This window comes from Streptomyces sp. NPDC041713 (assembly GCF_055591085.1).
Genome location: NZ_JBVIZY010000003.1, coordinates 170,432 through 224,762 on the forward strand (window position 1 = coordinate 170,432; position 54,331 = coordinate 224,762).

The window sequence follows — 54,331 nt, forward strand, 5'->3', positions numbered from 1 at the left end:
AACGGCGTCCGCCCTCACCGAGGTCAAGCTGCTCGGCCTGGGCCACGGCGACCTCCAGCCGTGGCTGAACGCCCGGCCCGAGGTCGCCGCCGCGCTGCTGCGCGCCGTCGCCCGGCGCCTGCGCAAGACCAACGACCAGATGTCCGACCTGGTCTTCTCCGACGTGCCGGGCCGTGTCGCCCGTGCGCTCCTCGACCTGTCGCGCCGCTTCGGCGTGCAGTCCGAAGAGGGCATCCACGTCGTGCACGACCTCACGCAGGAAGAGCTCGCCCAGCTGGTCGGCGCCTCCCGCGAGACGGTCAACAAGGCGCTGGCGGACTTCGCCGGGCGCGGGTGGCTGCGGCTCGAGGCCCGCGCGGTGATTCTGCTGGACGTGGAGCGGCTGGCCAAGCGGTCGCGCTGACGCTGTGTCTGTCTGTACGTCGATGGGTCCCGCCTCTTGGGAGGCGGGACCCATCCGGCGTTTGTGGGTCAGCCGTTCCCGCTGGGCCCTGTAGGGCTCGGCTCAGATCAGCCCGTGTTCCCGCAGGTAGTCCAGCTGCGCCCGGACCGAGAGTTCCGCTGCCGGCCACAGGGAGCGGTCCACGTCCGCGTACACGTGGGCGACCACGTCCGCCGCCTCGACGTGGCCGTTCTCCACCGCCGTCTCCACCTGGGCGAGGCGGTTGGCCCGGTGCGCCAGGTAGAACTCGACCGCCCCCTGGGCGTCCTCCAGGACCGGGCCGTGGCCCGGCAGCACCGTGTGGACGCCGTCGTCGACCGTCAGGGAGCGCAGCCGGCGCAGGGAGTCCAGGTAGTCGCCGAGGCGGCCGTCGGGGTGCGCCACGACCGTCGTGCCGCGGCCGAGGATCGTGTCGCCCGTCAGGACCGCGCGGTCGGCCGGGAGGTGGAAGCAGAGCGAGTCCGCGGTGTGGCCGGGGGTGGGGACGACGCGCATCTCCAGGCCGCCGGTGGTGATCACGTCGCCGGCCGCGAGGCCCTCGTCGCCCAGGCGCAGGGCGGGGTCCAGGGCGCGTACGTGAGTACGGGTCAGCTCCGCGAAGCGGGCGGCGCCTTCCGCGTGGTCGGGGTGGCCGTGGGTGAGCAGGGTCAGGGCGACGCGCTTGCCCGCGTTCTCCGCGGTCGCGATGACGTGCCTCAGGTGGGCGTCGTCCAGTGGGCCCGGGTCGATGACCACCGCGAGCGGGGAGTCCGGCTCGGAGACGATCCAGGTGTTCGTGCCGTCCAGGGTCATCGCGGACGCGTTGGGCGCCAGGACGTTGACGGCGCGTGGGGTGGCGGGGCCGGTGAGGACTCCGCCGCGGGGTTGGCCGGGGAGGGCGGCGGCGTCTGTCATGCGGGGGGTGCTCCTGTCTGGGGGCTCTTGGTCGCGGGTGCGGGGTGGCGGGGTGCGTGCTGCGTGCTGCGTGCTGCGTCGTGGTCGTGCGGGGGTGCGTGCTGCGTCGTGGTCGTGCGGGGGTGCGGGGTCCCGGGTGGGGCGACGCCTGCTGTGGGCCGTCCTAGGGGGCTGTGGGGCCCTCTGCGGGCCTCTGGCGGCGTCTGCGGCAGGAAGGGGCGTGCGTCTGCGCCTGGGGTCGTTTGTGGGTGCGGGGCCGCGGGGGTATGTGCGTACTCGCCATCCACTGTTCGCCACGCCTCGCGGACAATTCTGCTATTGCGGGCTCGGTGCTCCGTGCGCACATACCCCCGCGTCCCCTTCCGTCTCGTACGCGCGTGCGGGCCGGTGGGTAGTTGCCTCGGCCCGCTCAGGCCCGCTGGTGTCGGGTCATGGGTGGGTCGCCTTGGGGATGTGTTTCGTGAACTCCTCGTGGCCCGGCCAGGTGAGGATCAGCGTCGTGCCCTCCAGGTGGGCCCGGGCCAGGACCGGGGTCATGTCCTGGGTCGGGGCCGCCGCCAGGGTGGCTCCGGGGGTCTGGTGGGACGTCAGGGCGCGCAGGGTCGCGATCGTGGGCGGCATCATCAGGAGTTCGCCCGCGTCGTAGCGGGCCGCCGCCTCGGACGGGGTGATCCAGACCGTGCGGTCGGCCTCCGTCGAGGCGTTGCGGGTGCGCTGGCCCTCGGGCAGCGCGGCCACGAAGAAGAACGTGTCGTACCGCTTGGGCTCGAACTCCGGGGTGATCCAGCGCGCCCACGCGGCCAGCAGGTCGCTGCGCAGGTGCAGGTTCCTGCGGTCCAGGAACTCGGCGAAGGAGAGGTCGCGGGCCACCAGGGCCTCGCGGTCCGCCTCCCAGTCGTCGCCCGTGGTGTCGCCGACGACCGTCTCCGGGGTCGGGCCCGCGAGCAGGACGCCCGCCTCCTCGTACGTCTCGCGGACCGCCGCGCAGACGACCGCCTGGGCCTCGGCCTCGTCGCCGACGCCCAGGCGGGCCGCCCAGGACGCGCGCGTGGGGCCCGCCCAGCGCACCAGGTGGTCGTCGTCGCGCGGGTCGACGCCGCCGCCCGGATACGCGTACGCGCCCCCGGCGAAGGCCATGGAGGCGCGTCTGCGCAGCATGTGTACTTCCGGCTCGCCGTCGCCCTCTCTGAGGAGCATGACGGTCGCGGCGCGGCGCGGGGTCGCCGGAGTCAGCTCGCCGCTCGCGAGGGCGCGGATGCGGTCCGGCCACTCCGGGGGGTACCACTGCCCATTTGCCATGGGCGGAGGCTATCCGTTGGCGCGCTGATGTTCGAGAGGCAATGATCGGCGCCTACAGGGGGGCCGGTACGCGGCACCCCTGTGCGGCCGAAACGCTGCTACGCCTCCGTCAGTTCCACCTGGATCTCGACCTCGACCGGGGCGTCCAGCGGGAGCACGGCGACGCCGACGGCGCTCCGCGCGTGCACGCCCTTGTCGCCGAGGACCTCGCCGAGCAGCTCACTGGTGCCGTTGATGACGCCGGGCTGGCCGGTGAAGTCCGGGGCGGAGGCCACGAAGCCGACGACCTTCACCACGCGCGCGATGCGGTCCAGGTCACCGGCGACCGACTTGACCGCGGCCAGCGCGTTCAGCGCGCAGGTGCGGGCCAGGTCCTTGGCCTCCTCCGGGGTGACCTCGCCGCCGACCTTGCCGGTCACGGCGAGCTTGCCGTCCACCATCGGGAGCTGGCCCGCGGTGTAGACGTACACGCCGGACTGGACGGCCGGCTGGTAGGCGGCCAGCGGCGGTACGACCTCCGGCAGCGTGAGCCCGAGCGACGCGAGCTTCTCCTCGACGGCGCTCACGCCTGCTTCTCCCGCTTCAGGTAGGCCACGAGCTGCTCGGGGTTGTTCGGACCCGGGACGACCTGGACCAGCTCCCAGCCGTCCTCGCCCCAGGTGTCAAGAATCTGCTTCGTGGCGTGGACGAGCAGAGGCACGGTTGCGTATTCCCACTTGGTCATGTGGCCGACTGTAGTCGGTGTGACGGGCTGCTCAGGGTGGGCTCCTGCGTGGTCCGGGTGAGGACTGGTTAGGCTCAGAAGGGTGAGCAGGCTCCAGGTCGTCAGCGGCAAGGGCGGTACCGGCAAGACCACGGTGGCCGCGGCCCTCGCGCTCGCCCTCGCGACGGAGGGCAAACGCACCCTCCTCGTGGAGGTCGAGGGCAGGCAGGGCATCGCGCAGCTCTTCGAAACAGAAGCGCTGCCCTATGAGGAGCGGAAGATCGCCGTCGCTCCCGGGGGCGGGGAGGTGTACGCCCTCGCCATCGACCCCGAGCTCGCGCTGCTCGACTACCTCCAGATGTTCTACAAACTGGGGGGTGCCGGACGCGCCCTGAAGAAGCTCGGTGCGATCGACTTCGCCACCACCGTCGCGCCCGGACTCCGGGACGTGCTCCTCACCGGCAAGGCCTGTGAGGCCGTGCGCCGCAAGGACAAGAGCGGGCGGTACGCGTACGACTGCGTGGTCATGGACGCCCCGCCGACGGGCCGCATCACGCGCTTCCTGAACGTCAACGACGAGGTCGCCGGGCTCGCCAAGATCGGGCCGATACACAATCAGGCCCAGGCGGTGATGCGGGTGCTCAAGTCGCCCGAGACCGCCGTGCACCTGGTGACCCTCCTGGAGGAGATGCCCGTCCAGGAGACCGCGGACGGGATCGCCGAGCTGCGCGCCGCGCAGCTGCCCGTGGGGCGGCTCATCGTGAACATGGTGCGCCCGGCCCTCCTTGACGAGGCCGCGCTGAAGCTGGGCCTGGAGCAGGCGCCCCGTACGGCCGTCGCCAAATCGCTGTCCACCGCCGGGCTCGGCGGCGCGCGCCGCGGCGGGGCCGCCGACCGGCTGGTCGGGCCGCTCCTGGAGCAGGCCGCCGAGTACGCCGAGCGGTTCGCCCTGGAGCGCGACCAGCGCGCCGTGCTGAGCGGTTTCGGTCGGCCCCTGCACGAACTCCCGCTCGTCACCGGCGGGATGGACCTCGCGGGCCTCTACGAGCTCGCCACGGAACTGCGGAAGCAAGGGATCTCATGACCGGGGACCGCACGACCAAGGAACCGGCGCGGACCCTGGAGCCCGGCCGGGTGCTGGACGTGGACGCCCTGATCGACGACCCGGAGACCCGGATCGTGGTGTGCTGCGGCTCCGGCGGCGTCGGCAAGACGACCACGGCGGCCGCCATCGGGCTGCGTGCCGCGGAGCGGGGCCGCAAGACGGTCGTGCTCACCATCGACCCGGCGCGCAGGCTCGCGCAGTCCATGGGCATCGACTCGCTCGACAACGTGCCGCGGCGGGTCAAGGACATCGAGGGCTCCGGCGAGCTGCACGCCATGATGCTCGACATGAAGCGCACGTTCGACGAGATCGTCGAGGCGCACACCGACAAGGAACGCGCCAGGGCGATCCTCGACAACCCCTTCTACCAGTCGCTTTCGGCGGGCTTCGCGGGCACGCAGGAGTACATGGCGATGGAGAAGCTGGGGCAGCTGCGCTCCCGCGACGAGTGGGACCTCATCGTCGTGGACACGCCGCCCTCGCGCTCCGCGCTGGACTTCCTGGACGCCCCCAAGCGCCTCGGGTCCTTCCTGGACGGGAAGCTGATCCGGGTCCTGATGGCGCCGGCGAAGGTGGGCGGCCGGGCCGGGATGAAGTTCCTGAACGTCGGCATGTCGATGATGACGGGCGCCCTCGGCAAGCTGCTCGGCGGGCAGTTGCTGCGTGACGTACAGATGTTCGTGACGGCGATGGACAGCATGTTCGGCGGGTTCCGCACCCGGGCCGACGCCACGTACCGGCTGCTGCAGGCGCCCGGGACGGCGTTCCTGGTGGTGGCCTCGCCGGAGCGGGACGCGCTGCGGGAGGCCGCGTACTTCGTGGAGCGGCTCGCGGCGGACGACATGCCGCTGGCGGGTCTCGTGCTGAACCGCGTGCACGGCAGCGGTGCCGCCCAGCTGTCGGCCGAGCGGGCCATCGCCGCCGCGGAAAATCTTGAGGAACGCGGCATTGTGGATCAGGGGGGCGGGAAGGAAGGAGTTCGTAACTCCCCCGAGAATCACGCGACTTCAGAGAATCCCGCGCCGTCCGAAGCGCCCGCGACTCCCGAGGACCCCACCTCTCCCACTGAGGCCACCTCTTCCACTGATTCCACCACCGAGCCGGTGACCGACGCGTGCGTCGAACAGATGACCGCGGGTCTGCTGCGGCTGCACGCCGAGCGGATGCAGCTGCTCGTCCGCGAGCAGCGCACACGTGACCGCTTCACCGCACGCCACCCCGAGGTGGCGGTGGCCGAAGTGGCCGCGCTGCCCGGTGATGTACATGACCTTGCGGGGCTCCGCGCCGTAGGGGACCGGCTGGCGGGCTGACCGGACGCCGACGGGCGACCGGACGCGGGAACTCCCCCGTCGCCGGGGGCGTTTACCTCCTCAGAGCGGGAAGCACCGCCCCGGCGTCCCGTCGCTCTACCCCACCGCCGCGTAGCTCTCGTACGTCTCCTCGTCCTCCAAGTCGACGGGCAACAGGCCCGTGCCACGCTCGTACTCGGAGCGCGCAGTCTCCAGGAGCCTGCGCCACGAGGTGACGGTGGGACGCCTGCGCAACAGTGCGCGGCGCTCTCGCTCCGTCATGCCACCCCACACGCCGAACTCGACGCGATTGTCCAGCGCGTCGGCCAGGCACTCGGTCCGCACCGGGCATCCGGTGCACACCGCCTTGGCCCTGTTCTGCGCTGCTCCTTGAACGAACAGTTCATCCGGATCGGTAGTGCGGCAGGCCGCCTGCGCACTCCAGTCGGTTACCCAGCCCATACCGGCGCCGTCCTCTCCCGAATCGAGGCTCCCCCACGGCGGCAGCGGCATATTCACCGCCGCCAGTTGAGGACGTTACGGAAGGTGGGCACAGCGCAACACCCCCTTCGGGCCCAATCTTGAATGGCCCGAACGGACTATGCGTAAGCGGCAGATCACCCGACGGAGTGAGCTGGCGACATTCGTGCGGAAACCGGCATTCCGGGATAGTTCAGTTGAGTCACAACGGACGCCGCGCGTCACAAGAGGCGAATTCGGACAGGAATCCGCTCGATCCGGGAAGGGAGAGGGGCTGGTGCCGCACCGCACGGCAGTGACAGTTGAGAGCAGCTTAGGCCAAGGCATTGAGGCCTGTCCGGCGAATCGGAACGTCCGTGGTACGGCTGTGGCGGCCGGGGCGAACATCCCGAGGAACACTCGCTCCCTCGGAACGCACTCAAGTACGGATTAGGCTGCCCTCATGGGAAAGAAGCGCTCGGGCGGTGGTCTGTCACCAAGTCAGCAGGCCGCGAAGTTCCTCGGAGTCAGTGTCCTGGCGGGGGCGGTGCTGGCCGGGATCGCGCTGCCGGCGGCCGGAGCGCTGGGCCTCGCGGCCAAGGGCTCGGTCGAGGGGTTCGACGAGATCCCCGCCAATCTGAAGCAGCCGCCGCTCAGTCAGCGCACGTCGATCCTCGACAACAAGGGCGGTCAGATCGCCACGGTCTACTCGCGTGACCGCACGGTCGTCCCGCTCAAGGACATCTCGCCGTACATGCAGAAGGCGATCGTCGCGATCGAGGACTCCCGCTTCTACGAGCACGGCGCGGTCGACCTCAAGGGCATCCTGCGCGCGCTCAACCAGAACGCGCAGAGCGGCGGCGTCTCGCAGGGCGCGTCCACGCTCACGCAGCAGTACGTGAAGAACGTCTTCGTCGAGGAGGCCGGCGACGACCCGACGAAGGTCGCCGAGGCCACCCAGCAGACGCTCGGCCGCAAGATCCGCGAGCTGAAGTACGCGATTCAGGTCGAGGAGAAGCTGGGCAAGAAGCGCATCCTCAAGAACTACCTGAACATCACCTACTTCGGGCAGCAGGCGTACGGCATCGAGGCCGCGGCCCAGCGGTACTTCTCCAAGCCCGCCAAGGACCTGAAGCTGGAGGAGGCCGCGCTCCTCGCCGGCATCGTGCAGTCGCCCAGCCGGTACGACCCGGTCAACGACTCGGCGGAGGCCACCAAGCGGCGCAACGTCGTGCTGCAGCGGATGGCCGAGACGCACGACATCTCGCAGGCGGAGGCGGACGCCGCCAAGAAGACCGAGATCACCCTGAAGGTGAGCCGGCCCGAGAACGGCTGCATCACCTCGGTCAAGGGCGCCGGCTTCTTCTGCGACTACGTGCGCGAGGTCTTCCTGCGCGACCCGGTCTTCGGCAAGACGAAGGAGGAGCGGGCCAAGGTCTGGAACCGCGGCGGCCTGAAGGTCCGCACCACGCTGGATCCGCAGGCGCAGGAATCCGTGCAGGCGTCGATGAAGAAGCACGTGTACAAAACCGACGACGTGGCGACCGCCGCCACCCTCGTCGAGCCGGGCACCGGCAAGATCCTCGGCATGGGTCAGTCGCGTCCGTACGGCTTCAAGAAGGACGAGACGGTCATGAACCTCTCGGTCGACGACGACATGCAAGGCGGCGCGGGCTACCAGCCCGGTTCGACGTTCAAGCCGATCGTCGCGGCGGCGGCCCTGGAGGGCGGCAAGTCGGCGGGGCAGAGCTACTCGGCGCCGTACGAGATGCCCTACCCGCAGCGGGTCTCCACCTGTGGCGGCAAGGAGTGGGTCAACACCGGCGGCGCGAAGCTGACCAACGAGAACGAGTCCGAGGTCGGTCCGTACGGCATGCGCGAGGCGACCGCGAAGTCGGTCAACACCTATTACGTGCAGCTCATCGGCGACATCGGCATCTGCCCGGTGACGAAGATGGCCCAGAAGATGGGCGTGGAGCGCGCCGACGGCAAGGAGCTGATGCAGGCGCCGTCGATCGCGCTCGGCACCCAGGAGGTGTCGCCGCTGACGATGGCGGGCGCGTACGCGACGTTCGCCTCGCGCGGCACGTACTGCACGCCGATCGCCATCGAGGCGATCACCACGCTCGGCGGCAAGTCGCTGCCGGTGCCGAAGTCGACGTGCTCGCGGGCCATGTCGCAGAAGACCGCCGACACGGTCAACGCCCTCCTCAAGGGCGTGGTGGAGGACGGCACGGGCAAGCAGGCCGGTCTCGGCTCCCGCCCGAGCGCGGGCAAGACGGGTACGACCGACTACCGCTACGCCGCCTGGTTCGTCGGCTACACGCCGAACATGGCGGGCGCGGTCTGGGTCGGCGACCCGCTGCACAAGCGCCGGATGACCGGCATCACCATCGGCGGCGTCCCGTACGACAAGGTCTTCGGCGGCGAGGTGCCGGGTCCGATCTGGCGCGACGCGATGAGCGGCGCCCTCGCGGGCAAGCCGGCGCCGGGCTTCGCCAACGTGCACCTGCCCGGCGGCGACAAGGACCGGGACGAGGACGAGGACCACGGCGGCGGCCACGACGACAAGCCCGGCGGGGGCGGAACGCCTGGTGGCGGCGGTAACGGTGGCGGCGGCGATGGTGGCGTCGGCGGGGGCGGCGGCAACGGCGGCGGAGGTAACGGTGGCGGCGGTGGCTGGCCGGAGTTTCCGCCCGGGGTCATCGGCGGGAACGGAAACGGTGGGAACGGGAACGGAGGCGGCGGGAACGGTGACTGGGGTGGCATCGGAGGCTGGCCCCAGTAGCCGGCCTCCGGGCCGCTGCGGTCACGTGTCCTGTACGTGAGTGAGGGCGCCCCCTGAAGCAGGGGGCGCCCTCACTCACGTACAGCCGACCGGGACCTCAGCCCGCGAGGAGCTTCTTGACCGTGGCGGCGACGCGGCCGCCCTCGGCCAGGCCCGCGACCTTCGGGTTCACGATCTTCATGACCTGGCCCATGGCGCGCGGCCCCTCGGCACCGGCGGCCTTCGCCTCCTCGACGGCCTGGGCGACGATGTCCCGCAGCTCGTCGTCGGAGAGCTGCTTGGGGAGGTACTCGGCGAGGATCTCGCCCTCCGCCTTCTCGCGCTCGGCCTGCTCGGTGCGCCCGGCCTGACCGAAGGCCTCGGCCGCCTCACGGCGCTTCTTCGCCTCGCGGGCGATGACCTTCTGCACGTCGTCGTCGGAGAGTTCACGGGCCTCGGTGCCCGCCACCTCCTCCTTCGTGACGGCGGTGAGGGTCAGCCGGAGCGTCGAGGAGCGCAGCTCGTCGCGCCCCCGGATCGCGGCGGTGAGGTCTTCCTGCAGCTTCGACTTGAGCGTGGTCATGGGTTGATTGTGGCAGGTGCGGCGGGCTTCCTGCCCCCGCATTTCCGGCGGGTACGGGTGCCGGGGCGCTTTGTTCTCTTGCGGGTACGGGTGGCGGGGCGCTTTGTTCTCCGGCGGGTACGGGTGCCCGGGCGCTTCGTTCTCCCGCGGGCGCGGGTGGCCGGGCGCTTCGCTCCCCCGCGGGCACGGGTGCCCGGGCACTTCGCTCCCCCGCAGGCACGGGCACCCCGGACACTTCGCTCCCCCGCGGGTACGGGTGCCCGGACACTTCGCTCTCCCGCGGGCACGGAGTCCGGTGGCGGGTACGGGGGTTGGGGCGCCGCCGCCCCACGGGCCGCGTGGGCCGGGACGCGCCCGGGTCTGACACGATGGGGATATGCGCGCGCGATACGCAGTACCCCTGGGCATCTCGGCGACGGCCGCGGCCGGCCTCGCCTACTCCGTGGGCGTCGAGCCCCGTCTGTTCCGGTTGCGGCGGGTCACGGTGCCCGTACTGCCGGCGGGGATGCGTCCCTTGCGGGTCCTTCAGGTCTCCGACATCCACATGGTGTCCGGGCAGCGCAAGAAGCAGCGGTGGCTGCGCTCGCTGGCGGGGCTGCGCCCCGACTTCGTGGTCAACACGGGCGACAATCTGTCCGACCCGGAGGGCGTCCCGGAGACGCTGGACGCGCTGGGCCCGCTGATGGAGTTCCCCGGGGCGTACGTCTTCGGTTCGAACGACTACTACGGCCCCAAGCCGCGCAACCCCGCCCGCTACCTGCTGGAGAAGATGCAGGGCAAGCACGGCCTCAACGGGAACCCGCCCGCGGTCGGCGTCATCCACAACCCGTGGGAGGGGCTGCGCGACGGCTTCGACGCGGCGGGCTGGGTGAACCTCACGAACACGCGGGGTTCGCTGAAGATCGACGGCTACGAGATCGGGCTCACAGGTGTGGACGACCCGCACATCAAGCGCGACCGGTACGCGCGCGTGGCGGGCGGCCCGGTGTCCGGGGCGGACTTCTCGATGGGCATCGTGCACGCCCCGTACCTGCGCTCCCTGGACGCGTTCACCGCGGACGACTACCCGTTGATCCTCGCCGGGCACACCCACGGCGGCCAGCTCTGCATCCCCTTCTACGGCGCCCTGGTCACCAACTGCGACCTGGACACGGCCCGCGTGAAGGGCCTCTCCACGCATGAGGCGGAGGGCCGGACGTCGTACCTCCACGTGTCGGCAGGCTGCGGCGCGAACCGCTATACGCCGATGCGGTTCGCGTGCCCTCCGGAGGCGACGCTGTTGACGTTGACGGGGCGGGAAGGCTGAGGGGGTTGAGGCGAGGGCGGGGCTGAGGCGGACCCCACCCCGCCGCCCGCCCCTTCACGGCTCTCCCCGCACCTCCGTGGCACGCATCCGCGCGGAACGCTGTTTACCGTGGGGGGATGGTTGCCCCGATACGCCCCGTACGTTCCGCACGCCAGCCCCATCCGGTACGTCCGGGTGCCCCCGCGGAGGCGGTGGTGCCACGGGTGCGGCGGCCTCGGGTGGCCGTCTTCCGGGGGCTGATCGCGCTGGCCGCGGTGACCGGGATCGTGATCGACCTGGCCGACACCGGCGACCCGCTGCGGGTCCTCAGCTACTTCACGGTCCAGAGCAACATGGCGGTGGCCGCGGTGCTCGGTCTCTCCGGGTGGCGGGCGTGGCGGGGGCGGCGGCCGCTGCCGGCCTGGGTGTCCAGCGGCACGCTGCTCTACATCGCGATCACGGGTCTCGTCTACCACCTGGTCCTCGCCGACGACACGAGCGGCTTCTCGATGACGGACGCGGCGACGCTGACCGGTTGGCACGCGGCCGCGAACCAGCTCCTGCACACGGTGACGCCGATCGCGGTTGCCCTCGACTGGCTGCTGCTGACCGCCCCGGGCGGCCTGCGCCTGCGCCACGCGGGCCTGTGGCTGCTCTACCCCCTCGCGTACCTGGCCTTCGCCCTGGCCCGCGGCCCCCTGATGTCCCCGGGCCCGACGACCCGCTACCCGTACCCGTTCCTGGACGTCGACCTGCACGGCTACGCGGGCGTCCTGATCAACTCCGCCATCTTCGGCCTGGCCTTCTACGCCCTGGCCCTGCTCATCGTCACGCTCGACCGGATCCGCCCTCGCCCCCGGGGCCGGTGCCAGGGGCCCGCGAAAACCGGATTTCGTCTCAGGGCGCCGGTCCGCTAAAGTAATCGATGTCGCCACGACCTGCACAGCAGATCGCGGAGCAACGACATCGGGGTGTAGCGCAGCTTGGCAGCGCGCTTCGTTCGGGACGAAGAGGTCGTGGGTTCAAATCCCGCCACCCCGACAGAGAAACACCAGGTCAGGCCCGGTACTGAGAGATCAGCACCGGGCCTGATTTGCTGTGAGTGACTAACTGCGTGACTGTCGCTTCGGAACGGCGCCAAAGATGCCGTCCATCGCGGTCGCGCCGGACTGAATCACCGGGCGGATCTGCTTCCGATAGACCTCTTCGGTGACGGCCGTACTGGAGTGGCCGACCAACCGGGAGATCTCCTCAATCGGCATGCCGCCGTCCGAGAGGATCGACACGAACGTCTGCCTCAGCTCTCGCGGTGTCCACTCCTCAGCCGTGATCCCGTCGACCCGCGCGAGCACCCGGCGAAACTCGCGCCGCACGTTGGCAGAGTCCAGCTCCGTCCCCACGGCGGACGTGAAGACGAGACCGTTCTCCTTCCAGTTGTCGCCGGCCGCGAGACGCTGCCACCCCTGGCGTTCCCACTGAATCCTGAGCGCGTCAATGGCGCGTCCCGGCAGTGCGAGTGTCCGCCGGGACTTGCGCGTCTTGGTGTCTCCGGTGCTGCGGACCGAGCGCCACACGGCGATATGGGGCGGTATCACGGGGGTCGCCATGGGGTCGCCGTCGAGGTCGACGTGATCCCAACGCAAGGGGCGGACCTCTTCCGTGCGGCCACCGGTGAGGAGGGACACCACGATGTAGGCATACAGCGGGGAGTCCGCCGCCGCATCCAACACCCCCTCCGCCTGTGCCAACGTCAGGGACTTCGACGGACGCCCGGGGCGGCCGGTAGGGACCGAGCACAGTTCCACGACGTTGCGCTTCACCTTGTCCCGCGCCATGGCCCGCTTCACCGCACGGTTCAGGCACGAGCGGATCGCTTCCAGAGAACGGGTGCTCAGTACCTTCGCCTTGTCGGCGAGCCACTTGTCAACGTCGTCGGCGCTGAGGTCCCGGAGCTTCCGGGCCCCCAGGGCCGGGACGACGTGGGTGTTGCACAGGATCGTGTTCGTCGTGACCGTCCCGGCGTCCCGGCCGTTCAACCCGTACGCGAGCCAGTCCGTCACCGCGTCCTTGACCGTGTAGCCGGTGGGCGCGATCGCAAGACCGTCCTCGTAGTCCCGGAGCACCTCTTTCAGCTTGTCCTTGGCTGCGGTCTTGGTCTTGCCGCTGGCGCGCTTCACGATCCGCTTGCCGCTCGGGTCGAAACCGAGACTGGCCGTGGCAATCCAGCGTTGGCGCTTGTCGTCCCAGTGAAGGCCGCCGTCTCCTCGGCTGCGGCGCTTGCTCACTTGCTCTCTCCTGCCTCGCGCTCCAACAGCGCGGTGTACTCATGGATGGCGGATGCGGGGATGCGCCGGGCACGTCCCTCCTTGACAGTGCGGAGGCGTCCGGTGCGTATCAGGCCGTAGATCACGGTGCGACTCAGCCTCAGGGCGCGTTCGGCGTCCGAGATCTTGTAGAGGACGGGTTCGACGTTCGTGGCTCGCTCCGGAGAGGCGAGGGTCATGGCGTCTCCTGAGGGGAAGTGCTCCGCACAAACCGCAAAATCCGCAGAAAAGCCGGGACCGGCCGTTGGCCTGCGGTGATGCGGCGCGCGGGAGGCGGTGAGGAGTGCTCCGCAGAAACCCGCGATATTCCGCAAAAATCAGGGGCGGCCGTCGACCGACCCCGGGGGTCGGGTCGTGCTCGGCTTTTTTGCGGAATATCGCGGGATTGTGCGACGGGCCCCCGTCCGGGGTCGGGCGGGTTCCCATCGCAGGTCAGCGGGGTATCCAGGGTTTTTGCGATTTCGCGGTTTGTGCGGGTGGGGTCACCGGCCGCCGTGGCGCAGGGACGGGTGGGCGAGTAGGCGGGGCGCCGGGGGGCGTCCGCGCTTGCCCGTGCGCTCGGGCTGGTAGGACCGCAGGTATCCGTGGTCTTCCAGCAGCGCGAGGGCGGGTTCCAGGTCGGCGACGGTGGGCACCTCGCTGCGGGACAAGACGCTGAACACGTCCCGCCGGCTGACGTCCTCCCATCCGTTGTCCCTCAGCGCTTCCAGCACGCTGCGGGCCCGGGACAGGACCGGGTCGGCGCCCATGACGTCGAACACGGCGAGGGCATGGGCGGTGTAGTACTCCCCCAGCTCGATGGCCGCGTGCATGGTGGCCTCGGTGACCGGGTGGGCGTAGCCGTTGCCGCCGTGTTCGGCGAGGTGCAGCAGCGCGGCCATACGGGCGGTCGCCCCGGCGAGCTTCCCGGCCCAGTTGGAGATGTGGCCCAGCTTGCCGCCGCGCGCCTTGAGCTGCGGTTCGATGCGCTTCTGATAGGCGATCAGGGCCGCATCCGCTTCCGGGGTGAGCTGGATGACGGCCGGGTCGGTCCACTCCGCCAGGGACAGGGTGAGGTCGACGACCCGGGCGGTGTAGGCGGCGGCCGTCTCTTCCGGGACCGGGTCGGTGATGATCTCGCGTTCGCCGACCGTCGACGTGGGGAGGGAGTACAGGAAGCGGGCCAGTAGTCCGCGTCCTTCGAACCCCTTCACCTTGCCGATGTCTCGCAGTACGTCCGGCTGTACGGCGAGGCCGATGGTCAGGGCGGGGGCGTCGATGTACTCGCGGCGGGTCTGCCGATTCACCCTCAGCCGGTCCCCTGCATGTCCCTTGAGGAAGACTTCCATGTTGGGGGCGCCGGAGTAGCGGCCGGCGATGATGTCGAAGATGCCGCCCTCAGCGCTCATCACCGACAGCCGGCCGCCCTGTTCGGCCATGAGCGAGGTGACCGTCTCGGGTGTCGAGTCGTCCGCCAACAGCACCGGTTCGGCGGGGACGGTGAGCGTGTCGGCGGTCTGCGCGAGACCGACGGCGGTGGCCACCATGTCCTCGCGCTTGTCGCCGTCGGCGGACGCGGCCTTGGCGGCGGCCTTGTCCGCTGCTTCCTTGGCCAACCTCGCCGTCAGCTCCGCTTCCACGATCACCGGCTTCATCGCGGTCTTGAGCTGCTTCTCCGCCTCATACAGGGGGTTGGTCAGCAGCGCGAAGACGGCCGACTTGCGGTTCGCGGGCGGGAGCGCCACCACGGTGTAGAGGTTGGTGGGCTCGCGCCAGTTGCCGCGCACGTGGACCACCGACCGGCCGCCGGCCGCCGTGGCGAGCACGGCGAGGGCGATCGAACCGGCGAGGTCCACCGGGGTCTGCGTCTCCTCCGCCACGGCCGCCACGAACTCCCCCAACCAAGCAGGGAGGACGTGGGCGGGGAACGGCGGACGCTCGCGGCGGCCGGTGAGGGGGATGGGGTCCTCCCACACGTCCGGGGTCGCGTCGTCCTCGCCGGGCGGGTCTTCCAGGGTGGGCAGTCCGGCCCACAGGTCGGGGCTGTCCACAGGCTGTGGAGTCATGAGGCCGCCCTCCCTTCGGCGGTGGTGTGGGGGCAGACGCCGACGCGGACGCGGGCGGTCAGCCTGATGACGGCGGCGCGGCCCCGGGCGCGTTCGTGGTGCCCGCAGGCACAGAGCCAGTCCGCGACGGGTACGCCCTCGCACTGGATCTGAAGCCCCGGTGTGATGCCGGTGATGGTGACCGTCTGCGGGTCAGAACCAACGGCAGAAAGGACGCCCTTGCGGGCGGCGACCTTCGGTTCGCCCACGGTCGGCCGTGGCGAGCCCTGTACGGCGCCCTGAGGGACGTTCGTGGGGGTTCGGGATGCTTTGTTCATGCCGCACGCTCCACAGCCGTCTCAAGGCCGTTGGCGACCGCGCGGCGCGCGTAGGCCTCCGGGACGCCCACGGAGACGGCGGCCGTCACGATCTCCTCGCCGATCGCGGCGAGGCCGCACGGTCCCGGGCACCCGGTGTGCTGTGCGGCGAGGAACCGGGCGACGCCGAACGCCTGTGAGCCGGCGCCGGATTCGGTGCGGGCCCGTACCAGCGCGAGGCCGCGTTCCAGGCCGGTGCGGACGTAGCGCTCGGTGTGGCGGCACCCGGTAGCCACCTGCCGCGACCACGTGGCGCGCGTCGGGAGAGAAGAGGCCACCTCCCCCAGGGCGGGGGTGGTGTCTTCCTTCACCGCCAGGGCGAGGACGGCCGCCGGGAGAACGGCCATACGGCCGGTTCCGGGACCGAGCCAACGGGCGTACTGCATCGCCGACTTGATGTCGACACCCGGGCGGACCGCGTTCGACGACGGCATGACGCCCCGGTAGAGCCAGTGCTCGCCCCGCGTCGTCGGCACGGTGCGGGTGGCGGGCAGGGTCTCGCGGGCCCACGTGACGGCCGCCGTGTCGTCCAGGTCGACCACCGTCAGCCCGGCCCCGCCGGGGTGGTAGGCGACCGCCACCGCCTCACGCCACACCGGCGCCCACGCAGGCGAGGTGAGGACGTGCGGGTCGGTGGTCGCAGCGGCCCACGCATGGCACGGCGCGGGACACCGGCAAGGGCCGGGGTTCTTCATGTTCGGCCGGTCGCCGCACGTGCTGTTCTTGCAGGCACGGCAGTTGCCGAACGGGAGCTTGCCATGCCTCAGAGGCAGGACCGGGACACCGGCCGCCGCGAGAGCGAGGGCAACCCGCAGGGGTTCAGGCGTCGCATTCATGCCGCCTCCCCCAGCGTCGCCGTGGCGGCGAGGTAGGCACGGCCGATGAACTCTGAGTAGGCGGGCGGGATCGCCTCCGTCAGTTCCTCCCGCACCTCGGTCCACGTGATCCCCATGGCCGACTGAAGTTCCGGGATGGACGGCTTGCCGCCGCCGTTGCCGTATGCCGCGACGTACGGGCCGTCATAGAACCGGCCGTGCCGGTACCCGCGTACGCGGCCCCGGTGCGGGACGTGCGCCGGCCGCTCGGTGTTCCAGCCGCCCAACTCGAAGTTGCGGTGCCGGATGACCCCGAGACCGAACATCTCCCCGCACAGCGTCAGGTCCTTGCGGATCTCGGCGCGGCCGTTCGGTTGCTCGATGACGTACGGCAGCCCGGTCCGCTCCAAGAGGTCACGGACGGGGGCCACCAGGTCGACGTGCGTGCGGCCCCATCCCTGTGAGGCGTTGGTGCCCACGGTCAGGGCGCATCCGTGCTGGCACGGCGGGGAGGCGTGGACGAACGCGTACCGGTGGATCTCGCCCGACGCGATCAGGTCGGCGAGGTAGGCGAGGGCATCGCCCCGGTGCTGGGGGAAGGGGTAGTTCGGGCGGTCGGCGATGTCGCAACCGTCCACGTTGAAACCGGCGCGGTGGTAGCCCATCGCGGCACCACCGGCACACGAGAACAGGTCCAGCAGACGCGGCCGGGAGGCACCTCGCCGGATCGGGATGGGTTGGGTCATGCTGGGGGTCTCCTGTTTCTGTCGAAGGGACGGAGAACCGGGCGGGCGCGGTCTTTGGCGAGAGGCGCCCGCCCGGGTGTAGCTACTGGTTGTCGGTGGCCATGAGGGCGTACTGCTGGCGGACGTAGGCACGCGGGTCGCAGATCACGCCCGGCTGGTCCATGTCGAGCAGGAACACGGCCGCCGCTTCGGCGGTCTCAGCGGCGTCGCCGCCCGTGACGCCGGGCTCGTCAAGCAGGGCGATGCGGTCGAGCAGGGCGGCCTTGCGGAGGTAGAACTCCCGGTCCAACTCGCTGTAGCACTCGGCATCGGCGAGGAAGCGGGCCGTCCATCCGATCTCGCTGTTGATGCCGGGGGCGTTCGCGTACGCCCGCTCGGGGGTGGGCCAGTCCGCCGGGGTGGGGCGGTGGTCGGCGGTGAGGTAGAGGCGGGTGCGCTTGCCGTCGCGGGTCGGGTACCGGCGCACGTCGCCGGTGGCGAACGTGGTGGTGAGTGCGGTGGTGACGCGGTCGGTGTCGGCGGGGTCGCAGATGACGCGGATCTCGAACACGGGGGCCCCTATCAGCCGTAGAACTTGTTGCGCTTGATGACGGCCTTGCGGATGTTGACCGTCGTCCCGCCGCCGTGGCCGCTCGCGCTGAACACCTGCACGGCGATCCACCCGCCGAAGACGACGGCGGCGAGGATGACGAGCTGGGTCACCAGGGCGGTCAGGGCGGTGATGAAGGCAGTGAGCATGAGTAGTCCGCCGCACACGGCGAGGAACCCGACGCCCCCGAGCGCGATGTTCACCGCCGCGCGGGAGACGGCCGGCTTGTGCGTGACCGGTTCGGGCTTGGCGGACTCCATGGCGTAGCCGGTGACGACGCGGCCGTCCGGCAGGACGACGCTCGTCACGGCCGGGATGGTGCCCGGCTGCATGGGCATGAGCGGGACAGTGTGGGCGGGGGTGAGCGGGGTGGGGGTGTGGACTTCCACGGCCGCCGTCTCGTGTCCGGCCGGACGGCCGTACGCGGTGGGTTCGTTCACGGTGCTGGTCTCCCTTCTAGCGGCCGGCGTCGGCGAGGGCGCCGGTGACGGCGGTGACGAGCTGGTTGACGGTGTCGGCCGCGTCGGTGCCGGCGAGGTAGAAGCCGAAGAGCGCGACGACGACGGCCGCACCGGCGCCGACCGCGCGGAAGCGCAGCAGCAGCGCGACGCCGACGGCGAGCAGCAGCACGAGCGAGATGGTGATTTCCATGGGGCCTCCCGGCGGGGTCAGCGGGTGCCGGCGCGGTAGGTGCGCGCGGCGCGGTTGTAGATCCAGCGGCCGACGCGTATGCGCTTGCCGGTGGCGTGGCAGCGGCGGCAGTCCTTGCCGCGCTTGGGCTTGCCCTTGCGGTCGCTGGTGAGGGCGTGGCCCATACCGGCGCACTTGCGGCAGTCGCCGAACGGGCTCAGCCAGCACTTGACGACGTAACCGAGGGTGACGATCAGGGGGAATGCGGTAGCGAGCGCTGCAAGGCTCATCAGGGGCCTCTCAGAGGGGGTTCGAGGGGTTTCCGCAGGTCGGCCGCTATCTGCTAGCGGCCTGATCAGGGGCGGTTTTGGTCGCTAGCAGGGTTGCTACCGGTAGCGACGTCTGCCGCTACCGGTAGCAGGCTGTGAGACCTATCCGGCGTCCCTCTTTTGGTTGCGGTGCGTAATCGCGGCGGCGATGTCCTCGCGCTTGATGCCGCGCTTGTTGAGCTGTTCGCCGTCGATGCGGCGGCTGATCTGCACCGTGCCGATCCCGAACGGCTTGAGCGCGGCGGTGAGCGCTTCCGCCTTCGGCTTGGCCTCCAGCTCCGCCCACGGCCCGTAGACCTCCGGGCGCAGTTCGGCAAGCCGGTCCACGATGGTCTCCGACCACACCTTGGCCTCGCCCTTGCCCAGCACGGCCGCCACGTCGTCCAGGATGGTCGCGGACGTCTCGGGGGCGGGGGCCTCGCCGGCCGCGTCGCCGGACAGCGTTCCCTCGGCCTCGCGCAGCGCGGCGGCGCGGCTGAGAATGCGTTCGGCGTCGCGGCCGTCGGCGAGGTACGTGCGCACGATCCCCGAGTCGTCCGACATGCCCTTGAGCAGACCCACGCCCTTGTGGGACTTCAGCAGCTTGGACGCGTCCAGGCCCTCCGAGTACGACCCGGCACCGAGGATGGTGTCGGAGACCTGGTAGGCGCCGACCCGCAGGGCGAACCGGGCCTGATGCTGGTCACGCAGCTCCGAGGGGCACGCCTTGTCGTCCGGCTTCTGCGTCGCCGTCATCACCGAGACACCCACCGCGGGGGCGACCCGGGCGAGGTAGACCATCAGGGACAGGATCTCCTTGCCGTGCTCGGGGTGGGTCAGGTACTCCTGCACCTCATCCACCACGAACAGCGTCAGGGGCATGTTCAGCTTCTTGTCCCGGCTGATCTCCGGGGTGAGCTTGCCCTCCGGGCAGACGTGCAGCGGCAGTTCGGACAGCCGGTGGTACCGGTCTTCGACGTCCGCCTTCAACTCGCGCAGCGAGGTCAGCAGATGCGAGACGGGGTCGATCCCGTTCTTCGGGACGATGCCGAACCCGACCCGGTGAGCGACCTTCGTGAACGCCCGCCAGTCCGGCGACGCCTTGCCGTCGAACACGTACAGCCTGACGTACGGGTCCAACGCGGCGGCGAGCGCGATCGTGCGGGCGGAGAACGTCTTGCCCTGACGCGGCACGGCGCCCACCAGCAGCGACAGCCACAGCATCGTGGCCATGACCGGGTTGCCCCGCTCGTCGACACCCCACGGGAACGGCTTCCAGAAGTCCACCCGCGTCGCCCCCAACAGCGGCGACTTGCCCGACGGCACGGCGAGCGGGTCACGGTCGGCGATCCAGTACGACACTCGCCGGCCACTCGTTTCGTCCTTGTCGAGGAAGAGCTGAGTGGGGGCGATGTCCATACCGGAGGCAAGACGAGCGTGAGCCTTCATCGCGTCCTCGAACGTCTTGCCGTACGGCAGATCCACGACCACACGCCAGCCGTCCCCGTCCCGGCCGATCGGACGCGGGAACGCGATCGTCTGATCCTTGGTGGTCAGCCCGGACGCCTCGTGCGCGCGGATGACGATGTCGGAAGACAGCTTGCGCTTGCGGAACGTCACCTTCGCCATGTCGATCAGCGGCCGGTCCGCCGGCGCCCCGACCACACCGAGCGTGGTGGTCAGCGTGGCCACGGCCAGCATGAGCAGCCACGACGGCGCCATGACGTACAGGGTCAGCGCGGCGGCGAGACCGATGAACCCGCCCAGCGTGGCCACGATCCCTCGCAGCCGGACGCGGTCGTTGCGCTGACGGGAGAGTTTCAGGTATTCCGCCGCGTCCTCGTTGGCCACGGACGCGAGCCGCAGCGTCTTGCCCTCCGCGTCGAACACCCACCGGCCGATCGCGGTCGACCACCGCCACGCGCCGCGCGGCGAGTACACGCAGATCTTCGGCGTGTAGACCAGCGGCAGCCGCACGGCGTGGTAGCCGACCACGGCGGAGTAGTGCCGGACGGCCCACTTGCGGACGGCCGTGCGCTGATCAGGGAGCTTCACCCAGTCCGGCAGGACCGGCATCCGGGCCTTGTCCTTGGCCTCCATCCATTCCGCGACCGAGGGCGGGTAGACCTCGCGCGGCGGGTCGACCGGGGCACCCTCGCTCAGGCCGTCGGCCTCCGGGTCGTCGGTGTCGGGGAGTTCGGCCTCCCACTCCCCCGGCTTGGCCTCGCCCTCGCCGGGCGCGGCCGGGTCGGTCGGGTCGGTCTTCTTCAGGGGGAACGGCACGATGTCGGCCGTCGGCTGTTCGGTGCCCTCCGGGTCCTCCGGGGGCGGGAAGGCGGTGGTTTCCGTCACGATGTACCTACTCCTTCGGGAGTCGAAGGGGCCAGCCGGCTTGCTGTGGAAGGTCGGGCGGCCGGACCCGGGTTCGTGTGGTTCAAGCGGCGCGCTGTTCTTCGGGAAAGGCGCAGGTCACGCAGGCTCCGAGCGTGGGCGGAATGACGTATCCGGCGTCCTGGCCGCACTCGGGGCAGCGGCGGCGGGCGGCATTGGCCTTGGCGAGCGCCGCCCACCTCGCCGGGGTCATCGGCCGCACCGGCCGGGCGAGGTCGACGCGGTACAGGTACGCGGTCAGCGGTTCGCGCCGACGGCGTGGCCTCAGGATCTGTGCCGCGATGTCCTGACCTCCCGGCCGCAGTCCACGGATGCGGAGTTGGCGGCGGGTGGCCAAGTCGTCGGGGGCGTAGCGCCACGGGTAGGTGGGGATGCCGAAGCGCTCGCCAGCGGGGTCGAAGCAGTCGGCGAGGGTCAGCCTGTTCACGCGGCTTCAGCGCCGGCGGCGCGCTCAGCGAGGATCGTGTCCCGCAGCATCCGCGCGTTTGCCGGCGAGGTGTGGACCTCGCGGCGGATGCCCTCTGCCGTGATCCGGTTGTCGGGCCAATCGGCGGTCGCGGTGCGGGCCTCAGCGAGCAACTGTTCCGTCGTGCGCTTCGGCCGGGGCGACCGGGCCACGTCAGGAACCTTGCCGGTCGCCCGACGGGATCGGGGGGAGTCGGCCGCCACCGTCCGCCCTCCGGTCGGGGCGGGGTCGACGCTCACCGGGTCGACCGGCGAGGCGATCGCCGGGGCGGGCTTGAAGGGGAGCGTCGACTTGATGAAGTCGACCGCCACCGGATCGGGCGCGGGGAATCGGGTCAGCACCACTGACGGCGCCGGGGTCGATTCCCGCAGGTCAGCCATAGACCGATTCCTCATGGTCTCGGTAGATTCCTCCGCATTCGTGTCTGCGTCGGAAATCGGGGTGAGGGCGGGGGTCGTGCCACCGAACATCGACGCGAGCGCGGCATCCGCACCGGCGGTGATCCGGTCGCGCTGGACATCCAGCAGCCTCGATCCGAGCGCCGCGTCCCCGATCCCGACCTTGCGGGCCAGACGCCAAGACGCCCGATCCGACCGCTTCCGCACCCGGCTGACCGGGTGCTGAGCGGCACGGGCGCGGTGGTAGGCGAGGGCCTGCACGATGTCGGCGGTGCGCCGCTCGTTCTCCGCGTCGCGGCCGTCGGTGTGGACGACGATCCGGCGGGCGAGGAACGCCATGCCCTCCGCCGACACGGACATGCCCATCGGGGTCAGGGCGTAGATCACGGTGCGCCCCGGGTCCGGCGCGGCCATGGCACCCATGACGGCGGCGGCGGCCGGCAGTGCCCACAACCCGATCCGTACGACACGGGGCGAGGACTGCCCCAACATGGTCAGTCCCAGCAGCACGAGCGCCAGAACGGCCGTGGCGCCCTCGCCGGCGGCGAGGGCACCGAGCGCGGTTCCCTTGCCGTAGGCGTGCCCGATGTTGCTGTAGGTGCCGATACCGCCGATCACGCCCGTGGCGAGCATGGGCACGAACGCGGCCGTCAGGACACCGATCTGAACCTTCGTCAGCGGCTTGCGAGTCTCGCTCATGCCGCACCTCCCAGGGCGAACACCACGGCCAGGATGAGCAGAGCGCCACCGGCGCACGTCGCGTCGACCGCGCGGCGCAGGCAGGCGAACTTGGCGACCGCCAGACGGGACAGGCCCGCGATGTCGGCGGCGAGGTCCCGGGACGCGGCAACATCCGTGATCTCCTGCGCCGTGAGCGTTGCCCACAGCGGGAAACCGTGCCGTCCCTTGATGTTGGGGCGCACCGACCGCAGCAACAGTCCGGCCGCCCCGATCAGCAGCGCCAACCCGCACCCACCCGCCACGTACGCGGGGACGTTCAGCGGCAGGTCACGGGCGACCGTCCACGCACCGGCGAGCACCGCTCCGACGAACGCCAGCAACAGCGCCGTCTTGGCGTCGGTCCGCGCGATCTCCGCCTTCACCTCAGCGTGCGCGGCCGTCAGGTTCTGCGTCACGACGCTCATGCCGCTTCCCCCGTCCCCGTCCAGTGACCGCGAGCGGCACGCAGGAAGGGCACCGTACGGGTCAGCGCGTCGGCGTACAGGGCGTCCCAACCGGCGATCTCGTCACCGGCCTCGCCCATCGCGACCAGGTCGGCGAGCACGTCACGGGCCGCGTCCTCACGGGCCGCACGCTCGTCGTCCGTCTCGAACTCCAGCGGGCCCCGGAACAGGTCGGTGTCGATACCGAGGGCCAGTTCAGCGAACTCGGCCTCACCGTGGGCCTCTTGGCCCCCAACAAAGGTGCGCATACGCATGACGAAACTCCTGACGTCGAAGGGATGCCGGTGCGGTCGCGGTCTTTGGCGAGAGGCGACCGCCCGGAAAGCCGGGCCGCGAGTGCGACGGGAGGTTGGGCACTGTTCCGGCTCCCCTCAGCCCCGCTCGTACGAGACGAGCGAGGGAGGCAGCCGGCCGCCGGGCCGAAGCACGGCGGCGAGGTGAGGTAATGCGCTGTCTCCTTCGGGAACACGGGCTCCCGTTTCAGGCGTATGGAGACGTGACCTTTCGGTCTAAGCCCTCCGGGAGTGCCAAGGGCCCCGGGTCCCTCGCCCCCGCCGAAGCGGGGCCTCATGACCCCTCTCGGGGCCCGTTTCGTGCGCTCGATCGGATCGCCGAAGCCCTCCGATCGAGAGGAACATGTATTACGTGTTCCTCATCTTGCAGAGGGGAGTTCGCCCCGTCAAGCCCTTCGGCTGTTGGAGTTCGCGCGCCCCTCGCGCTCGATGTACCTACAGAGTGGCGCCGACGACCGCGACGCTCGACTTCGCACCTGTACGACTCAGGTCGTTCTTAGCTAGCGTGAAGTCGTACCAAGTCGTCCCGAGTGAGCGGAGGTTGGACGTGGCGAACGAGCGACTGCGCGGCGCGATAGTCGACTTGGGCCTGACCCTTGATGAGGTCGCCGAACGTCTCGGTGTCTCGGCCAAGACGGTCGAACGCTGGATCAACGACCCGGACCGCAAGCCGTATCGCCGCTTCCAGTACGCGACCGCCTCACTTCTGAAGTGCGAAGTCTCGTACCTCTGGCCGGACGAACGCACGTCAGCCGAAGTGACCGCAACCGGCAACGCAGAGTTGGTCAGGCTGTATCCGCACCGGTCCGTCGTGATGCAGACTCTGTGGACCAACCTGTACTCCAAGGCGACCCGGCAGTTTGACCTACTGGTGTACTCGGGGTTCTGGCTCACCGAGGACGCGACGTTTCACCGCATCGTGAAAGAGAAGGCGGCTGACGGAGTCCCCATCCGCTTCATGCTGGGAGAACCGGACTCGCCGGCCGTGGCCGTGAGGGGCGACGACGAAGGGATCGGCGCCGCGATGGCGGGCAAGATTCGCAACGCCCTCGTCAACTACGGCCCGCTCTTCGGTATCCCGGGTGTCGAGTTCCGCTTGCATGGCACCACGCTCTACAACTCGATCTACCGGGCCGATGACGAGATGCTGGCGAACGGCCACCTCTACGGGGTGGGCGCCTACATGGCTCCCGTGCTCCACCTGCGACGCGTCCCCGGCGGTGAACTCTTCGACGCCTACGCTGAGAGCGTTGAGAAGGTGTGGCAGTCGGCTCGCCCGATCTCGTCACCCGCCGATTGGGAAGGCACACGCTGATGAGCCGGATTGACTACTTCCGCGACCCGCACGCCCCTGAGGCCAACTCGGTGGTCCCGTCGGTGACGGCGGTTGTCCGGGACGATGCGGGACGGCTGTTGCTCATCCACAAGACCGACAACGACCTTTGGGCCCTGCCCGGTGGTGGCCACGACATCGGCGAGCGCATCGCGGACACGGTCGTTCGTGAGGTACGTGAAGAGACCGGCATCGACGTTGAGGTAGACAACATCGTCGGGCTCTACACCGACCCCGAGCACGTGTTGGCGTACGACGACGGCGAGGTCCGGCAACAGTTCTCCATCTGCTTCCGGGCCCACCCGGTCGGCGGTTCTCTGCGGACAAGCAGCGAATCGAAAGAGGTCCGCTGGATTGATCCGGCGGACCTTGACGGGCTGGACATCCACCCTTCGATGATGTTGCGCATCCGGCACGGTCTCGATGCCGCGCGGCGAGAGCCCTACATCGGCTGACCACCAACGGAGGCGTCCGCCATCCGCTCCCCTACGCGCTTCGAGGCTGCATGGATCTCGGGGGCCGCGCGCTGGATGAACCGCCCGACGATCGTGTCGGGACCGTATCGCTGCACGATCTCATCCAACCGCTCAGTCGGCGTCGTCTGCGTGCCGTCCGGCGTCGTCGTCATGTCGCAGTAGAGCAAGGCGTCGACCAGGTCGGGGCGCTCTAGCTCGAACTCGCCCTCAAGTTCCTGCCGAAGTCCGCGTTCCTCCGCTTCCAGCAAGGCACAGGAGTGATGCGCCACAAGACGAACAACCCGTTCGTCCGCACCTTCCTGATCCCTGAGGAACCGCGCACCGTCCAAGGGGTGGAACCCCGTGGCGGCAATGGTCGGCGAGTAACCGATGTCATGCAGCACGGCGGCGGCCTCCAACAGCTCCGCGTCACCCCCCAGAATCGGACTCAGGGAGCGAGCGCGCTTGGCGACCCCGAGCGAGTGCGCCCACCGGCGCGGGAGCGGATCGGAAAGCAACGATTCAGAGAGCGCGTACGCCCACTCAGTCAGTCCCATGGCGGCCAAGACTACGGCCGGCCGGTGGGAGTCGGGAGAGCGCGCACGGTTCGCCCCTTGCCGTGGACCGTGACGAGCAGGCCGTTTCCCTCCATCTGGGCAAGGACACGACGCACGGCAGTACGAGACGCGCCGAACCGCTCGCAGAGCTTCGCTTCGGACGGGTACGTGTCCCCCACCGACAGCGAGTCCTCCGCGATCACGTCGGTCATACGCTCGGCGAGAGACCGGCGGTCCTCACCCTTAGCGACGCGCCACCCAATTCCGGGGGCCGACTCAACAAGACCGTCGGCTTCGAGAACCTTGAGGGCGCGACGGATCGTGTTGCGGCCGACGCCGTGCGACCGCATCATGTCGGCTTCCGACGGCAGGGTCTCGATGCCCTCCCCCTCTTCGATGTCGGTTCGCAGTGCCTCTGCGATGACCAGGTAGGTTCCGCGCGGACTGGCCTCCGGCACTTCCGCTCCTCTCGCGTCGCTCCATCGCTCACTGCCAAGGGTCCCACGGTGACGGGCGTCGGCCTCTCCCACCTGTCGACGCACGGCTGAGGCTCCGCAGAGGTTCAGGAGTCCTCGCTCCACCACCACGCCGGCACTCGGCGGCGCTGGTTCCAGACAGATGCCTGTAGCTGGGCCCCTCGCAGCAAACCCTCACTGGTGATCTCCGGCGCCACACTGAGAAACATGACACCCAAATGCACATCGCGCTCATGCATGTCGATGTACTTCTGTGCGTACTCGACACCTGCGTCTACTTCCTTGGACAGGCGACGGTGCACCGCCTGCTTAGAGACGCCATAGAAACTTGCAAGTGCATCCCACGACACCCCGCCCTGCCTATGCACTGCGCAGTTCAGCCGTTCCAAGTTCTTGATCTCACCTCTGACATCGGGCCAGGCACGAGGCGAGTTGGCATGCCCTGACGTGGGGTCCGCCAGGTTGAGAAGCGAAGTGGCGAGCGACAGGGCCGATGCAGAACGCGCGACGAGCAGGTTGCGCATGCGGGCCTCGAAAGGTGAGGTGCTCATAGCAGTACTGTGCCTGGCCGACGTCAGCTTTTTGTTGACTTCGCCGGAACCTCTGTGACGCCAGTCTGATGGACGAGAAAGCCCCCTGCGGCAACAGGGGGCGATGTTCCATCACGTCTGGAGACAAGATGAACGACCCCTACGCTACCGCCGGCCCACGACAACCGCAGGAGTGTGTGCGTGTGGCAGTCGCCCGAGCGCTGGATCAGGAGGTGGCCGCTCTGGGGCCCATGTCCGCAGTACTCACTCTGTGCATCATCGGGAGCCCTCAGGAACTCACAACAGTGACTGTGCGTCTGACGCTGATCGTGATCCTGATCTTGGTTACCCTCACGACCTAGCAAAATTAGGTCGGGGGCGCCCTGAAGGCTGAGTGTCTAACTGCGTGACAACGACCGCGTACGGTGGCGCACGTCCACGCACGTTCAGGGACAGTCGGCGCAGGTCGGCGCACTACGCTTGCCTGGCCTGACGGCTACCAAGATTGCTTCGGGACGAAGAGGTCGTGGGTTCAAATCCCGCCACCCCGACAGCTGTAAGACCAGGTCAAGGGCCTGATCCGCATCGCGGGTCAGGCCCTTTCTGCGTCTCGGGTGATCGTTTTGGAGAAATCCGGGCGACGATCTTGGTCGAGGTCACCCGGAGGACTGTGGCTGTGCCTGTCTGAGCGCCTTGCCGCCGGGCCTTGTCCGTGGGCGCGTTCGTGAAGTGGGTGCGGAGCGACGCAATGGTGTGGCACTGGCCACGTCTCCCCAGAACCTCGGTACCGGGCGGTGACGTCATGGCAACCGCTTGCGACCAAGTCCGGCCGACGGGCGTCACCGAGCGCTTGGTCGGTGATGTCGGAGGCCGTCACGTCAGCATGGCTTCCGTAGCGGCGAGCCCCGGGAGCGGCACGCCGGCTGCAGGGATGACCGACGGACCCTAAACGGTTCGCGAGTGACACATTGCAGTTCCTGCCGCCCGCCTTGGTGGATACGTCTAACAACGCCTCAGCCGAAGTCCGACCCGCTCATCGTCGCTGGGTGACCACGGATAGCGTTGCTTCGATTGGGTAAACCCTTGCCTCACCGGAGACAACGGAGCATCAAGAATGCGGATCGCTGGCTGGGAACGCAGCTTTCAGGTTTGGCACTACACGTTCAGCTATGCGCAGCTTTTACTGCGAAGCGGGCAGCGAGATGGCATGGACAGGCGAATCGACGTGCTGTTCTCGAGAGTTCGCCACATGGAGCTCCCGTATGAATTTAATGATCTCACCATCGACGAGCTCCCGGTCTCGGAGAAGGACCTACCTGCAGGCGCTTCCATCGAGTATGGCGTTCCATGCAAACTCTTCCTGATCAACGGCGGGGTGGGGAAAATTTACGCCGGAAGCTGCGAATGGTATGCAGACTACGAACGGCTCGATGCGCCATCGCATTTTGGCCCTCTTCGAGGGGTCAAGTGACGAACCGCCTCACAAGAATGTACTCCGTGAATACTGAACATTCCCATTGCGTATCCGAGAGCGTCCCCTGGACGGGGAGGAAGGTAGTACAACCCCGGTGAGCCTCTGAGGAGTGTGAACTTCAGACTTCCGTCGAGGCCCCCTCCAGAAGGGGTGCGCGTCTGTATCCGAAGAGTCCTCTGTCTCCCTGGGACAGGATCCTTGGCCTGGTCATGGGTCATAGGCCCCACAGGTCGTGCAGGCCGAAGGGCGTCCGCCGGTGTTGCGGCGAACTCCCCGTCGGTCAGGTGGCCGTTGTGGTGCGGCCCACTGGCGGCAGGCCCTGGAAGGAGTCGTAGACAGAGTGCCGCCGTGAAGCGGAAGCGTAGAGACCCCATTTAGCCGGAACAGGTAGCAGAAACAACGAACTCGGCACCGTGCCGACAGCGGATTCTTGATTCGTCGGCCATGGCCGAGTCCGCCTCCTCATGAGCCACGTCCATGCGAACGAACGCATGTCCTCAGCCTGGAAAGAGCTGGAGGGCTGCAGGCGCCGCGCTGGCCATATTCTCCGACAAGGCATCAAGGGACTCACCGAGGCCAGAGTGGAGGCCATCAGCGTATGGTCGCCCGGACCGACGCCGCGCTCAGACGCGTTCTCGACCACCTCGGCCGTGCCGACGAAGCCGTCCGGCTCCTACGCGAAGCGGCACGCTGTCTGGCGGACTTGGAGGCACGCTCCTACGCCGCCGGGGCCCTGCTCGACCTCGTCTCCATCGCCGAACGCCCCGTAGCAGAGCGATCAATGCTGCGCGACGACCTGACCAGGGCCATCGCCATCCTCAAGGACATGGCTAGCCCCGATGGAGTGAGAGCTGCTGGATGGTCTGCGCGCCTTCGACACGTCTCCGCCGCAGCGCTGACATCGGTCCCTGGCTTCGAGTCAACACCCGCCGATCACCACCATCCCCGTGCCCCCGACACCTGATCTGGTGCCAGACGTTGACCCGGCATGAGCGAGCAAACCTGGGGGGCGCCCGCCGGAATGGTCCACCTGACCGTCGGCCTCAACAACCTGCAACGCCGCGGAGAAGCCTGGTACGGCTGGGTTCCTACCTCTGCCTTGGCCCAACTCGCAGCGGCACCGGACGCCGCCGCCCGACTCAACAGCATGCGCGGCTTCCTGCACGACAGCCAGGAGAACCAGCGCCTCGGAGCATTGCTGCGGGACCGGCCTCATGACTTCGGTGCTGTCGGTGAACCCATCGTGTTGTGGGCCGACAACATCACGTCTGGGATGCACCCCGGCAGCGAACGAATGACCTTGCAGCTTGAAGGACTGGAGTGCTTGAACGGCTTCCAATCACTGAGCACTATCGCCCGAGTCGAGCGGGAACTCCAGCCCGGCCATCTCGATCGCGCCCTCGCCCGGCTGGACATCGAGACAGGTTCCGCCTCGCAGAAGCAGCGCCTGCGGCACCTCCATTACGAATCCCACCTCTACGCCAATGCGATCCGTCCCCAGGACAACCTCGCACGATGCGAACACCTCGCGCGCATCAGCGTTCAGTACCGGGAAGACGGGATGTACTTCGACTGTCGCCGTGGGATCGTCGCGGGGCCGCATCTGGTCAGCGACCACGACATTTCTACGGTCTTTCGCGCCCTCGCATGCCTACTTCAGGATCCGACCCCTGAACTGGCACATGTAGTCCGTACGCCCGAGGGGCTCGACACCGTCTGGGCCGACCTCGAAGGGTCTCGCTATAGAAGTCTGGTTCACGGCGGTGTTCACGCGCTCGGGGTCCAGCGAGCCGTGGAGACCTACACCACAGCACGCGAGGTCATCGCCCAGCTGGACACAGCATCCATCAGGGGACATGCGCACATCGTCAAATATGCCCCTGATCTCATCGCCTGGGTCGCGGGGCGACGGCTGCCGGTGCGTGAACTTCATATGAATGGGCAACATCCCTTCAATTGGGGCAACGTTAAGCATGATCCGGGATTCCACAACACGGTCCGGGCAGTGGTCAGCGACGTGGTCGATGCCTATGCCGCCGTCTGCCCGAAGGGCCCTGGCCGCAAGTTGTACAAGGACGAAGTGGCACGGCTCGACGTGTGGTCGGAGATCGTCGATCGGCTGTCGCGGTGGGGCAGGTCCGGGTAGCGCAAGCCCCACCGTGTCGTACTGAAGACTCCGCCGCCCTTGGCTGTCTCAACCACACCCTCGGAGCAGCCGGTCGAGTGCCGTCACCGGCGATGTCGGACACCTCGCCCGCCTGGAGAGACGTGACTACATCTTCTCGGACCACGACCCAGCGCTCACGGCCGAGGATGTCGTCGACCGGGCCCTGGCGTACGAGCTGTTCGCCCTGTGAGCAGGGGGCGGTAGAACTGGGGCACCGGCTCACGGGAGTCGGTGCCCCTGGTGCGTTCGTTCCAGCGGGTCGGGTGTGGGTGGCGGGCGGTGCCGGGGGCTAATTCGTCGGCTTGGGGGCCGTCGCTGAGCCGTCGTAGATGTTCTTTGGTGTGGCCACCGCTGTGATCGCGCGGGCCAGCAGCGTTGAGGGTTCCTGGCCTCCGCTCAGGATGTCCGTGTTCATCATGATGACCAGGGTCGCCTTCTGGGCGGGGAGGTAGACCGTCACCGTCTCGTAGCCCGGGATGGAGCCGTTGTGGCCGATCCAGCCGTTGGTCTTGAGGATGCCCAGGCCGTACGTGGTGCCGGGGATGCCCGTCGGCAGGGTCTTCATGCGTTGCTTCTGGGTCGCAGGGCTCAGCAGTTGCCCTGTGGCGACGGATTTCGCCCAGTGCCGCAGGTCGTGCAGGTTCGAGATCATCGCCCCCGCCGCCCAGCCCCAGCTCGGGTTCCAGTTCGTCGCGTCCGCGACCTCGCCGCTCAGGGTCTGGTCGGTGTAGCCGCGCGGGTGCGGGCTGGGGAACTCGTTGCCCTGCGGAAACAGCGTGTCGCGCAGGTGGGCCGGGCGCAGTACGCGGTGGTGGATGACGTCGGCGAGCGGGCGGCCGGTCACCTTTTCGATCACCAGGCCCAGCAGGACGAGGTTGGTGTTGGAGTACTGGAACGTCTTGCCCGGGGCGGAGGTGTTGCGGTGCTTGTAGCCGTACGCGAGGGACTGGCGCGGCGTGAACGTGCGGTACGGGTCGCTCAGCAGGTCGTGGATGAAGTCCGCGTCCTCCGTGTACGGGAACAGACCGCTGCGCATCTCCGCGAGGTGGCGCAGCGTGATGCGGCGGCCGTTGGGCACGCCCTTGACGTACCGCGAGATCGGGTCGTCCAGCTTGATGCGGCCTTCGTCCACGAGTTCGAGCAGCGCGGTGACGGTGAACGTCTTGGTCTCGCTGCCGATCCGGACGTAGGAGTCGGCGCGCATCGGCTCGCCGGTCCTGGTGTCGGCCACGCCCATGGACCGGACGTAACAGCCCTTGCCCGGCATCCACAGGCCGACGACCGCCCCGGGGATGCCCGCCTTCCTTCCGACGTCGTCCATGGTCTTGTCGAGGCGGCTCGTGAGCTTGCGGCCCAGGCCGCCGTTCGGGCATTCGCCCCGGTCGGGGTGGTGGGCTGTAGTCGGCCGTGGGTCGGCCGCGGCGGGGTGGACTGCGGCCGGCGCCCACAAGGACGCGGCGAGCAGGGCCGCGCAGAGGGTGCGGCGGGAGGTGGAACGTCTCATTCGGGGCGCCTCTTCCAGACACTTCCAAAGGGGGGCGGACGTCTCGAACATCACCACCTCGCCCTGCGAGGGGCGCCCGGCTGTCCGTCCCCGCGTCATGGAGTCCACTCGTTCGGCGCCATGGGCCGCCGTCGAGAGGGGATCGTTCGGTTGCCGGACTGGGCGATCATTGCGCGAACGGCCGGGAATGAAATTCTGTGTTCGCGGAGGGAGGGTTTGGGTAAGGGCGCCTGGAGGGATTTCGCGGTAATGGGGGGCGTCGAAATATTCCGCGCGCACCGGCCGCCCCGGCGTGCTACTGTCGTCTTAGTTGCAGTTGTGGTTCCCGAAACTTCAAGTGCTCCTGGCCGCACACTGGGCCGGAGCGCTTTTTTATTACCGGTCATTTCCGGGCGGGGTAATCATCGCGGCGACACGGGCTCCGCAGGACGCGGTCCCGATGTACTGCCCCAAAGGAGATAGACATGGCTAACGGCACCGTGAAGTGGTTCAACTCGGAAAAGGGCTTCGGCTTTATCGAGCAGGACGGTGGCGGCCCCGACGTGTTCGCCCACTACTCGAACATCGCCGCCCAGGGCTTCCGTGAGCTGCTCGAGGGCCAGAAGGTGACCTTCGACATCGCGCAGGGCCAGAAGGGCCCGACGGCCGAGAACATCGTTCCCGCCTGATCGTCACGCGCACGTGCAGCTGGGGCCCGCATCCTTCGGGGTGCGGGCCCCAGCTGCATGCATTTGCGCGTCGGGGCTTGCTCTTCTTTTTGCTTGCCCCCTGCTTCTCCTGCTTCTTCTTGCTTCTTTTTGTTTCTGCGGCTGAGGTCTGACTTTCTCTTTCAGGTCTCCTGATTCGCCGCTTCTCGTATCGGTTCATACTTGTGGTTCTCAGCGCGTTCACCGGCCCCATCGATGCCATCGGCGTCATCGGCGAGCGGTACGCGGGAATTCCTTGATATGTGCCGCATCAAGGAAGGTTCCCGTATGAACCGCATGCGTACAAATGATCGTTCGTCGTCTGCCCCGCGCCGCTCCGGTGGGGGCGGCCGCTCCGGCGGAACCCCCCGCTTCGGTGGAGCCCCCCGTTCCGGCGGCGCCCCCCGCTCCGGTGGAGCCCCCCGCTCCGGCGGTTACGGTCGTCGGTCCTCCGGGCCGCAGGGTGAGTTCGCGCTCCCCACCACCGTCACCCCCGCGCTTCCCGCCGTGGAGAGCTTCGCCGAGCTCGACATGGCCGCGCCGCTGCTGGCCGAGCTCAGCCGGCAGGGCGTCACCGTGCCGTTCCCGATCCAGGCGGCCACGCTGCCCAACTCCCTCGCCGGCCGTGACGTCCTCGGGCGCGGCCGCACCGGGTCCGGCAAGACGCTCGCCTTCGGGCTCGCCCTGCTCTCCCGTCTGGCCGGGCAGCGCGCCGAGCCCCGTCGGCCGCTGGGGCTCGTCCTCGTCCCCACCCGCGAGCTCGCCCAGCAGGTGACGGACGCCCTCACTCCGTACGCCCGTTCCGTCCGGCTGCGGCTGGTCACGGTCGTGGGCGGGATGTCGATCGGGCGTCAGGCCGGCGCGCTGCGCGGCGGCGCCGAGATCGTCGTGGCCACCCCGGGACGGCTCAAGGACCTCATCGACCGCGGCGACTGCGGGCTCGGCCAGGTGGGCATCACCGTCCTCGACGAGGCCGACCAGATGGCCGACATGGGCTTCATGCCGCAGGTCACCGCCCTCCTCGACCAGGTGCGGCCCGAGGGGCAGCGCATGCTGTTCTCCGCGACGCTGGACCGGAACGTCGACCTCCTGGTGCGCCGTTACCTGAGCGACCCCGTCGTCCACTCCGTCGACCCGTCGGCCGGCGCCGTCACGACGATGGAGCACCACGTGCTGCACGTCCACGGCACCGACAAGTACGCGACCACCACCGAGATCGCCGCCCGCGACGGCCGCGTGATCATGTTCCTGGACACCAAGCACGCCGTCGACCGGCTGACCCAGGACCTGCTCAACAGCGGAGTACGCGCCGCGGCCCTGCACGGCGGCAAGTCCCAGCCGCAGCGCACCCGGACGCTGACGCAGTTCAAGACCGGGCACGTCACCGTGCTCGTCGCCACGAACGTCGCCGCCCGCGGCATCCACGTCGACAACCTCGACCTCGTCGTCAACGTCGACCCGCCCACCGACCACAAGGACTACCTGCACCGCGGCGGCCGTACCGCCCGCGCCGGCGAGTCCGGCAGCGTCGTCACCCTGGTCACCCCCCAGCAGCGCCGCGGCATGGTGCGCCTCATGGCGGACGCCGGGATCCGGCCGCAGGTCACCCAGGTCCGCTCCGGCGAGCCCGAGCTGCACCGCATCACCGGCGCCCAGGCTCCCTCCGGCGTCCCGGTGGTCATCACCGCGCCGGTGACCGAGCGGCCCAAGCGGACCGGCACCTCCCGAGGCCGTCGCCGCCCCGCGTCGGCCGGGCGCCGCTCCCCCGCCGCGTCGGCGTCCTCGGCCTCGGCGACCCCCACGTCGTCCGCCGCCTAGTCACCGGTCACCGGTCAGCCGATCCATCTCTGCAGGAGGTTCCTTTGACGCTGGTTCAGACGGTCGCCGTGGACGACTCCGCTGTAGTCGACTTCGCCGTGGACGACTTCGCCGAGGAGACCGCGCCGCAGGTATGGGACGACATGACGGTCGAGGTGGCGCTGACCGTCATGGCCGGCGCCCGCGTCGGGCATCTGCTCGTCTGCGACGCGGACAGCCGGCGCACCGGCTTCGTCACCCGCGCCCGGCTCACCGCCGTCCGTGACGGTTCCGGTTACACGGACCGGATCCGGCTGCGGGACATAGGCGCCCGCAGCGGGGTGTACGACGCCGCGCCGGCACCGGCTCCCGTCACGGCCGCCGCCCGCCCGTGACACCCGCAGGCCCCACCCCCCGTCTCTCCGCTCTCACCGCCCCTTCCTCTGTGAGGTCCCATGCGTTGTGTCATCGCCCGCTTCCCGTTCGACCTGACCAAGAGCGGCGTGCTGGAAACGATGAAGGGCGTGAAGCCCGAGCCGGTCACCGGTGAGTCCGTCATCATCGGGCGCCGCCACTACCCCGTGAAGCAGGTCGGCCAGGTCATCACCCGACAGGACCGTCGCGACTTCAGCGCCGGCGAGGTCATCCGCGCCATGACCCAGCTCGGCTTCACCTGCCGTACGCACCCGGCGGGCTCCACCACGGGCACGGGTACGGGCACGGGCGCAGGTACGGGTGCAGGTACGGGCACGGGCGCGTCCCGCCTCAGCCCCCTGCAGCACGCCTCCGCCCTGCTGGGCACGCCGCCCCTGTCCGGGGCGTCCGTCCTCGCCTGAGCGAGCCGTCCCCGCCTGAACGATCCGTACAGCCCGAACAGACAGCGAGGGCCCGACCGGTACGCGCCGGTCGGGCCCTCGCTGCTGTTCGTATGGCGCGGATCGTCCGGATGCCCCGGGAAGGTGCGTCGTATCGGTGCCGGTCCCTCCCCTCGTGGGGACCGGCACCGATCGACGCGTACAACGCCGACCGCCGTTCGAAGGCGTATCGGCGCGGATCGGGGAAAATCGGGATCCGCGTGCTCCGCGACGCGTCCGTCGTGCCTCAGAGGCAAGCCGGGCTCAGAACGATCGGTGGCGCGCGCCGCCGCCGTGAGTCCTGAGCCGATGACCTGCCCGGACGCTCCGTGGTTGGTTCGCTACTGCGACGAAATCCTGCCAGTTACGGCTCTCCGAGAGGAGGTTCCGGTCCCGTCCGGACCCCTTCGCCGCAGGTCAGCCGTATAAAGTGAGTTTTCCGGTCCGGATGTCCAGGCGCGGCGGAAGTAAGGGGTGGAGGCCTTGAGTTCCGACTCAGGGGCACGCACGAGCTTCGCGGAGCGTCTCGCGCTGCTGTACAAGGAGGCCGGCAACCCGCCCCTCAAGCGCGTGGCCGAAGCGGTCGTACGGCTGCAGCGCGTCGACGAACGCGGCCGTCCCGTACGGGTATCCGCCCAGCGGATCAGCGACTGGCGGCGGGCCAAGAACGTGCCGGCCCAGTTCGCCGCCCTCGCCGCGGTGCTGCACGTCCTGATCCCCGAGGCGCGGCGCGAGCGGCCCACGCCCGTCTCGACGGGTCTGTACGACATGGCCCAGTGGCACCGGCTGTGGGAGAGCGCGGTGGCCGACCCGGTCGGTGACCGCGCGCCGGGGAGCGAGGAGGACGAGTCCGCCGCCGGGGCCGACGCGGCGGCCGTCCCCAGCGTGTGCCCGTACCGGGGGCTCGCCTCGTACCGGGAGCAGGACGCCCAGTGGTTCTTCGGCCGGGAGCGGAGCACGGAGGCCCTCGTGGCCCAGCTCCGCGCGGCGGAGGAGTCGGGCGGCCTGGTCATGCTCGTGGGCGCGTCGGGCGCGGGGAAGTCCTCCCTCCTCAACGCCGGGCTCGTCCCCACCCTGCAGAACGGCGCGCTGGACGAGGAGGGCGGCCGGGGCACCGGGCCGGTCCTGCAACTCGTGCCGGGCAGCGATCCGCTCGGGGAGCTGATCCGGCAGATACCGGAGCTGGCGCCCGCGGTGGCCGCGGCGTCGGCGGACGGCGGCTCCGGCTCCCCCCGGTTCGCGGAAGCCGTACGCGACGCCTTCGCCGCCTGGGCCGCACGGTCGGGGGACGGCTCCGCCCGCGGCCACCTCCGCAGCCACACCCGCCCCGTGGTCATCGTCGACCAGTTCGAGGAGACGTTCACCCTGTGTCCGGACGAGGTGGACCGGCACGTCTTCGTCCAACTCCTCCACGCCGCCTGCTCCCCCGCCACTCCCGCCACTCCAGCAACGCCCGCCTCGCCCGCCTCCCCGGAAACCCTCACCACCCCCACCCCCACCCCCCAACCCACCCTCGTCGTCCTCGGCATCCGCGCCGACTTCTACGAGGAGTGCCTCGGCTACCCCGAGCTCGCCGACGCCCTGCAGCACCGGCACATGGTGCTCGGGCCGCTGACCAGCGCCGAACTGCGCAAGGCGGTGACCGGTCCCGCCAAGGCCGTCGGGCTGGAACTCGAACCCGGCCTCGCCGAGCTGATCGTCCGTGAGGTGAGTACGGACGGACCGCGGGGCGCCCACGACGCGGGCGTCCTGCCGCTCCTGTCCCACGCCCTGCTCGCCACCTGGCAGCGGCGCAAGACGGGCCGCCTCACGCTGGCCGGCTACCGCGCCGCCGGCGGCATCCAGGGCGCCGTCGCGGCCACCGCGGAGCGGGCCTGGTCCGGCCTCGACCCGGCCGCCCGTATCGCCGCGCGGCTGCTGCTCCTGCGCCTGGTGCGGCTCGGCGAGGACACCCAGGCCACCCGTCGGCGGGGCACGCGGCGCCAGTTGGCGGAGGAGTCGACCGACCCGCACAAGACCGAGGAGTCGCTGGAGGCGCTGGTGCGCGCCCGGCTCGTGACCCTCGACGCGGAGACCGTGGAGATCACCCACGAGGCGCTGCTGCACGCCTGGCCCCGGCTGCGCGACTGGATCGACGAGGACCGCAACGACCACCTCCTGCGCCAGCGCCTGGAGGAGGACGGCAAGTCCTGGGAGGAGTCCGGCCGCGACTCGTCGCTGCTCTACCGGGGCTCCCGCCTCGAACAGGCCCGCGCCTGGGCGAAGAGCGCCGGGGACACCTTCCTGACCCGGAGCGCGATGGAGTTCCTCGCCGCCTCCGCGCGGCTGCGCCGGCGTACGGTCTGGATCGCCCGCGGCGCGGTCGCGGCCCTGGTCGTCCTCGCGATGGTCGCCGTCGTCTCGGCGGTGGTGGCCCGGCAGCAGCGCGACGACGCGGTGTTCCAGCAGGTGGTCGCGGAGGCCGACCGCGCGCAGCACACCGATTCGTCGCTGTCGGCCCAGCTCGACCTGGTGGCGCACCGGTTGCGGCCGGGCGACGAGGCGACGCGGAACCGGCTGATATCCATCGTCAACGCGCCCCTCGCCACCCCGCTCCTCGGCCACAAGGGCGCCGTCTACCTGACGTCGTTCAGCAAGAACGGCAAGGTCCTGGCCACCGCGAGCTACGACAGGACCGTCCGGCTCTGGGACGTGTCGGACCGTACCCACCCCAAACCGCTCGGCGAGCCCCTGACCGGCCACACGAGCTGGGTGAGCACCGCGGTGTTCAGCCCGGACGGCACGATGCTGGCCAGCGCGAGCGACGACGGCACGGTCCGGCTCTGGGACGTGCGCGATCCGCGCCACCCGCGGCCGATCGGCGACCCCGTTCCCGGCCACGGCGGCACGATCTATCTGCTCGCCTTCAGCCCGGACGGCCGCTATCTGGCCTCCGCCAACGAGGACCACGCCGTACGGCTGTGGGACCTGGACCGGCCCGCCACGCCGAAGTCCGTCGCCACGCTGCACGGGCACACCGCCGCCGTGCGGTCCGTGGCGTTCGCGCCCGACGGGCGCACGCTCGCGGCCGGCGGGGACGACGGCACGATCCGGTTGTGGGACACGGCCGATCCGCGCCGCCCGAAGCCGGTCGAGAAGGTGCTGCGGGGCCACGCGGGCACGGTGCACTCCGTGGCCTTCAGCCCCGACGGCGCCACCCTCGCCAGCGGCGGCGTCGACAACACGATCCGGCTCTGGAGCGTCGCGGAACCGCGCCGGGCGCGCGCGCTCGGCACCCCGCTCACCGGCCACACGGGAGCGATGTGGTCGGTGGCCTTCAACGCGGAGGGGAGCATGCTCGCCGCCGCCAGCGCGGACAGCACGGCCAGCCTGTGGAACGTCCGCGACCCGGCGCACCCGTCGCAGGTCGGTGAGCCGCTCGCGGGCAGCAGCGGCGAGATGTACGCCCTCGGCTTCAGCCCGGACGGCCGGACGCTCGCGACCGGGACCGGCGACAACAAGGTGCGGCTGTGGTCGATCCCGCCGTCGGACATGCTCGGCCGGAAGGGCGCGTTCCGTCCCGACGGCAAGGTGCTCGCCACGGCGGCGAGCGACGAGAAGATCCGGCTCTGGGACGTCACGCGCCCCGCCCGGGTCAAGCTGCTCGGCAAGCCGTTCCGGCCCGGCAAGGGCGATCTGCGCTCCCCCGTGTTCTCCCCCGACGGCCGCGTCCTCGCGGTGCTCACCGGCAACCGCGCGATGCGGCTGTGGAACGTCGCCGATCCGAAGCACCCGGTTCCGTTCGGCCCGCCCGTCGCGCTGCGCACGAGGTTCGCGGCCGCGCTGGCCTACAGCCCGGACGGGCGCACCCTCGCGTCCGCCGTCACCGACCGCACCATCCAGCTGTGGGACGTCACGTCGCCGGAGCGGCTGCGCCCGCTCGGCAGGCCGCTCACCGGTCATCAGGGGTACGTCAACTCGCTCGCCTTCAGCAAGGACGGGCAGACGCTCGCCAGCGGCAGCGCGGACACCACCGTACGGCTCTGGAACGTGACCGACCCGCGCCGCGTCACCCGCCGCGGCGCGCCCCTCACCGGACACCAGGGCCCGGTCAACCGGGTCGCCTACAGCCCCGACGGCCGCGCGATCGCCAGCGCGAGCGACGACGGCACGGTCCGGCTCTGGGACGTGTCCGATCCCGGGGCGCCGCGGCGGGCCGCCTCCCTGACGGGGCACACCGACGCGGTCGTGTCGCTGACGTTCAGCGAGGACGGCCGCACCCTGGCGACCGGCGGCAACGACAACACCGTCCGGCTCTGGGACGTCGCCGACCCCTTCGACGCCTCCGCCATCGGCCAGTCGATGAGCCCCAACGCCAAGACGGGCAGCTTCCTCATGTTCAACCCGGTGAGCCGCATGCTGGGGGTGTCGAGCGGCACGGACACCGTCCGGCTCTGGGACCTGGACACCGACGACGCCGTCGACCGCATTTGTTCGACCACGCGCGGTGTTCTGACGCGGGATAAGTGGGACGAGTATCTTCCGCGCCTCTCGTACGATCCGCCGTGCGACACGTAACGCGCCCTCGGCCGATCCGCCGTGCCACGCGTAACGCCGCCGCTTTTCGCGTGATCCCGATCACAACTCCATAACTCGGTCCCGGAGTTGACTCCCGCTGCGCATTGAGCCTTGTTACTCTTGCTTATAGAGCCCGATCGCTGGTGCATCCCCCGTCGCCAGCGATCGGGCCCTTTCATGTGCGCACACCGCTTTTCGGCGATCGGGCCCGGCCGGTTTCGGGACACGAGATGGGTGTGTAGGGAAACTTTCGGCCATTGCGTATGCGCCATGGTCGCTCTCACGAAGAGCGGGCCCACCCGCTCGTCAACTCCTCTTGAGGAGTCGTAGGGTGAGTTCCGCCGGCTCCGCCGCACGGCGGAAAAGCACCGACGACGGAGGGTGAGCGCGATCCCCAAGGCCTACGAGCAGATCGCGGACGACCTCCGCCGCTCCATCCGCAGCGGCCGGCTCCGCCCCGGCGAGCGGCTGCCCGCCGAGACGGCGCTCGCCGAACGGTACGGACGCAGCGTGCCGACCCTCCGCGACGCCCTGCGGCTGCTGCGCGAGGAGGGGCTGATCGAGAAGGAGCACGGCCGCGGCAACTTCGTCCGCAGGCCCCGCACCAAGGTGGTCCGCGACAACTCCCGTCACCAGTGGGAGAAGAACCGGGTGCACCAGCCGGTACGGAACCGGGCGCGCACCGGCGCCACCGAGCGCGACACCGGGCTCGGACTCCAGGATCTCGTCTTCCACGCCGCGTACCGCGAGATCCCCGCGGACGCGGACCTCGCCGCGGCGTTCGGCCTCCCCGAGGGCACGCCCCTGATCGCCCGCACCTACCGCACCCGGCACAGCGTCGAGAGCGCCCCCTTCAACCTGGCCACCTCCTACCTGGTCCGCGACCTGGTGGCGGGCAACGCCGACCTCCTCGACGAGACCAGGGAGCCGTGGCCGGGCGGCACCCAGAACCAGCTCAGCACCGTCGGCATCGAGCTGGACCGCGTCGAGGAACGTCTCACCGCCCGCCCGCCGACCCCGGAGGAGGCCGCGGAGCTCGAACTGCCCCCCGGCACCTCCGTCCTGCTGCTGCGCAAGACGTCACACGACACGGCAGGACGCGTCGTCGAGATCTCCGACGTCACCCTGCCCGGCGACCGCACGGAAGCCGTCTTCGTCACTCCACTGGAAAGGTGGTGAGTGCCGTGCTCCGGCGCGTCATCATCGTCACTGCCGTCCACGCCCCCTCGGCCGCCTTCCTGCCGGACGCGTACAAGTCGCTGTGCGAGCAGGAGCTCCCCGAGGGGTGGGAGTGGCACTGGCTGATCCAGGAGGACGGCAGGACCGACCGGGTCGCGCCGTACGTGCCGGACGACCCGCGGGTGACCTTCCGGCAGGGCAGGCCCGGCGGCCCCGGCGTGGCCCGCACCATCGCCCTCGCGCACGCCGACGGCGCGTACGTGAAGATCCTGGACGCCGACGACCAGCTCGCCCCCGGCGCGCTCGCCCGCGACCTCGCGGCGCTGGAGGAGAACCCGGACGTCGGCTGGGCCACCTCGCGCGTGCTCGACCTGCTGCCCGACGGCACGACCGCCGGTTTCCCCGGCGACCCGGAGCACGGCCCGCTGGAGCGCGGCACGGTGCTCGCCTCCTGGGCGGCGCACGACTACCGCGCGCCGGTCCACCCGGCCACGCTCTTCGTCCGCCGCGACCTGCTCGTCGCCCTGGGCGGCTGGATGGCGCTCCCGGCCTCGGAGGACACGGGGCTGCTGCTGGCGCTCGACGCCGTGTCCCGGGGCTGGTTCTCGTCCGAGGTGGGGCTGCTCTACCGCAAGTGGGAGGGCCAGGCGACGGGCCAGAGCGCCCACGTCGACGCGGGCGAGCGGCAGGCGCGCATGGCGGTCGTGGAGGCACGGGCCAGGGCGCTGGCGGGGTTCGCGTGGCGCTTTCCGGCGGGGAGCGAGTGAGGCGGGGCGGACTACGGCGGGACGAACCTGCCGGGGGGCCTGCGGCGGGGGGGGCCTGCGGTGGAGCGGCGCTGCGGCGGGGCGGGCCCACGCCCGCCTCACGCCATCCGGCGGCCGGTCAGTCCAACGTCTCCGCGTCGACCCGCGAGAACACCAACTCCGTCTCCCCGACCACCGGTTCACGCCACCGCACCGGCGGCACCGGCCGCCGGACCGCTCCCGGGTAGCTGTCGGCGGCGTACTCGTTGACCAGCCGGTACGGGTGGAAACCCGCCTCCCGCATGGTCGCCATCAACTCGCCTGCGGAGTCGCCCAGTTGGGCCATCCGGTCCGGCGTCACCTCGACCGCGATCTCGACGTCGGGGCGGAGGCGGTCGAGGGCCGGCGCGAGGCCCCTGATGACGCCGCCCTCCGCGCCCTCCACGTCGATCTTGATGACCCTGGCCCCGGCTAGCTCGTCGGGACGCAGCAGTTCGGGCAGCGGGGCCGCCTCCGCGTCGAAGGTGGACTCGGCGGGCCCGTCGTACGGGACGATGCTGTTGGCGCCCATGTTGTTCGAGCTGGCGAGGATGAACGTGAGTGTCTTGTGCGCGTCCGACACCGCCGCGTTGACCGCGCGGATGTTGCCGCACCCGTTCAACTCCGCGTGCAGGAGCACCCGTTCGTGGAAGACGGGCGAGGCCTCGATCGCCACGACCCGCCCCCCGGCGCCGACCAGCCGGGAGCCGAGCACGGCGAAGTACCCGACGTTCGAGCCGACGTCGACGAACACGTCCCCGGCGCCGAGCCGCCCGCGCAGCCACCGCGTCATGTGCGGCTCCCAGGCGCCGAAGAGGTAGACGTAGCGCTGGATGAGGTCCTGGGTGTCGACCGCGAACCGCAGACCGTGCCGGTCGGTGACGACGCGGCGGCGCGGGCTCTCCCGCAGGCGCGGGTTCAGGAACCGGGCGGCCAGCGCGGCCTTGCCGAGATCGCCGGGCGCGTCACGCACGTACCGGCGGCCGAGCGTGACCAGCGTCTCCGAAAGGGGGCTGCTCATCCGATCTCCTCTTTCGTGGGGGTCGGATGAACCGTATCGGCCGGACGGCGGGCGCCGGCCGCCGGGCGGTTACCTCCCGGCCCGGTCGAACGGCAGGTCCAGCATGCGGATCGCGTTGCCGCGCAGCAGCTTGTACGCGATCTCCTCGGGGAGGTGCCCGACGTGTTCCTCGGCCACCTTCTTGGTGTGCGGCCAGGTCGAGTCGACGTGCGGATAGTCGGTCTCGAACGTGGCGTTGTCGACGCCCACGGTCTCGATGGCCTCGATGCCGTGCTTGTCGCGGAAGAAGCAGCAGAAGATCTGCCGGTAGTAGTACGTGGAGGGCGGCTCGGGGATCAGGTCCTTCACACCGCCCCACGCGCGGTGCTCCTCCCAGACGTCGTCGGCGCGCTCCAGGGCGTACGGGATCCAGCCCATCTGCCCCTCGCTGTACGCGAGTTTGAGCCGGGGGAACTTCACCAGGACGCCGCTGAAGAGGAAGTCCATCATCGAGGCCATCGCGTTGTTGAAGGAGAGCGAGGCCTGCACGGCGGGCGGCGCGTCCGGGGACGCGGCCGGCATCTGCGAGGAGGAGCCGATGTGCATGTTCACCACGGTCCCGGTCTCCTCGCAGGCCGCGAAGAACGGGTCCCAGTAGCCGGAGTGGATGGACGGCAGCCCCAGATAGGTGGGGATCTCGCTGAAGGTGACGGCGCGCACCCCGCGGGCGGCGTTCCGCTTGATCTCGGCGACGGCGAGGTCGACGTCCCAGAGCGGGATCAGGCAGAGCGGGATCAGCCGCCCGCCGCTGTCGCCGCACCACTCCTCGACCATCCAGTCGTTGTACGCCCGGACGCAGGCGAGGCCGACCTCCTTGTCCTTGGCCTCGGAGAAGGTCTGCCCGCAGAAGCGGGGGAAGGTCGGGAAGCACAGCGACGCCTCGACGTGGTTGACGTCCATGTCCGCGAGCCGCGCCTTCGGGTCCCAGCAGCCGCGCCGCATCTGCTCGCGGGTGATGCCGTCCAGCGTCATCTCGTCCCGCGAGAAGCCGACGGCGGCGATGATGCGCTTGTACGGGAAGATGCTGCCCTCGTACTCCCACCAGTCGGTGATCTGGCCGGCCGGGTCCGTCGTGAACCGGTACTTGCCGCCGATGTACTCCAGCTCGCCGATGCCCGCGGTGAAGGGCTTCGGCCCCCGGTCGCGGTACTTGGCCGGGAGCCACGTCTCGAAGAGGTGCGCGGGCTCGATCACGTGGTCGTCCACGCTGATGACCCGGGGGAGTTCCTTGCTGCCGACCTCGCTGCTGACCACTGTTGTGCCCCCTACTGCCTGCCGGTTTCCTCGACCCAAATCTGACGATCCATCAGATGGAGGTTATGACGTCCCCCTGGCGACGGCAAGCACACGCCCGCAACTCGACCCCTTGCGCGTTGCCGTCCGATCCGCTGAACTGACGCCCCGTCAGCTTGCGGCAGTGGGAGGGCGCTCGATGCAGACGATCTGGCTCAGCGGAGCCGAGTGGCTGGCCGTGCTCCGGATCGGGCTCGGCCTGTGGTGGCTGGAGAGCTGGCGCCACAAGGACAAGAAGGAGTGGTTCAAGGGCGGCGGCATCGGCTGGGCGGCGGGCATCGCCGAGAAGCACCGGTGGTCCTTCGTGCGCTCGGGGTTCGACACCGTGGTGAAACCCAGGCCGCGCCTGATGGCGTACGTCGTCGCCTACGCCGAACTGGCCCTGGGAATCGGCCTGATCGCCGGCTTCCTCACCCCGGTCGCCCTGATCGCCGGACTCGTCCTCAACCTGGTCTACCTGGTCCTGATGATCCACGACTGGGCCGAGCAGGGGCAGAACTTCACGATGGCGCTGGTCTCGCTGGTCGGCTTCTTCGCCATGAGCTGGCAGACGTGGTCGGTGGACGACGCGTTGGGGCTCTTCCTCTGACCTCGCGAGCCCATGACCTCACGGACTCGCGGAGTCACGGAGTCACGCAGTCACGCAGTCACGCAGTCACGACCTCGTAGGATCGTCCGGGCATCGTGGGCGCTACGGCGGGGGGGCGGGCGGCAGGTTGGGCATCGGGGAGCAACTGGTCACGGTCAGCGCGGTGTTGCTCGGCGCGCTGACCACGCACGGCACCAACCACCTGATGGAACGCAGCCGGAACCGGCACCAGTTGCTGACCCGCTGGGACGGCAAGAAGGTCGACGCGTACGGCGACTACGTGGACGCGACGAAGACCCGGATCGCCCTGGCCGTCCGCGTCTACGAGGTCCGGGAGGGCCTGCGCGAGAGCGAGCGGACCGAACACGAGCTCCGCGAGGAGCTGGCCGACGCCGGACGGGCCTGGGGCAGCGCCTTCGAGCGGGTCATGCTGCTCGGCGGCGACGACGCCATCGAGGCGGGCCACGACCTGAACGCCCTGGTCGCCGAGATCGACTGGCAGGCGACCGGCCGGATCGGCGGCACCCTCGGCGCGTGGCGGGAGCGCAACCGCGCCGCGTTCCGGGCCATCAACGCCTTCCACGAGGCGGCCCGGCAGGACCTCGGGATCCAGGGCAGCGTCCGGGGCGAGAAGCACCCCGAGCGGGACCTGCTGCTGCCGCCACGGGAGCGGGCGCCGGCGGCCGGAGACACGGAGAGCGCGGAGAGCGCGGAGAGCGCGGAGAGCGCGGACGAGGGAGAGGGCGCCGACCCCCGACCGTGACGCCGGGCCCACCCCTCGCCGGGCCCGAACTCCCCTCGTACCTCTGGCCCGTTCGTACGTCTGGTCCGTTCGTACGTCTGGTCTGTTGCGGCCCGACATGTCACCCTGCCCGACGACCGAGCCCCGACACCGGCGATCCGGCGTCCCGCAGACGAGGAGACGGCCATGAGCGAGCGCACGCCCGGCACGGCGGAACCCGAGGCTCGGACCGGGGAAGCTCTACGAGCCGGCCACGTCGCGCGCGCCACCAGCGCCGCATCCCGCGCGGCGGCCGTCTTCCACCACATCGAGCGCCACCCGCACACGTCCGGCGCCGACGCCGACCCCGGCGCCGACACCGGCCGGCCCCAGGGCGACCCGCCCCGCGACAACACCCTCTGGAAGGCCGAGCACGCGGCCCGCGTCTCCGTCCAGGCCCTCGCCGTGCTCGCCGAGTCCGCCCCCGACCCGGCGGCGGACTCCCGCTGCGCGCGCAACGCGGCGGCCGCCGCCGCGCAGGCCGCCCAGATGGGGCAGGCGCACGACGCGGACGGCGAGGACGCCGTCGCCGCCTGCCGGGCGGCGCTCAGGGCCTCGCAGGCCGCGGCGGCCGCGGCGGGCCGGGGCGCCCTCGGCACCGACACCGCGCTGAACGCCGCCGCGGACGAGGCCGAGGCGGCCGCCGTCGCGGCGGCCGAGCGGGCCGGCTGGATGCGGCCCGGCCGGCGGCTGCCGGAGGTGCGGGCCGGGATGCGCAGCCCGGAACTGATGTCGATGATGCACTTCTGAACGACACAGGCCGCGACGACCTGGACCCCGCCTGCCTCAGTGGTGGAACCCCGACGTCTCCGGCGCCCCCGTCGACCCGCCGGACAGCCGCTCCACCGCCGCCCGCAGGTCCTTGGCGAGCAGCATGATCTTGTCGTGCCCGATGCCGTGCCGGACCAGGACCCGCTGGATCACGGTCTCGTGGCGCTCCGGCGGCAGCGGGTACGCCGGGACCTGCCAGCCCCGCGTCCGCAGCTGCTCGGTCAGGTCGTAGAGCGTGAACCCGGACGGGGAGGCCCCGCCGGTGAGGGTCCAGGAGACGGCGGGCAGCGCCCCGCGACCGTCGTAGAGCAGCGTGAACGGGCCCATGTCCGCGACCTCGTCGGCCAGCGCCCGCGCGCTGGCCGCGCACGCCTCGTACACCTTGCGGTAGCCCTCGCGGCCGAGCCGCAGCAGCGTGTAGTACTGCGCGACGATCTCGCCGCCGGGCCGGGAGAAGTTGAGGGCGAAGGTCGGCATGTCGCCGCCGAGGTAGTCGACGCGGAAGACCAGGTCCTCGGGGAGGTGGTCCGCCGTGCGCCAGACGATCCAGCCGACCCCGAGCGGCGCCATCCCGTACTTGTGGCCCGAGGAGTTGATGGAGACGACCCGCGCCACCCGGAAGTCCCAGACCAGGTCCGGCTGGAGGAAGGGGGCGACGAAGCCGCCGCTGGCCGCGTCCACGTGGACCGGCACGTCGAGGCCGGTCTCCGCCTGGATCGCGTCGAGCTCGGCGGCGATCTCCGCGACGGGCTCGTAGTCGCAGGTGAACGTCACGCCGAGGATCGCCACGACGCCGATGGTGTTCTCGTCGACGTACTCGCGCAGCTGGTGCGGGCGCAGCCCGGTGGCGCCGGGCTCCAGCGGGACCTGGCGCAGCTCCACGTCGAAGTAGCGGGCGAACTTCTCCCAGCAGACCTGCACCGGGCCGCAGACGAGGTTGGGCCGGTCGGCCGGCTTGCCCGCCGCCCTGCGCGCCTCGCGCCAGCGCCACTTGAGGGCGAGCCCGCCGAGCATGCCCGCCTCGCTGGAGCCGGTGGTGGAGCAGCCCATCGTGGTGTCCCCGTCCGGGGCGTTCCACAGGTCGGCGAGCATGTGCACGCACCGGGACTCGATCTCGGCGGTCTGCGGGTACTCGTCCTTGTCGACCATGTTCTTGTCCAGGCACAGGTCCATGAGGTGGTGCACCTCGGGCTCCGCCCAGGTCGTGCAGAACGTGGCGAGGTTCTGCGACGAGTTGCCGTCCAGCGCCAGCTCGTCGCCGACCATCGCGGCGACCGCGCGCGGGTCGGAGCTGTGCTCCGGGATCCGGTGGGCGGGCAGCCGCCGCGCGCTGATCGGCGTGCTGTAGACGTCGTCGTACGCCTGGCGGGTCCCGGAGGACACCTTGTGCAGCCCCACGATGGTGTTCCTTTCACCTCAAAACGGACGTGCTCGGATCCCCACCTTCACAGACGGCGGCGGAGAACGGGGGAACGGCACAGATCGCTCGGACGGTGGAATTGCCCGGATTCCTGACGGCGGCGGCGCACCCTCACGGGCCGTTCGACCGTTTGAGAGACCATGAACAACTCCACGCGCATGCTCGCCTCCCTGTCCTTCGTCGCCGCCGCTGCCGCCGCCGTCGCCACCGCCGCCCCCGCCCAGGCCGCCGTGGCCGACGAGGGCAACCGCCACATGGGCCGGGTCGTCGGCGAGGCCCTGTCCGACCCGACGGGGACGGGCAAGGAGGTCCTGGACGCGGGCAAGACCGGGCTGACGGTCGCCGAGATGGGCCTGAAGTCCGTGAAGACCAGCTCGCAGTCCTTCCAGTCGCGGTAACCGGTCGCGGCGGCCTGGTCCCGGTGACCGCCCGCGCCGCCCCTCGGTGGCCCCGTCGCTCAGGACACGGCCGGGGCCCCGGGGCAGGATGGGGACGTGCTTACCGTGCTGGTCCTCGTCGGGCGACAACAGGCGCAGGACCTGATCGCCCGGATCGAGAGCGTCCCGGACGTGTGCGTCCTGTCCCACACCCATGACAGCGGCCTCGCCCTGGCCCGCGCCCGGGTGCTGCTGCCGGACGTGCTGATCCTCGACCTCAGCGCCTGCTTCTCCGGCGACGCCGCCTCGGTCGTCCACCGGGCGCGCCTGCTCGGCCTGCCGAGCGAACTGGTCGTCCACGCGGGAGACGCCGTCATCGGCTCCGTCTCCCCCGGCGGTGACGCCGACCCCGCCGCACAGAGCGAGCCGGGCGGCCTGATCCGTACGCTCACCCGGCTGGCCCGCGCCCGGCGGTAGCCGTCACTCTTCCGACCGTCCCCCGTCCGCGCCGCGCCGGCTCTGCAGGGTGCGGGCCAGGCGCGGCCCCAGCCGCTGCTTGAGCCAGCGCAGGGCCTGCAGCCGTCCGACGGCCTGGTCCAGGTGGAAGTAGAGCTGCGGCGGCACATAGGGCAGCAGCGGCGAGTGGCGCTGCCCCAGCAGGGCGAACATCTGGTGTGGCTCGAGGCCCATGTAGCGGGGCAGGTTCTCGTACCACTGGGCGCTGTGCCGGGCGGCGCTCTGCACCGAGAGCAGGGCCTGCTTGCGCTCCCTCTCGTACGCGGCGAGGGCGGCCGGCAGCTCCGCGGGCCCGGTGATCCTCCCCAGCGCGCCGGCCAGGCTCATCGCGTCGCGCAGCGCGAGGGAGGTGCCGGCTCCGATGGAGTAGTGGGTGGTGTGCGCGGCGTCGCCGATCAGCGCGAGATTGCCGTGCGACCAGGCCGTGTTGGTGACCGTCGGGAAGATCTGCCAACGGGCGTGGCTCTCGCCGTCCCTGCGGCCGAGCAGCGGGTGACCGTCGAGCGGGGCCGCGAACAGCTTCTCCAGGAGCCGCAGGGACTCGGCCTGGTCGAGCCGGTCGAACCCCAGCGCCCGCCAGGTGGTGTCCGAGCACTCCACGACACAGGTGCTGTGCTCGTCGCTGTAGCCGTACGCGTAACACCAGATCCAGCCCTCGTCGGTCTCGACGAAGGCGAAGGTGAACTCGGTGAACACCCGGGTCGTGCCGAGCCAGATGAAACGGTTGGCGCCCCTGGTGACCCGGGTGCCGAACGCGTCGGCGTGCGCGGTGCGCAGCCTGCTGTGCGCGCCGTCCCCGGCGACGACGAGGTCCGCGCCCGCCAGCTCGCCGACGTCCGCGATCTCCCGGCCGAACTCCAGCCGCACCCCCAGGGCGCGGGCCCGGTCGGCGAGGATCGAGCGCATCTGGTGGCGGCCGACGGCGTGCCCGGGGTCGGAGTCGTGGGCGGTGGTCCGGTCGCCGACGTGGGCGAAACCGCCCCGCCAGCGCACGGACCGCTCCTCGATCAGACGGGCGGACTCGGGGTCGTGGGCGTACAGGTCGGCCAGCAGGTCGGGCCAGTAGGTCACGCCCCAGCCGTAGCCGTCGCCGGCCGCGTGCCGCTCATGGACCGTGATCTCGTGGGCCGGGTCCCGGAGTTTGGCGAGCACGGCCAGGTAGAGGGAGGCGGGACCGCCGCCCACACAATCGATCTTCACGCACGCTCCTGCGTTCGGTCGGGAGGAGGAGGGGCAACGCGGAGGACCAACGTATGCGGGGGCGCCCCGTCACGGCCGAAGGCGGACGCGGTGTCGTCGTTCTGCCGGACGGACGGGTGAATTGCCGCCCCGATTCACCGACAGGTGCCCGTACGTCACGAGGAGCACGTTGATCGTCCGATACGACTGGTCTTTCGCACGCGACCGGCTCTCGAGCCGCCTCCGTAAGGAACACCCCCCATGCACCGCACCCACCGGCGCCACGTCTCCCTGTCCCTGCTGGCGAGCGCCGTCTCCGCGCTCGGCGCGCTGGCCGCCCCGCCCGCGGCGGCCCAGGCGATCGTCCCGCCCACCCCCGCGACGGCCGCACCCCCGGCCGGTCACGCCGCCCACACCGACGGCCACGGCCAGGAGTCCCCCGCCGGCCGGCCCGCGCCGGCCCCCGACCCGGCCCTCGGCTCCACCCCGCGGGCACCCCACCTCGCGGAGACCGGGACCACCTCGCGCCTCATCGCCCTGGGTGGCGCCGCGATCGTCCTCGTGGCGCTCGGCACGTGGCTCAGGCACCGGGCCCGTCGCATGCGCCGCGACTGAGGGCCTGGCTTGGAACCCTGGCGGCCCGGCGCGATGATGGCCGGAGTGGCAGGGGTGTCAGCTGTGACTTGTCCGTAGTGGCTGACGTCTGTCTGCCGATCCTGTATACCCGCAGAGAGCAGATCGTCCGTGCCGCTCCGGACCCGACGCCGCGACGGCACCCTTCGAGGGCCCCTGGAGGTGTGATGGGTACGCCGCCCCACCGCTTGGCCATGTCGCGCATCGCGCACTCCGACGTCTGCGCCGTCCTGCGGCTCAGCGGCGAACTCGACCAGGCCTCCGAGAAGTTCTTCATGGACACGGTGGCGGGCACCGTCGACGCGGGCCACCGCCACATCGTCCTCGACGTGACCGCGCTGACGTTCTGCGACTCCCGCGGCCTGAACTGCCTGCTCGCCCTGCACTGGCTGCTGCGCCGCCGGGCCGGCGACCTGATGCTCGCCGGGGTGGGACGCCGGCTCGCCACGCTGCTCGAACACAGCGGCAGCACCTCCCTGTTCACCTCCCACACCTCGGTCGGCCAGGCCCTGCGCTCCCTGCCGGAGACCGCCCGCCCGCACTGGCCGCCGCCCGCCGAACGCAGCACGGACGAGGGCGTCGCCCCGCCCGCCTGAGCGACGGCGCACCCGGGCGGCCGTACGCCAGGCGGCTCACCCGAGATGCGGGCCGGGCCGCGCACCAGTGTGCTGGCGGACATGGAACACGACATAGCGAGCGCGCCGGACCCGGTCCTCACCCGGCGCCGGGCGCTGGGCACCGCCGCGGCGCTGCTGGCCGGCGGGGCGATGTGGCCGGCCCCCGCCCGCGCCGCGGCCCACCCCGACCACGACTGCACCGACGAGTACGACGCCGAGTTCGAGGACGCCCTGGCCGCCGCCGACGAGGAGTTCGGCGAGGAGGGCATCCGCAGGCTCGTGCAGGGCCCGCCGCAGAAGTACGCGATGCCGCTGCGCCGCAGCTTCCGGGTCAGCGCGGCCTACGGAGTGCGCGGCGACTGGCTCGCCGGGCACCACACGGGCATCGACCTGGCCGTCCCGCAGGGCACCCCGGTGTACGCGGTGGGCGCGGGCGTCGTCCTCGTCGCCGGCTGGTCGGGCGCGTACGGCAACGCCGTGACGGTGCGGATGCCCGACGACCACTACTCCCTTGTCGCCCACCTCTCGCGCGTCTCGGTGCGCGTCGGCGCGGAGGTGCGGGCCGGGACGCTGCTGGGCAAGAGCGGGGCGACCGGACGCGCGACGGGCCCGCACCTCCATCTGGAGATACGGGCCCGTCGCGGATACGGGTCGGACATCGATCCGGTGAAGTACCTCGCCGGACGCGGGGTTCAGCTGCTGTGACCGGTGCCGGTCACTGAACGGCGGGCAGCGCGTTCGTGACCGGCGCCACCAGGTCGGTGAGCTGGTGCAGCTGGTTGAGCTGCTGGACGCCGCCGAGCTGGCTCTCCACGGTCGGCACCTTGGCGCGCTGCTCCTGAGGCATGCCGGACGTGCCCAGCGCGTCGAGGGCACCCACCACCGAGGGCGAGGCCGTGTCCTGGGTGGGCGTGGCCGCGTGGGCCGCCGGGGTGGCGAGGGCCGCTGCTCCCGCGGCCAGCGAGACGGCGGCGATGAGTCGTCGTGCTGATGTCATGTTTTCAGAACCGGCGGAACCCGCCGAAGGACACGGCTTTCCCCGTGCCCTCACTCGGGAAGCGCATTCGCCACGCGCCCGGCGAAACCTTGTCGCATTACGGGAATCGAAACCGCACGCCTTCATTCGAACCGCCGGACGCCGTGACCTCGGCTCGACGGGCGCCGTTAGGAAATATGCGGCTGCGTGTCGGCAGCCGCTCTTTCCCGAACTTAAGGAGAACGTGATGTCTCGCATCGCGAAGGCTGCCGTCGCCACGCTCGGCACCGGTGTCGTCGTCCTCGCCGGCGCGGGTGTGGCCGCGGCGGACGCCGATGCGTCCGGTGCCGCCGCCAACTCCCCCGGCGTGCTCTCGGGCAACCTGCTCCAGGTCCCGGTCAACATCCCGGTGAACCTGTGCGGCAACACCGTCGACGTCATCGGCCTGCTGAACCCGACGTTCGGCAACACCTGCGTCAACCCGGGCGGCGGCGACCACCACGGCCCCGGCTACGGCGGCTGAACCTGCCCCGACCGGCCCCCGGCACGCGTTGCGCCGGGGGCTTCGTCATGTCCGGGCCCATGGCCCATGGACCAGCCCACGGACCCGGCTAGGTGCCGTAGGTGTACTGCCCCTTGTGCGAGAGCAGCGCGTCCGGGGCGACGTCCCACGGCGGCATCGGCTCGTGGCGGGCGACGATGCGCTGGTACTGGTCGGATCCGAGCTCCGGCGGGCGGGCCGGCAGATAGGGCGCCGAGCGGGGGTGGCGGCGCTGCCAGCGGTCCCAGAGCAGGTCCACGAAGGCGTGGTTGAGCCAGAACACCGGGTCGTTCACCGAGGCGCCGCCCAGCATGTGCCCGCCGACCCAGCGGTGGACGCGGTTGTGGTTGCGCCAGCGCTCCTTGCCCCGCGCCGACGTCCAGCCCTCCAGCTTGTTGCGGAACCCCTCGGGCGAGGTGGAGTCCCAGGGCTCGACGTCGTAGCGGGCGTCCGCCATGGCCCACTCCACGTCCTGGGCCGTGGGCAGGTCGACGGGGTCCTGGGAGCGGCCGAGGTCGCGGGTGAGGAACTCGCCGTCGGTGACGTCCTCCTTGATGGGCCAGTTCCCGTTCTTGTGGGCGAAGGGACCGGTCATGACCTGGCGGTCGGAGCGCCGCCCGTTGCCGCCCATCATGTCGGCGCCCCACAGCGACCCGCCCGTGGTCCGGTTCTTGGTCCAGTCCCAGTACGGGACGGTCACGCCGGAGTCGATCTTCTGCAGGGCCCGCTCGAACTCGAGCAGGAAGCGCCGGTGCCAGGGGAAGAACGAGGGCGCCATGTGGGCGACGCGCAGTTCCCGGTCGCCGTCCGACACGTAGAAGTCGATGTGCGTGCGGACGAATTCGTCGTACTGACCGCGCCGCTTGAGCTTCAGGACCGCGTCCACGAAGCGGCGCCGCTCCGCGCGGCTGAGGCTGCTCTGGTTCCTGCGCGTGGCGGCCATGGCCGTCCCTTCTGCGGTCGGGGCAGGGGGCCCGCGGCTCAGTGGCCGCGGGCGGTCAGGGCCCGCAGGGGCCCGAGTGCGTCGACGGCTCCTCGCGCGGCGGCGAGCGGGGTGGCGTGCGACTCGTAGTGGTCCACCATGCTGAGGTAGCTGCCGTCCGCGCGGCGCATCAGGCCGAGCGGCCGCCCGTCGACGGTGACCTGCCAGCCGCCCGGTGCGGACGCCTCCTGCGCGGCCGCGGGGCCGCCCTGGATGCGCCGGCCCCGGTACAGCTCGTCGAACGGCGTGCCGTCGGCCGCGCCCGGCCCGCCCGCTGCCGCCGGGTCCGGTACGGGCGGTTCCGGTACGGGGTCCGGTTCGGGCGGGTCGGGCAGCGAGCGGACGACGCCCGCGGCGCCGAGGAGCGCGGCCGCCGCGGTCCCGATGAGGTGGCGGCGGGTGATCGGCTGCTTCATGGGGAGGGAATCGTCCTTTCGCCGCGTGAATTCAGCTGGTCCAGAAATCCCACCAGCGCGTCAGAATGAGCATGCCGATGACGCCCATGTGCAGCACGGGAAGGGGCCAGGTGAATTCGGCCAGGAACACGCGCAGGCCCTTGGGGGCGGGCAGGAATCCGCACCGCACGTTGTGGGACGTCACGTACCAGAACATGAGGATGGTGGCGGCCCAGGCGAGACAGCACCACAGGCACAGCGAGTGGATGCGGTAGAGGGACTGGAACTGCAGCCAGGAACAGAACGCGACGCCGAACAGCGTCCCGGCGTTGAAGGTCAGCCAGTACCAGCGGGGAAAGCGCGCGCCGCCGATCAGCCCGGCGCCGATGCCCATCACCACGGCGTACGCGGCGAGGCCCAGCATCGGGTTGGGGAAGCCGAAGACGGAGGCCTGCGCGCTCTTCATGATGTTCCCG

At 70.5% G+C, this 54,331-nt stretch carries 60 protein-coding genes and 1 tRNA gene (2 of these 61 cut by a window edge); 28 read left to right on the forward strand and 33 right to left on the reverse strand.

Features of this window, described 5'->3' with window-relative positions; translation table 11 throughout:
* Window positions 1-403 carry the 3' portion of a Crp/Fnr family transcriptional regulator gene (locus tag ACZ6CV_RS10260; protein ID WP_016642758.1) on the forward strand. Its footprint begins 272 nt before the window's first position, so 403 of the gene's 675 nt are visible here — the last part of the coding sequence; the start codon falls outside the window, past its left edge; its stop codon occupies window positions 401-403.
* A gap of 102 nt (window positions 404-505) precedes the next feature.
* Here the strand turns inward: ACZ6CV_RS10260 and ACZ6CV_RS10265 are convergent, their stop codons facing one another.
* The 4 genes from ACZ6CV_RS10265 to ACZ6CV_RS10280 form a co-directional block, all read right to left on the reverse strand.
* Complete coding sequence (locus ACZ6CV_RS10265) at window positions 506-1,336, reverse strand: MBL fold metallo-hydrolase (RefSeq protein ID WP_362374565.1); 831 nt, start codon at window positions 1,334-1,336, stop codon at window positions 506-508.
* Between the two features lie 429 nt (window positions 1,337-1,765).
* A complete protein-coding gene (locus ACZ6CV_RS10270; protein ID WP_469250432.1) occupies window positions 1,766-2,635 on the reverse strand; it encodes an NUDIX hydrolase in 870 nt (289 codons plus the stop codon).
* A gap of 98 nt (window positions 2,636-2,733) precedes the next feature.
* Entirely contained in the window at window positions 2,734-3,201 is a 468-nt protein-coding gene (locus tag ACZ6CV_RS10275; protein WP_355810910.1) for a RidA family protein, read from the reverse strand.
* Complete coding sequence (locus ACZ6CV_RS10280; RefSeq protein WP_003975360.1) at window positions 3,198-3,359, reverse strand: DUF4177 domain-containing protein; 162 nt, start codon at window positions 3,357-3,359, stop codon at window positions 3,198-3,200. The genes ACZ6CV_RS10275 and ACZ6CV_RS10280 overlap by 4 nt, the downstream gene beginning before the upstream one ends.
* Before the next feature lie 82 nt (window positions 3,360-3,441).
* Here ACZ6CV_RS10280 and bagA point away from each other — a divergent pair, with 82 nt between their 5' ends.
* Both bagA and bagB read left to right on the forward strand, forming a co-directional pair.
* Window positions 3,442-4,422, forward strand: a complete 981-nt coding sequence (gene bagA, locus ACZ6CV_RS10285) for an ATPase BagA (protein ID WP_362374560.1) — start codon at window positions 3,442-3,444, stop codon at window positions 4,420-4,422.
* Window positions 4,419-5,753: an ATPase BagB gene (bagB, locus tag ACZ6CV_RS10290; protein WP_469250433.1), complete on the forward strand. Its 1,335-nt coding sequence runs from the start codon at window positions 4,419-4,421 to the stop codon at window positions 5,751-5,753. The genes bagA and bagB overlap by 4 nt, the downstream gene beginning before the upstream one ends.
* Before the next feature lie 96 nt (window positions 5,754-5,849).
* Here bagB and ACZ6CV_RS10295 read toward each other — a convergent pair whose 3' ends face one another.
* Window positions 5,850-6,194, reverse strand: a complete 345-nt coding sequence (locus ACZ6CV_RS10295; RefSeq protein WP_016642765.1) for a WhiB family transcriptional regulator — start codon at window positions 6,192-6,194, stop codon at window positions 5,850-5,852.
* A gap of 460 nt (window positions 6,195-6,654) precedes the next feature.
* Here ACZ6CV_RS10295 and ACZ6CV_RS10300 point away from each other — a divergent pair, with 460 nt between their 5' ends.
* Complete coding sequence (locus ACZ6CV_RS10300; protein ID WP_469250434.1) at window positions 6,655-8,979, forward strand: transglycosylase domain-containing protein; 2,325 nt, start codon at window positions 6,655-6,657, stop codon at window positions 8,977-8,979.
* 97 nt (window positions 8,980-9,076) lie between these two features.
* On the opposite strand, the gene ACZ6CV_RS10305 is transcribed toward ACZ6CV_RS10300, so the two are convergent.
* Window positions 9,077-9,541 carry a GatB/YqeY domain-containing protein gene (locus tag ACZ6CV_RS10305; protein WP_362374551.1) on the reverse strand — a complete coding sequence of 155 codons (465 nt, stop codon included), beginning with the start codon at window positions 9,539-9,541 and terminating at the stop codon, window positions 9,077-9,079.
* 376 nt (window positions 9,542-9,917) lie between these two features.
* Here ACZ6CV_RS10305 and ACZ6CV_RS10310 point away from each other — a divergent pair, with 376 nt between their 5' ends.
* The 3 genes from ACZ6CV_RS10310 (at window position 9,918) to ACZ6CV_RS10320 (ending at window position 11,867) form a co-directional block, all read left to right on the forward strand.
* Entirely contained in the window at window positions 9,918-10,847 is a 930-nt protein-coding gene (locus tag ACZ6CV_RS10310; protein ID WP_362374549.1) for a metallophosphoesterase, read from the forward strand.
* 116 nt (window positions 10,848-10,963) lie between these two features.
* Window positions 10,964-11,743, forward strand: coding sequence for a Pr6Pr family membrane protein (locus tag ACZ6CV_RS10315; RefSeq protein WP_469250435.1), 780 nt, complete (start codon window positions 10,964-10,966; stop codon window positions 11,741-11,743).
* A 50-nt stretch (window positions 11,744-11,793) separates the two neighbouring features.
* A tRNA-Pro gene (locus ACZ6CV_RS10320) sits at window positions 11,794-11,867 on the forward strand.
* 65 nt (window positions 11,868-11,932) lie between these two features.
* Here the strand turns inward: ACZ6CV_RS10320 and ACZ6CV_RS10325 are convergent.
* The 15 genes from ACZ6CV_RS10325 to ACZ6CV_RS10395 all read right to left on the reverse strand — a co-directional run bounded on the left by ACZ6CV_RS10325 (window position 11,933) and on the right by ACZ6CV_RS10395 (window position 23,326).
* Window positions 11,933-13,111, reverse strand: coding sequence for a site-specific integrase (locus ACZ6CV_RS10325; protein WP_469250436.1), 1,179 nt, complete (start codon window positions 13,109-13,111; stop codon window positions 11,933-11,935).
* On the reverse strand, window positions 13,108-13,329 hold the full coding sequence (locus tag ACZ6CV_RS10330; RefSeq protein WP_469250437.1) for a helix-turn-helix domain-containing protein: 222 nt from the start codon (window positions 13,327-13,329) through the stop codon (window positions 13,108-13,110). The genes ACZ6CV_RS10325 and ACZ6CV_RS10330 overlap by 4 nt, the downstream gene beginning before the upstream one ends.
* Window positions 13,330-13,632: 303 nt before the next feature.
* A complete protein-coding gene (locus ACZ6CV_RS10335; protein WP_469250883.1) occupies window positions 13,633-15,180 on the reverse strand; it encodes a YfjI family protein in 1,548 nt (515 codons plus the stop codon).
* Between the two features lie 11 nt (window positions 15,181-15,191).
* Complete coding sequence (locus tag ACZ6CV_RS10340) at window positions 15,192-15,512, reverse strand: hypothetical protein (protein WP_469250438.1); 321 nt, start codon at window positions 15,510-15,512, stop codon at window positions 15,192-15,194.
* Complete coding sequence (locus ACZ6CV_RS10345; RefSeq protein WP_469250439.1) at window positions 15,509-16,387, reverse strand: bifunctional DNA primase/polymerase; 879 nt, start codon at window positions 16,385-16,387, stop codon at window positions 15,509-15,511. Before ACZ6CV_RS10345 ends, ACZ6CV_RS10340 begins: the two co-directional genes overlap by 4 nt.
* On the reverse strand, window positions 16,384-17,112 hold the full coding sequence (locus ACZ6CV_RS10350) for a DNA methylase (protein WP_469250440.1): 729 nt from the start codon (window positions 17,110-17,112) through the stop codon (window positions 16,384-16,386). The genes ACZ6CV_RS10345 and ACZ6CV_RS10350 overlap by 4 nt, the downstream gene beginning before the upstream one ends.
* 82 nt (window positions 17,113-17,194) lie before the next feature.
* Window positions 17,195-17,662 carry a hypothetical protein gene (locus ACZ6CV_RS10355; RefSeq protein ID WP_469250441.1) on the reverse strand — a complete coding sequence of 156 codons (468 nt, stop codon included), beginning with the start codon at window positions 17,660-17,662 and terminating at the stop codon, window positions 17,195-17,197.
* Window positions 17,663-17,673: 11 nt separating this feature from the next.
* Entirely contained in the window at window positions 17,674-18,141 is a 468-nt protein-coding gene (locus ACZ6CV_RS10360; RefSeq protein WP_469250442.1) for a hypothetical protein, read from the reverse strand.
* Window positions 18,142-18,157: 16 nt separating this feature from the next.
* The gene (locus ACZ6CV_RS10365) at window positions 18,158-18,352 is read right to left on the reverse strand and encodes a hypothetical protein (RefSeq protein WP_363040145.1); all 195 of its coding nucleotides are present in this window, start codon (window positions 18,350-18,352) and stop codon (window positions 18,158-18,160) included.
* A gap of 17 nt (window positions 18,353-18,369) precedes the next feature.
* Window positions 18,370-18,621, reverse strand: coding sequence for a hypothetical protein (locus tag ACZ6CV_RS10370; protein ID WP_469250443.1), 252 nt, complete (start codon window positions 18,619-18,621; stop codon window positions 18,370-18,372).
* 141 nt (window positions 18,622-18,762) lie between these two features.
* Window positions 18,763-20,991: a cell division protein FtsK gene (locus ACZ6CV_RS10375; RefSeq protein ID WP_469250444.1), complete on the reverse strand. Its 2,229-nt coding sequence runs from the start codon at window positions 20,989-20,991 to the stop codon at window positions 18,763-18,765.
* Between the two features lie 82 nt (window positions 20,992-21,073).
* Window positions 21,074-21,457, reverse strand: coding sequence for an RRQRL motif-containing zinc-binding protein (locus ACZ6CV_RS10380; protein ID WP_469250445.1), 384 nt, complete (start codon window positions 21,455-21,457; stop codon window positions 21,074-21,076).
* On the reverse strand, window positions 21,454-22,593 hold the full coding sequence (locus tag ACZ6CV_RS10385; RefSeq protein WP_469250446.1) for a conjugal transfer protein: 1,140 nt from the start codon (window positions 22,591-22,593) through the stop codon (window positions 21,454-21,456). The genes ACZ6CV_RS10380 and ACZ6CV_RS10385 overlap by 4 nt, the downstream gene beginning before the upstream one ends.
* Complete coding sequence (locus tag ACZ6CV_RS10390; protein ID WP_469250447.1) at window positions 22,590-23,039, reverse strand: Pycsar system effector family protein; 450 nt, start codon at window positions 23,037-23,039, stop codon at window positions 22,590-22,592. Before ACZ6CV_RS10390 ends, ACZ6CV_RS10385 begins: the two co-directional genes overlap by 4 nt.
* The gene (locus ACZ6CV_RS10395) at window positions 23,036-23,326 is read right to left on the reverse strand and encodes a hypothetical protein (RefSeq protein WP_469250884.1); all 291 of its coding nucleotides are present in this window, start codon (window positions 23,324-23,326) and stop codon (window positions 23,036-23,038) included. Before ACZ6CV_RS10395 ends, ACZ6CV_RS10390 begins: the two co-directional genes overlap by 4 nt.
* Window positions 23,327-23,918: 592 nt before the next feature.
* Between ACZ6CV_RS10395 and ACZ6CV_RS10400 the strand changes: the two genes are divergently transcribed.
* Together ACZ6CV_RS10400 and ACZ6CV_RS10405 are read left to right on the forward strand one after the other, a co-directional pair.
* A complete protein-coding gene (locus ACZ6CV_RS10400; protein WP_469250448.1) occupies window positions 23,919-24,686 on the forward strand; it encodes a helix-turn-helix domain-containing protein in 768 nt (255 codons plus the stop codon).
* Window positions 24,686-25,159 (forward strand): NUDIX domain-containing protein, encoded by a 474-nt coding sequence (locus tag ACZ6CV_RS10405; protein WP_360221579.1) that lies wholly within the window; start codon window positions 24,686-24,688, stop codon window positions 25,157-25,159. The genes ACZ6CV_RS10400 and ACZ6CV_RS10405 overlap by 1 nt, the downstream gene beginning before the upstream one ends.
* On the opposite strand, the gene ACZ6CV_RS10410 is transcribed toward ACZ6CV_RS10405, so the two are convergent.
* The 3 genes from ACZ6CV_RS10410 to ACZ6CV_RS10420 form a co-directional block, all read right to left on the reverse strand.
* Entirely contained in the window at window positions 25,147-25,716 is a 570-nt protein-coding gene (locus ACZ6CV_RS10410; RefSeq protein ID WP_469250449.1) for an HD domain-containing protein, read from the reverse strand. The two genes, ACZ6CV_RS10405 and ACZ6CV_RS10410, sit on opposite strands and share 13 nt — an antisense overlap.
* A gap of 11 nt (window positions 25,717-25,727) precedes the next feature.
* Window positions 25,728-26,174 carry a winged helix-turn-helix domain-containing protein gene (locus tag ACZ6CV_RS10415; RefSeq protein ID WP_469250450.1) on the reverse strand — a complete coding sequence of 149 codons (447 nt, stop codon included), beginning with the start codon at window positions 26,172-26,174 and terminating at the stop codon, window positions 25,728-25,730.
* A gap of 104 nt (window positions 26,175-26,278) precedes the next feature.
* Window positions 26,279-26,743, reverse strand: a complete 465-nt coding sequence (locus ACZ6CV_RS10420; RefSeq protein WP_469250451.1) for a hypothetical protein — start codon at window positions 26,741-26,743, stop codon at window positions 26,279-26,281.
* 1,093 nt (window positions 26,744-27,836) lie between these two features.
* On the opposite strand from ACZ6CV_RS10420, the gene ACZ6CV_RS10425 reads away from it, so the two are divergent.
* From ACZ6CV_RS10425 to ACZ6CV_RS10435, 3 genes are all read left to right on the forward strand, one after another.
* On the forward strand, window positions 27,837-28,193 hold the full coding sequence (locus ACZ6CV_RS10425; RefSeq protein WP_469250452.1) for a hypothetical protein: 357 nt from the start codon (window positions 27,837-27,839) through the stop codon (window positions 28,191-28,193).
* 601 nt (window positions 28,194-28,794) lie between these two features.
* Window positions 28,795-29,160, forward strand: coding sequence for a hypothetical protein (locus ACZ6CV_RS10430; protein WP_469250453.1), 366 nt, complete (start codon window positions 28,795-28,797; stop codon window positions 29,158-29,160).
* 24 nt (window positions 29,161-29,184) lie between these two features.
* Window positions 29,185-30,342, forward strand: coding sequence for a hypothetical protein (locus tag ACZ6CV_RS10435; protein ID WP_469250454.1), 1,158 nt, complete (start codon window positions 29,185-29,187; stop codon window positions 30,340-30,342).
* A gap of 310 nt (window positions 30,343-30,652) precedes the next feature.
* Here ACZ6CV_RS10435 and ACZ6CV_RS10440 read toward each other — a convergent pair whose 3' ends face one another.
* Window positions 30,653-31,867 carry a serine hydrolase domain-containing protein gene (locus ACZ6CV_RS10440; RefSeq protein WP_469250455.1) on the reverse strand — a complete coding sequence of 405 codons (1,215 nt, stop codon included), beginning with the start codon at window positions 31,865-31,867 and terminating at the stop codon, window positions 30,653-30,655.
* 464 nt (window positions 31,868-32,331) lie between these two features.
* Here ACZ6CV_RS10440 and ACZ6CV_RS10445 point away from each other — a divergent pair, with 464 nt between their 5' ends.
* From ACZ6CV_RS10445 to ACZ6CV_RS10475, 7 genes are all read left to right on the forward strand, one after another.
* Window positions 32,332-32,535, forward strand: a complete 204-nt coding sequence (locus ACZ6CV_RS10445) for a cold-shock protein (protein ID WP_355810863.1) — start codon at window positions 32,332-32,334, stop codon at window positions 32,533-32,535.
* Between the two features lie 306 nt (window positions 32,536-32,841).
* Window positions 32,842-34,371 (forward strand): DEAD/DEAH box helicase, encoded by a 1,530-nt coding sequence (locus ACZ6CV_RS10450; RefSeq protein WP_469250456.1) that lies wholly within the window; start codon window positions 32,842-32,844, stop codon window positions 34,369-34,371.
* Between the two features lie 44 nt (window positions 34,372-34,415).
* Window positions 34,416-34,745 carry a CBS domain-containing protein gene (locus tag ACZ6CV_RS10455; protein WP_469250457.1) on the forward strand — a complete coding sequence of 110 codons (330 nt, stop codon included), beginning with the start codon at window positions 34,416-34,418 and terminating at the stop codon, window positions 34,743-34,745.
* Between the two features lie 60 nt (window positions 34,746-34,805).
* Window positions 34,806-35,186: an SCO5918 family protein gene (locus ACZ6CV_RS10460; RefSeq protein ID WP_469250458.1), complete on the forward strand. Its 381-nt coding sequence runs from the start codon at window positions 34,806-34,808 to the stop codon at window positions 35,184-35,186.
* Window positions 35,187-35,678: 492 nt separating this feature from the next.
* Window positions 35,679-39,761, forward strand: coding sequence for an nSTAND1 domain-containing NTPase (locus tag ACZ6CV_RS10465; protein WP_469250459.1), 4,083 nt, complete (start codon window positions 35,679-35,681; stop codon window positions 39,759-39,761).
* A 390-nt stretch (window positions 39,762-40,151) separates the two neighbouring features.
* Window positions 40,152-40,940 (forward strand): GntR family transcriptional regulator, encoded by a 789-nt coding sequence (locus ACZ6CV_RS10470; RefSeq protein WP_469250885.1) that lies wholly within the window; start codon window positions 40,152-40,154, stop codon window positions 40,938-40,940.
* A 5-nt stretch (window positions 40,941-40,945) separates the two neighbouring features.
* Window positions 40,946-41,707 (forward strand): glycosyltransferase family 2 protein, encoded by a 762-nt coding sequence (locus ACZ6CV_RS10475; RefSeq protein ID WP_469250886.1) that lies wholly within the window; start codon window positions 40,946-40,948, stop codon window positions 41,705-41,707.
* Between the two features lie 118 nt (window positions 41,708-41,825).
* Here ACZ6CV_RS10475 and ACZ6CV_RS10480 read toward each other — a convergent pair whose 3' ends face one another.
* Together ACZ6CV_RS10480 and ACZ6CV_RS10485 are read right to left on the reverse strand one after the other, a co-directional pair.
* Window positions 41,826-42,746: an FkbM family methyltransferase gene (locus ACZ6CV_RS10480; RefSeq protein WP_469250460.1), complete on the reverse strand. Its 921-nt coding sequence runs from the start codon at window positions 42,744-42,746 to the stop codon at window positions 41,826-41,828.
* A 69-nt stretch (window positions 42,747-42,815) separates the two neighbouring features.
* Entirely contained in the window at window positions 42,816-44,039 is a 1,224-nt protein-coding gene (locus tag ACZ6CV_RS10485) for an amidohydrolase family protein (RefSeq protein WP_469250461.1), read from the reverse strand.
* A 178-nt stretch (window positions 44,040-44,217) separates the two neighbouring features.
* Between ACZ6CV_RS10485 and ACZ6CV_RS10490 the strand changes: the two genes are divergently transcribed.
* The 3 genes from ACZ6CV_RS10490 (at window position 44,218) to ACZ6CV_RS10500 (ending at window position 46,198) form a co-directional block, all read left to right on the forward strand.
* Complete coding sequence (locus tag ACZ6CV_RS10490; protein WP_469250462.1) at window positions 44,218-44,667, forward strand: DoxX family membrane protein; 450 nt, start codon at window positions 44,218-44,220, stop codon at window positions 44,665-44,667.
* 127 nt (window positions 44,668-44,794) lie between these two features.
* Entirely contained in the window at window positions 44,795-45,430 is a 636-nt protein-coding gene (locus ACZ6CV_RS10495) for a hypothetical protein (protein ID WP_469250463.1), read from the forward strand.
* Window positions 45,431-45,595: 165 nt separating this feature from the next.
* Window positions 45,596-46,198 carry a hypothetical protein gene (locus tag ACZ6CV_RS10500; RefSeq protein ID WP_469250464.1) on the forward strand — a complete coding sequence of 201 codons (603 nt, stop codon included), beginning with the start codon at window positions 45,596-45,598 and terminating at the stop codon, window positions 46,196-46,198.
* A gap of 36 nt (window positions 46,199-46,234) precedes the next feature.
* Here the strand turns inward: ACZ6CV_RS10500 and ACZ6CV_RS10505 are convergent, their stop codons facing one another.
* On the reverse strand, window positions 46,235-47,617 hold the full coding sequence (locus tag ACZ6CV_RS10505; RefSeq protein ID WP_469250465.1) for a glutamate decarboxylase: 1,383 nt from the start codon (window positions 47,615-47,617) through the stop codon (window positions 46,235-46,237).
* A gap of 162 nt (window positions 47,618-47,779) precedes the next feature.
* Here ACZ6CV_RS10505 and ACZ6CV_RS10510 point away from each other — a divergent pair, with 162 nt between their 5' ends.
* A complete protein-coding gene (locus ACZ6CV_RS10510) occupies window positions 47,780-48,037 on the forward strand; it encodes a hypothetical protein (protein ID WP_358777254.1) in 258 nt (85 codons plus the stop codon).
* Between the two features lie 96 nt (window positions 48,038-48,133).
* Complete coding sequence (locus tag ACZ6CV_RS10515; protein WP_362374478.1) at window positions 48,134-48,493, forward strand: hypothetical protein; 360 nt, start codon at window positions 48,134-48,136, stop codon at window positions 48,491-48,493.
* 3 nt (window positions 48,494-48,496) lie between these two features.
* Here the strand turns inward: ACZ6CV_RS10515 and ACZ6CV_RS10520 are convergent, their stop codons facing one another.
* Entirely contained in the window at window positions 48,497-49,732 is a 1,236-nt protein-coding gene (locus tag ACZ6CV_RS10520; RefSeq protein WP_469250466.1) for an FAD-dependent monooxygenase, read from the reverse strand.
* 240 nt (window positions 49,733-49,972) lie between these two features.
* On the opposite strand from ACZ6CV_RS10520, the gene ACZ6CV_RS10525 reads away from it, so the two are divergent.
* The 3 genes from ACZ6CV_RS10525 to ACZ6CV_RS10535 all read left to right on the forward strand — a co-directional run bounded on the left by ACZ6CV_RS10525 (window position 49,973) and on the right by ACZ6CV_RS10535 (window position 51,666).
* Window positions 49,973-50,326, forward strand: coding sequence for a hypothetical protein (locus ACZ6CV_RS10525; RefSeq protein ID WP_469250467.1), 354 nt, complete (start codon window positions 49,973-49,975; stop codon window positions 50,324-50,326).
* Window positions 50,327-50,538: 212 nt separating this feature from the next.
* Window positions 50,539-50,940 (forward strand): STAS domain-containing protein, encoded by a 402-nt coding sequence (locus ACZ6CV_RS10530; protein ID WP_358709912.1) that lies wholly within the window; start codon window positions 50,539-50,541, stop codon window positions 50,938-50,940.
* An 81-nt stretch (window positions 50,941-51,021) separates the two neighbouring features.
* Window positions 51,022-51,666 carry a M23 family metallopeptidase gene (locus tag ACZ6CV_RS10535; RefSeq protein ID WP_469250468.1) on the forward strand — a complete coding sequence of 215 codons (645 nt, stop codon included), beginning with the start codon at window positions 51,022-51,024 and terminating at the stop codon, window positions 51,664-51,666.
* Between the two features lie 10 nt (window positions 51,667-51,676).
* Here the strand turns inward: ACZ6CV_RS10535 and ACZ6CV_RS10540 are convergent, their stop codons facing one another.
* Complete coding sequence (locus ACZ6CV_RS10540) at window positions 51,677-51,958, reverse strand: hypothetical protein (protein WP_355810819.1); 282 nt, start codon at window positions 51,956-51,958, stop codon at window positions 51,677-51,679.
* Between the two features lie 226 nt (window positions 51,959-52,184).
* Here ACZ6CV_RS10540 and ACZ6CV_RS10545 point away from each other — a divergent pair, with 226 nt between their 5' ends.
* On the forward strand, window positions 52,185-52,460 hold the full coding sequence (locus tag ACZ6CV_RS10545) for a chaplin (protein ID WP_469250469.1): 276 nt from the start codon (window positions 52,185-52,187) through the stop codon (window positions 52,458-52,460).
* Between the two features lie 88 nt (window positions 52,461-52,548).
* Here ACZ6CV_RS10545 and ACZ6CV_RS10550 read toward each other — a convergent pair whose 3' ends face one another.
* The 3 genes in view from ACZ6CV_RS10550 to ACZ6CV_RS10560 are tightly spaced (at most 38 nt apart) and all read right to left on the reverse strand, a layout consistent with a single transcriptional unit that may run on beyond the window.
* Window positions 52,549-53,421 carry a tyrosinase family protein gene (locus ACZ6CV_RS10550; RefSeq protein ID WP_469250470.1) on the reverse strand — a complete coding sequence of 291 codons (873 nt, stop codon included), beginning with the start codon at window positions 53,419-53,421 and terminating at the stop codon, window positions 52,549-52,551.
* Window positions 53,422-53,459: 38 nt separating this feature from the next.
* Window positions 53,460-53,876: a tyrosinase family oxidase copper chaperone gene (locus ACZ6CV_RS10555; protein WP_469250471.1), complete on the reverse strand. Its 417-nt coding sequence runs from the start codon at window positions 53,874-53,876 to the stop codon at window positions 53,460-53,462.
* A gap of 31 nt (window positions 53,877-53,907) precedes the next feature.
* On the reverse strand, window positions 53,908-54,331 hold the 3' portion of the coding sequence (locus tag ACZ6CV_RS10560) for a vitamin K epoxide reductase family protein (RefSeq protein ID WP_469250887.1). It continues 134 nt past the right edge of the window; only the last 424 of its 558 coding nucleotides appear in the window; its start codon lies off the right edge, out of view; its stop codon occupies window positions 53,908-53,910.

Bases quoted from the DNA above. Each gene is read 5' to 3' on its own strand.
- ACZ6CV_RS10530 (WP_358709912.1), top strand. From the start codon at position 50,539: ATGTCGCGCATCGCGCACTCCGACGTCTGCGCCGTCCTGCGGCTCAGC.
- bagB (WP_469250433.1), top strand. From the start codon at position 4,419: ATGACCGGGGACCGCACGACCAAGGAACCGGCGCGGACCCTGGAGCCC.
- ACZ6CV_RS10345 (WP_469250439.1), bottom strand. From the start codon at position 16,387: ATGAATGCGACGCCTGAACCCCTGCGGGTTGCCCTCGCTCTCGCGGCG.
- ACZ6CV_RS10445 (WP_355810863.1), top strand. From the start codon at position 32,332: ATGGCTAACGGCACCGTGAAGTGGTTCAACTCGGAAAAGGGCTTCGGC.
- ACZ6CV_RS10420 (WP_469250451.1), bottom strand. From the start codon at position 26,743: ATGAGCACCTCACCTTTCGAGGCCCGCATGCGCAACCTGCTCGTCGCG.
- ACZ6CV_RS10425 (WP_469250452.1), top strand. From the start codon at position 27,837: ATGCGGATCGCTGGCTGGGAACGCAGCTTTCAGGTTTGGCACTACACG.
- ACZ6CV_RS10460 (WP_469250458.1), top strand. From the start codon at position 34,806: ATGCGTTGTGTCATCGCCCGCTTCCCGTTCGACCTGACCAAGAGCGGC.
- ACZ6CV_RS10315 (WP_469250435.1), top strand. From the start codon at position 10,964: ATGGTTGCCCCGATACGCCCCGTACGTTCCGCACGCCAGCCCCATCCG.
- ACZ6CV_RS10550 (WP_469250470.1), bottom strand. From the start codon at position 53,421: ATGGCCGCCACGCGCAGGAACCAGAGCAGCCTCAGCCGCGCGGAGCGG.
- ACZ6CV_RS10540 (WP_355810819.1), bottom strand. From the start codon at position 51,958: ATGACATCAGCACGACGACTCATCGCCGCCGTCTCGCTGGCCGCGGGA.
- ACZ6CV_RS10270 (WP_469250432.1), bottom strand. From the start codon at position 2,635: ATGGCAAATGGGCAGTGGTACCCCCCGGAGTGGCCGGACCGCATCCGC.
- ACZ6CV_RS10370 (WP_469250443.1), bottom strand. From the start codon at position 18,621: ATGAGCCTTGCAGCGCTCGCTACCGCATTCCCCCTGATCGTCACCCTC.
- ACZ6CV_RS10395 (WP_469250884.1), bottom strand. From the start codon at position 23,326: ATGCGCACCTTTGTTGGGGGCCAAGAGGCCCACGGTGAGGCCGAGTTC.
- ACZ6CV_RS10295 (WP_016642765.1), bottom strand. From the start codon at position 6,194: ATGGGCTGGGTAACCGACTGGAGTGCGCAGGCGGCCTGCCGCACTACC.
- ACZ6CV_RS10500 (WP_469250464.1), top strand. From the start codon at position 45,596: ATGAGCGAGCGCACGCCCGGCACGGCGGAACCCGAGGCTCGGACCGGG.
- ACZ6CV_RS10350 (WP_469250440.1), bottom strand. From the start codon at position 17,112: ATGACCCAACCCATCCCGATCCGGCGAGGTGCCTCCCGGCCGCGTCTG.
- ACZ6CV_RS10365 (WP_363040145.1), bottom strand. From the start codon at position 18,352: ATGGAAATCACCATCTCGCTCGTGCTGCTGCTCGCCGTCGGCGTCGCG.
- ACZ6CV_RS10535 (WP_469250468.1), top strand. From the start codon at position 51,022: ATGGAACACGACATAGCGAGCGCGCCGGACCCGGTCCTCACCCGGCGC.
- ACZ6CV_RS10430 (WP_469250453.1), top strand. From the start codon at position 28,795: ATGGTCGCCCGGACCGACGCCGCGCTCAGACGCGTTCTCGACCACCTC.
- ACZ6CV_RS10310 (WP_362374549.1), top strand. From the start codon at position 9,918: ATGCGCGCGCGATACGCAGTACCCCTGGGCATCTCGGCGACGGCCGCG.
- ACZ6CV_RS10385 (WP_469250446.1), bottom strand. From the start codon at position 22,593: ATGAGCGAGACTCGCAAGCCGCTGACGAAGGTTCAGATCGGTGTCCTG.
- ACZ6CV_RS10280 (WP_003975360.1), bottom strand. From the start codon at position 3,359: ATGACCAAGTGGGAATACGCAACCGTGCCTCTGCTCGTCCACGCCACG.
- ACZ6CV_RS10410 (WP_469250449.1), bottom strand. From the start codon at position 25,716: ATGGGACTGACTGAGTGGGCGTACGCGCTCTCTGAATCGTTGCTTTCC.
- ACZ6CV_RS10450 (WP_469250456.1), top strand. From the start codon at position 32,842: ATGAACCGCATGCGTACAAATGATCGTTCGTCGTCTGCCCCGCGCCGC.
- ACZ6CV_RS10510 (WP_358777254.1), top strand. From the start codon at position 47,780: ATGAACAACTCCACGCGCATGCTCGCCTCCCTGTCCTTCGTCGCCGCC.
- ACZ6CV_RS10390 (WP_469250447.1), bottom strand. From the start codon at position 23,039: ATGAGCGTCGTGACGCAGAACCTGACGGCCGCGCACGCTGAGGTGAAG.
- ACZ6CV_RS10545 (WP_469250469.1), top strand. From the start codon at position 52,185: ATGTCTCGCATCGCGAAGGCTGCCGTCGCCACGCTCGGCACCGGTGTC.
- ACZ6CV_RS10490 (WP_469250462.1), top strand. From the start codon at position 44,218: ATGCAGACGATCTGGCTCAGCGGAGCCGAGTGGCTGGCCGTGCTCCGG.
- ACZ6CV_RS10340 (WP_469250438.1), bottom strand. From the start codon at position 15,512: ATGAACAAAGCATCCCGAACCCCCACGAACGTCCCTCAGGGCGCCGTA.
- ACZ6CV_RS10555 (WP_469250471.1), bottom strand. From the start codon at position 53,876: ATGAAGCAGCCGATCACCCGCCGCCACCTCATCGGGACCGCGGCGGCC.
- ACZ6CV_RS10480 (WP_469250460.1), bottom strand. From the start codon at position 42,746: ATGAGCAGCCCCCTTTCGGAGACGCTGGTCACGCTCGGCCGCCGGTAC.
- ACZ6CV_RS10330 (WP_469250437.1), bottom strand. From the start codon at position 13,329: ATGACCCTCGCCTCTCCGGAGCGAGCCACGAACGTCGAACCCGTCCTC.
- ACZ6CV_RS10300 (WP_469250434.1), top strand. From the start codon at position 6,655: ATGGGAAAGAAGCGCTCGGGCGGTGGTCTGTCACCAAGTCAGCAGGCC.
- ACZ6CV_RS10265 (WP_362374565.1), bottom strand. From the start codon at position 1,336: ATGACAGACGCCGCCGCCCTCCCCGGCCAACCCCGCGGCGGAGTCCTC.
- ACZ6CV_RS10305 (WP_362374551.1), bottom strand. From the start codon at position 9,541: ATGACCACGCTCAAGTCGAAGCTGCAGGAAGACCTCACCGCCGCGATC.
- ACZ6CV_RS10440 (WP_469250455.1), bottom strand. From the start codon at position 31,867: ATGAGACGTTCCACCTCCCGCCGCACCCTCTGCGCGGCCCTGCTCGCC.
- ACZ6CV_RS10435 (WP_469250454.1), top strand. From the start codon at position 29,185: ATGAGCGAGCAAACCTGGGGGGCGCCCGCCGGAATGGTCCACCTGACC.
- ACZ6CV_RS10405 (WP_360221579.1), top strand. From the start codon at position 24,686: ATGAGCCGGATTGACTACTTCCGCGACCCGCACGCCCCTGAGGCCAAC.
- ACZ6CV_RS10525 (WP_469250467.1), top strand. From the start codon at position 49,973: ATGCACCGCACCCACCGGCGCCACGTCTCCCTGTCCCTGCTGGCGAGC.